The sequence below is a fragment of the Kitasatospora sp. NPDC088134 genome, from assembly GCF_044741705.1.
In the GTDB taxonomy this organism is placed as follows: Bacteria; Actinomycetota; Actinomycetes; order Streptomycetales; family Streptomycetaceae; genus Kitasatospora.
In genome coordinates this window covers 1-44,186 of record NZ_JBIUTD010000030.1, presented here as the reverse complement: position 1 = coordinate 44,186, position 44,186 = coordinate 1, and the positions used below count along the sequence as shown (strand labels likewise).

Annotated in this window: 61 protein-coding genes; all 61 read right to left on the bottom strand. The window is 72.6% G+C overall.

Translation table 11 applies throughout. The features are described from left to right. Positions 1-114 precede the first annotated feature (114 nt). The 61 genes from ACIOHG_RS32385 to ACIOHG_RS32085 all read right to left on the bottom strand — a co-directional run bounded on the left by ACIOHG_RS32385 (position 115) and on the right by ACIOHG_RS32085 (position 43,756). Positions 115-564 carry a hypothetical protein gene (locus ACIOHG_RS32385; protein ID WP_400955924.1) on the bottom strand — a complete coding sequence of 150 codons (450 nt, stop codon included), beginning with the start codon at positions 562-564 and terminating at the stop codon, positions 115-117. Positions 565-669: 105 nt separating this feature from the next. Next, positions 670-1,680: a hypothetical protein gene (locus ACIOHG_RS32380; RefSeq protein WP_400955922.1), complete on the bottom strand. Its 1,011-nt coding sequence runs from the start codon at positions 1,678-1,680 to the stop codon at positions 670-672. 233 nt (positions 1,681-1,913) lie between these two features. Further along, on the bottom strand, positions 1,914-2,885 hold the full coding sequence (locus tag ACIOHG_RS32375) for a phosphoadenosine phosphosulfate reductase family protein (protein ID WP_400955920.1): 972 nt from the start codon (positions 2,883-2,885) through the stop codon (positions 1,914-1,916). A 162-nt stretch (positions 2,886-3,047) separates the two neighbouring features. Then, entirely contained in the window at positions 3,048-3,863 is an 816-nt protein-coding gene (locus tag ACIOHG_RS32370) for a hypothetical protein (RefSeq protein WP_400955919.1), read from the bottom strand. 11 nt (positions 3,864-3,874) lie between these two features. Beyond that, positions 3,875-4,237, bottom strand: coding sequence for a hypothetical protein (locus tag ACIOHG_RS32365; protein WP_400955918.1), 363 nt, complete (start codon positions 4,235-4,237; stop codon positions 3,875-3,877). A 77-nt stretch (positions 4,238-4,314) separates the two neighbouring features. After that, positions 4,315-5,241: a hypothetical protein gene (locus ACIOHG_RS32360; protein ID WP_400955916.1), complete on the bottom strand. Its 927-nt coding sequence runs from the start codon at positions 5,239-5,241 to the stop codon at positions 4,315-4,317. An 85-nt stretch (positions 5,242-5,326) separates the two neighbouring features. Beyond that, entirely contained in the window at positions 5,327-5,803 is a 477-nt protein-coding gene (locus ACIOHG_RS32355; protein ID WP_400955915.1) for a hypothetical protein, read from the bottom strand. A gap of 74 nt (positions 5,804-5,877) precedes the next feature. Next, entirely contained in the window at positions 5,878-6,813 is a 936-nt protein-coding gene (locus ACIOHG_RS32350) for a hypothetical protein (protein ID WP_400955913.1), read from the bottom strand. Next, on the bottom strand, positions 6,801-7,328 hold the full coding sequence (locus tag ACIOHG_RS32345; RefSeq protein ID WP_400955912.1) for a hypothetical protein: 528 nt from the start codon (positions 7,326-7,328) through the stop codon (positions 6,801-6,803). Before ACIOHG_RS32345 ends, ACIOHG_RS32350 begins: the two co-directional genes overlap by 13 nt. Before the next feature lie 72 nt (positions 7,329-7,400). Further along, the gene (locus ACIOHG_RS32340) at positions 7,401-8,135 is read right to left on the bottom strand and encodes a hypothetical protein (RefSeq protein ID WP_400955911.1); all 735 of its coding nucleotides are present in this window, start codon (positions 8,133-8,135) and stop codon (positions 7,401-7,403) included. Positions 8,136-8,235: 100 nt separating this feature from the next. Further along, positions 8,236-9,165, bottom strand: a complete 930-nt coding sequence (locus ACIOHG_RS32335; RefSeq protein WP_400955910.1) for a hypothetical protein — start codon at positions 9,163-9,165, stop codon at positions 8,236-8,238. 24 nt (positions 9,166-9,189) lie between these two features. Beyond that, positions 9,190-9,654: a hypothetical protein gene (locus tag ACIOHG_RS32330; RefSeq protein ID WP_400955909.1), complete on the bottom strand. Its 465-nt coding sequence runs from the start codon at positions 9,652-9,654 to the stop codon at positions 9,190-9,192. A 62-nt stretch (positions 9,655-9,716) separates the two neighbouring features. Then, positions 9,717-10,115, bottom strand: a complete 399-nt coding sequence (locus tag ACIOHG_RS32325) for a hypothetical protein (RefSeq protein WP_400955908.1) — start codon at positions 10,113-10,115, stop codon at positions 9,717-9,719. Positions 10,116-10,362: 247 nt separating this feature from the next. After that, complete coding sequence (locus ACIOHG_RS32320; protein WP_400955907.1) at positions 10,363-11,247, bottom strand: hypothetical protein; 885 nt, start codon at positions 11,245-11,247, stop codon at positions 10,363-10,365. Beyond that, positions 11,244-11,672 (bottom strand): hypothetical protein, encoded by a 429-nt coding sequence (locus ACIOHG_RS32315; protein ID WP_400955906.1) that lies wholly within the window; start codon positions 11,670-11,672, stop codon positions 11,244-11,246. The genes ACIOHG_RS32320 and ACIOHG_RS32315 overlap by 4 nt, the downstream gene beginning before the upstream one ends. A 143-nt stretch (positions 11,673-11,815) precedes the next feature. After that, positions 11,816-12,331: a hypothetical protein gene (locus ACIOHG_RS32310; RefSeq protein WP_400955904.1), complete on the bottom strand. Its 516-nt coding sequence runs from the start codon at positions 12,329-12,331 to the stop codon at positions 11,816-11,818. A 103-nt stretch (positions 12,332-12,434) separates the two neighbouring features. Beyond that, positions 12,435-12,830, bottom strand: a complete 396-nt coding sequence (locus tag ACIOHG_RS32305; protein ID WP_400955903.1) for a hypothetical protein — start codon at positions 12,828-12,830, stop codon at positions 12,435-12,437. Further along, on the bottom strand, positions 12,827-13,459 hold the full coding sequence (locus tag ACIOHG_RS32300; protein WP_400955901.1) for a hypothetical protein: 633 nt from the start codon (positions 13,457-13,459) through the stop codon (positions 12,827-12,829). The genes ACIOHG_RS32305 and ACIOHG_RS32300 overlap by 4 nt, the downstream gene beginning before the upstream one ends. Positions 13,460-13,613: 154 nt before the next feature. Next, complete coding sequence (locus ACIOHG_RS32295; protein ID WP_400955899.1) at positions 13,614-14,030, bottom strand: hypothetical protein; 417 nt, start codon at positions 14,028-14,030, stop codon at positions 13,614-13,616. A gap of 77 nt (positions 14,031-14,107) precedes the next feature. Next, positions 14,108-14,728 carry a hypothetical protein gene (locus ACIOHG_RS32290; protein WP_400955898.1) on the bottom strand — a complete coding sequence of 207 codons (621 nt, stop codon included), beginning with the start codon at positions 14,726-14,728 and terminating at the stop codon, positions 14,108-14,110. 79 nt (positions 14,729-14,807) lie between these two features. After that, on the bottom strand, positions 14,808-15,233 hold the full coding sequence (locus ACIOHG_RS32285) for a hypothetical protein (RefSeq protein ID WP_400955896.1): 426 nt from the start codon (positions 15,231-15,233) through the stop codon (positions 14,808-14,810). A gap of 159 nt (positions 15,234-15,392) precedes the next feature. Beyond that, positions 15,393-16,544, bottom strand: a complete 1,152-nt coding sequence (locus ACIOHG_RS32280) for a hypothetical protein (protein WP_400955894.1) — start codon at positions 16,542-16,544, stop codon at positions 15,393-15,395. Between the two features lie 156 nt (positions 16,545-16,700). Continuing rightward, on the bottom strand, positions 16,701-16,991 hold the full coding sequence (locus ACIOHG_RS32275) for a hypothetical protein (RefSeq protein ID WP_400955893.1): 291 nt from the start codon (positions 16,989-16,991) through the stop codon (positions 16,701-16,703). A gap of 88 nt (positions 16,992-17,079) precedes the next feature. Continuing rightward, positions 17,080-18,498, bottom strand: coding sequence for a hypothetical protein (locus tag ACIOHG_RS32270; protein WP_400955891.1), 1,419 nt, complete (start codon positions 18,496-18,498; stop codon positions 17,080-17,082). 167 nt (positions 18,499-18,665) lie between these two features. After that, the gene (locus tag ACIOHG_RS32265; RefSeq protein ID WP_400955890.1) at positions 18,666-19,187 is read right to left on the bottom strand and encodes a hypothetical protein; all 522 of its coding nucleotides are present in this window, start codon (positions 19,185-19,187) and stop codon (positions 18,666-18,668) included. Between the two features lie 282 nt (positions 19,188-19,469). Then, positions 19,470-20,042: a hypothetical protein gene (locus ACIOHG_RS32260; RefSeq protein ID WP_400955889.1), complete on the bottom strand. Its 573-nt coding sequence runs from the start codon at positions 20,040-20,042 to the stop codon at positions 19,470-19,472. Between the two features lie 83 nt (positions 20,043-20,125). Beyond that, positions 20,126-20,962, bottom strand: a complete 837-nt coding sequence (locus ACIOHG_RS32255) for a hypothetical protein (RefSeq protein WP_400955887.1) — start codon at positions 20,960-20,962, stop codon at positions 20,126-20,128. A gap of 119 nt (positions 20,963-21,081) precedes the next feature. Beyond that, positions 21,082-21,693 (bottom strand): hypothetical protein, encoded by a 612-nt coding sequence (locus tag ACIOHG_RS32250; protein ID WP_400955886.1) that lies wholly within the window; start codon positions 21,691-21,693, stop codon positions 21,082-21,084. A gap of 302 nt (positions 21,694-21,995) precedes the next feature. Further along, on the bottom strand, positions 21,996-23,789 hold the full coding sequence (locus ACIOHG_RS32245) for a ParB/RepB/Spo0J family partition protein (protein WP_400955885.1): 1,794 nt from the start codon (positions 23,787-23,789) through the stop codon (positions 21,996-21,998). 131 nt (positions 23,790-23,920) lie between these two features. Beyond that, positions 23,921-24,130 (bottom strand): hypothetical protein, encoded by a 210-nt coding sequence (locus ACIOHG_RS32240; protein WP_400955883.1) that lies wholly within the window; start codon positions 24,128-24,130, stop codon positions 23,921-23,923. 281 nt (positions 24,131-24,411) lie between these two features. After that, the gene (locus ACIOHG_RS32235) at positions 24,412-25,866 is read right to left on the bottom strand and encodes a DUF3560 domain-containing protein (RefSeq protein ID WP_400955882.1); all 1,455 of its coding nucleotides are present in this window, start codon (positions 25,864-25,866) and stop codon (positions 24,412-24,414) included. A gap of 143 nt (positions 25,867-26,009) precedes the next feature. Further along, on the bottom strand, positions 26,010-26,417 hold the full coding sequence (locus ACIOHG_RS32230) for a hypothetical protein (protein ID WP_400955881.1): 408 nt from the start codon (positions 26,415-26,417) through the stop codon (positions 26,010-26,012). 74 nt (positions 26,418-26,491) lie between these two features. Next, positions 26,492-27,022 carry a hypothetical protein gene (locus ACIOHG_RS32225; RefSeq protein ID WP_400955880.1) on the bottom strand — a complete coding sequence of 177 codons (531 nt, stop codon included), beginning with the start codon at positions 27,020-27,022 and terminating at the stop codon, positions 26,492-26,494. Between the two features lie 138 nt (positions 27,023-27,160). Further along, positions 27,161-27,682, bottom strand: a complete 522-nt coding sequence (locus ACIOHG_RS32220; protein ID WP_400955878.1) for a hypothetical protein — start codon at positions 27,680-27,682, stop codon at positions 27,161-27,163. A gap of 141 nt (positions 27,683-27,823) precedes the next feature. After that, the gene (locus ACIOHG_RS32215) at positions 27,824-28,450 is read right to left on the bottom strand and encodes a hypothetical protein (protein WP_400955877.1); all 627 of its coding nucleotides are present in this window, start codon (positions 28,448-28,450) and stop codon (positions 27,824-27,826) included. A 136-nt stretch (positions 28,451-28,586) separates the two neighbouring features. Continuing rightward, complete coding sequence (locus ACIOHG_RS32210) at positions 28,587-29,213, bottom strand: hypothetical protein (protein ID WP_400955875.1); 627 nt, start codon at positions 29,211-29,213, stop codon at positions 28,587-28,589. An 80-nt stretch (positions 29,214-29,293) separates the two neighbouring features. After that, a complete protein-coding gene (locus ACIOHG_RS32205; protein ID WP_400955874.1) occupies positions 29,294-29,557 on the bottom strand; it encodes a hypothetical protein in 264 nt (87 codons plus the stop codon). A gap of 242 nt (positions 29,558-29,799) precedes the next feature. After that, positions 29,800-30,741 (bottom strand): hypothetical protein, encoded by a 942-nt coding sequence (locus tag ACIOHG_RS32200; protein ID WP_400955872.1) that lies wholly within the window; start codon positions 30,739-30,741, stop codon positions 29,800-29,802. Positions 30,742-30,853: 112 nt separating this feature from the next. Then, the gene (locus ACIOHG_RS32195; RefSeq protein ID WP_400955871.1) at positions 30,854-31,453 is read right to left on the bottom strand and encodes a hypothetical protein; all 600 of its coding nucleotides are present in this window, start codon (positions 31,451-31,453) and stop codon (positions 30,854-30,856) included. A 91-nt stretch (positions 31,454-31,544) separates the two neighbouring features. After that, on the bottom strand, positions 31,545-31,874 hold the full coding sequence (locus ACIOHG_RS32190) for a hypothetical protein (RefSeq protein ID WP_400955869.1): 330 nt from the start codon (positions 31,872-31,874) through the stop codon (positions 31,545-31,547). Positions 31,875-32,039: 165 nt separating this feature from the next. Beyond that, positions 32,040-32,750: a hypothetical protein gene (locus ACIOHG_RS32185; RefSeq protein WP_400955868.1), complete on the bottom strand. Its 711-nt coding sequence runs from the start codon at positions 32,748-32,750 to the stop codon at positions 32,040-32,042. An 86-nt stretch (positions 32,751-32,836) separates the two neighbouring features. After that, entirely contained in the window at positions 32,837-33,112 is a 276-nt protein-coding gene (locus ACIOHG_RS32180; RefSeq protein ID WP_400955866.1) for a hypothetical protein, read from the bottom strand. 107 nt (positions 33,113-33,219) lie between these two features. Continuing rightward, positions 33,220-33,750 carry a hypothetical protein gene (locus ACIOHG_RS32175; protein ID WP_400955865.1) on the bottom strand — a complete coding sequence of 177 codons (531 nt, stop codon included), beginning with the start codon at positions 33,748-33,750 and terminating at the stop codon, positions 33,220-33,222. A gap of 85 nt (positions 33,751-33,835) precedes the next feature. Continuing rightward, on the bottom strand, positions 33,836-34,663 hold the full coding sequence (locus ACIOHG_RS32170) for a hypothetical protein (RefSeq protein WP_400955864.1): 828 nt from the start codon (positions 34,661-34,663) through the stop codon (positions 33,836-33,838). Between the two features lie 204 nt (positions 34,664-34,867). Continuing rightward, positions 34,868-35,107 carry a hypothetical protein gene (locus tag ACIOHG_RS32165; protein ID WP_400955862.1) on the bottom strand — a complete coding sequence of 80 codons (240 nt, stop codon included), beginning with the start codon at positions 35,105-35,107 and terminating at the stop codon, positions 34,868-34,870. A 14-nt stretch (positions 35,108-35,121) separates the two neighbouring features. Beyond that, positions 35,122-35,586, bottom strand: a complete 465-nt coding sequence (locus tag ACIOHG_RS32160; RefSeq protein ID WP_400955861.1) for a hypothetical protein — start codon at positions 35,584-35,586, stop codon at positions 35,122-35,124. Further along, a complete protein-coding gene (locus tag ACIOHG_RS32155; protein WP_400955859.1) occupies positions 35,574-35,780 on the bottom strand; it encodes a hypothetical protein in 207 nt (68 codons plus the stop codon). Before ACIOHG_RS32155 ends, ACIOHG_RS32160 begins: the two co-directional genes overlap by 13 nt. Before the next feature lie 72 nt (positions 35,781-35,852). Next, entirely contained in the window at positions 35,853-36,443 is a 591-nt protein-coding gene (locus tag ACIOHG_RS32150) for a hypothetical protein (RefSeq protein WP_400955858.1), read from the bottom strand. A gap of 115 nt (positions 36,444-36,558) precedes the next feature. Then, the gene (locus tag ACIOHG_RS32145) at positions 36,559-36,879 is read right to left on the bottom strand and encodes a hypothetical protein (protein ID WP_400955856.1); all 321 of its coding nucleotides are present in this window, start codon (positions 36,877-36,879) and stop codon (positions 36,559-36,561) included. 94 nt (positions 36,880-36,973) lie between these two features. Next, positions 36,974-37,588 (bottom strand): hypothetical protein, encoded by a 615-nt coding sequence (locus tag ACIOHG_RS32140; protein WP_400955855.1) that lies wholly within the window; start codon positions 37,586-37,588, stop codon positions 36,974-36,976. Positions 37,589-37,652: 64 nt separating this feature from the next. Next, positions 37,653-38,291 carry a hypothetical protein gene (locus ACIOHG_RS32135; RefSeq protein WP_400955853.1) on the bottom strand — a complete coding sequence of 213 codons (639 nt, stop codon included), beginning with the start codon at positions 38,289-38,291 and terminating at the stop codon, positions 37,653-37,655. A 57-nt stretch (positions 38,292-38,348) separates the two neighbouring features. Next, the gene (locus tag ACIOHG_RS32130) at positions 38,349-38,645 is read right to left on the bottom strand and encodes a hypothetical protein (protein ID WP_400955851.1); all 297 of its coding nucleotides are present in this window, start codon (positions 38,643-38,645) and stop codon (positions 38,349-38,351) included. Positions 38,646-38,722: 77 nt separating this feature from the next. Then, positions 38,723-39,214, bottom strand: coding sequence for a hypothetical protein (locus tag ACIOHG_RS32125; RefSeq protein ID WP_400955850.1), 492 nt, complete (start codon positions 39,212-39,214; stop codon positions 38,723-38,725). Positions 39,215-39,344: 130 nt separating this feature from the next. Continuing rightward, complete coding sequence (locus ACIOHG_RS32120; RefSeq protein WP_400955848.1) at positions 39,345-39,941, bottom strand: hypothetical protein; 597 nt, start codon at positions 39,939-39,941, stop codon at positions 39,345-39,347. A gap of 109 nt (positions 39,942-40,050) precedes the next feature. Then, positions 40,051-40,260 (bottom strand): hypothetical protein, encoded by a 210-nt coding sequence (locus tag ACIOHG_RS32115; RefSeq protein WP_400955847.1) that lies wholly within the window; start codon positions 40,258-40,260, stop codon positions 40,051-40,053. Positions 40,261-40,325: 65 nt separating this feature from the next. Then, positions 40,326-40,820, bottom strand: coding sequence for a hypothetical protein (locus tag ACIOHG_RS32110; protein WP_400955845.1), 495 nt, complete (start codon positions 40,818-40,820; stop codon positions 40,326-40,328). A 130-nt stretch (positions 40,821-40,950) separates the two neighbouring features. Further along, positions 40,951-41,328, bottom strand: coding sequence for a hypothetical protein (locus ACIOHG_RS32105; RefSeq protein WP_400955844.1), 378 nt, complete (start codon positions 41,326-41,328; stop codon positions 40,951-40,953). A 103-nt stretch (positions 41,329-41,431) separates the two neighbouring features. Continuing rightward, positions 41,432-41,821: a hypothetical protein gene (locus tag ACIOHG_RS32100; protein WP_400955842.1), complete on the bottom strand. Its 390-nt coding sequence runs from the start codon at positions 41,819-41,821 to the stop codon at positions 41,432-41,434. Between the two features lie 190 nt (positions 41,822-42,011). Continuing rightward, positions 42,012-42,371 (bottom strand): hypothetical protein, encoded by a 360-nt coding sequence (locus tag ACIOHG_RS32095; RefSeq protein WP_400955841.1) that lies wholly within the window; start codon positions 42,369-42,371, stop codon positions 42,012-42,014. An 83-nt stretch (positions 42,372-42,454) separates the two neighbouring features. Further along, the gene (locus tag ACIOHG_RS32090; RefSeq protein ID WP_400955840.1) at positions 42,455-42,781 is read right to left on the bottom strand and encodes a hypothetical protein; all 327 of its coding nucleotides are present in this window, start codon (positions 42,779-42,781) and stop codon (positions 42,455-42,457) included. A gap of 657 nt (positions 42,782-43,438) precedes the next feature. After that, on the bottom strand, positions 43,439-43,756 hold the full coding sequence (locus tag ACIOHG_RS32085) for a hypothetical protein (RefSeq protein WP_400955838.1): 318 nt from the start codon (positions 43,754-43,756) through the stop codon (positions 43,439-43,441). Positions 43,757-44,186 lie beyond the last annotated feature (430 nt).

Here is a 44,186-nt window from a genome sequence, read left to right as displayed (position 1 = left end):
GCCTTTAAAAAAACCCCCCGGGGGGGGGTGGGGGGGGGGGGGGGGGGGGGGGGGGCGCTGGGGGGGGGGGGGGGGGGGGGGCCCCCCCCCCCCCCCCCCCCCCGACCCGTCCGGCTACTCCGCCCGCGCTGCGCGCACCAGGTCGAGCCTGAAGCGGGAGGCCCCGGGCGCGAGCGACGGCAGCGGCGAACACAACGGTGACCAGGTCGAGGCGTTGTCGCCCGTCAGGAGCGAGGTCCAGTCGCAGACGTCGTGCAGCCAGACGCCGTCGACGATCGCGAACTCGCTCCCGTCGGCACGCCACAGCTGTCCCGTGGTCATCACGTCGCCAAAGGCGTTCAGCACGAGCTCCAGGCCCACGGCGTCGAACGGGGCCTCCGGATCGAAGCCGGTCAGCTCGTCCCAGACCGCGGCGGCCAGGATGGCGCACGCGGTGCGGGCCGCCCGGTGACCGCTCGGGTCGTCGCTGCTGCGCGCGGCATCCGCAGCGTCGAGCGCCCGGGCGACCTCCGCGGCGTCGGGCCGTGCGTACGACTGGCCTGCGGGGGAGAGGGGGAAGGACATCGGAACTCCTCGGAATCGGAACGGGGTGAAGGGGCAGAAGGGGCGGCCGCAGCCCGGCCGCCCCGCCGGATCGGCGGCACGGGCGCGCGGCGGCAGACGGCTGGGTCAGGGCCGGACGGGGAAGGCCCCGAACCCGAAGCCTTCGACGACGAACACCGACACGGAGCGGGGGATGTCGTCCGAGGCGCGGTAGTGGCGCACCTCCAGGCGGCCGCACACCGTGACGCGGTCGCCGGGGCGCAGCCGGGCACGGTCCACCTGCTCCACCAGCGCACCGGCCAGGCGGCACGTTAGCGGGCCGATGACGGGGGCGAGGCGTCGCCGGTGGTCCGCGTCGGGATCCAGGACCAGGCGCCCGACCGTCTCGCCCTCGTCCTCCACCGGCTTCGCGACGTGGACGACGGTCCCGGTCAGGACCACCGATTCCTCCTGGGGCAGCAGGACGGTCCTGCGCTGCTCCGGTTCCACGGCCGTGCCGTTGCTCGCGGCCTGCGCCCGGGAGCGACCCGCCCGCTGGCCCGCGATCCGCAGCGCCTGGCGCACCGGCTCGATCCGGCGCGCCAGGTCGCTGGCTTCCTCGGCCAGGCTGGCCATCTGGCGGGAGTCGAAGCGGCCCGCCAGCGAGGCGAGGCGGCCCGCCTCGCCCTCGATCTCCTTCGCGGCCTCGTCGGCGATCTCCCGCGCGCTGCCCCAGAAGCGCCGCCGGTAGAACCCGGCCGGTCCCGGTTCCCGCTCGACGACGGCCAGCGACATCCCCGGCGGATCGCCCTCGGAGCCGGGCTTGAGGACCAGGTTCAGCAGGCACTCGACCCGCTCGTCGTTCTGCGCCTCGAACGGGTAGTCCCAGGTGAGGACCGGCGCGCCGGGGTCGGAGCGCAGGAAGCTGCTCAGCCCGGCCGCGCCCGGCGCGATCGTCTCGCGGTTCAGTGCGTCCAGGTAGAGGGCGATACGGGCGCACTGCCAGGCCGAGTTCCCCTGCGGGGCGGTGGGCATCGCCAGGGCGAACTCCTCCTTGCCCCAGGGGTGGACCACCACGGCCTTGAGGACCAGCAGGGTGGGCGCGTAGGAAGTGATGCGGAGGCCGGCGACGGGCTTCTCCGGCGCGGTGACGGACATGGCTGCTCCTGGGTGGTCGTGGGTGGTGGTCGAGTGCCGCCGTGGTGCGCCAACACCGAGGCGGGCCAGCCATGCTGACGGAAACAAGAATACCACATTTGAAGTTCAAAGATGGTCGGCCGGTTCGGCCGGGCGGAACCCTGCCGAACCGGCCGCAGCGCCCGCCCCCGCCCGTGCCGCGACGGGGCCCGGGCGGAGGCGACGTCGCGGCACGGGCGGCCCGGCCGGGCCGTTCAGCCCTCCCAGCAGGCCACGAGGGTTCCCGCCGCCGGGGCGGGCGTGGCTGCGGCTTCCGCGACAATCTCCGCCATGCTCACGTCCAGCCGGAACCGATGTCCCGTCATCTGCTCTGCCAGCAGGTACCGCGCGGCCAGGGCCGGCTGCAGCTGCGCGGCCCGCACCAGCGCCGCGCGCGAGGCCAAAACGCAGAAAACACAGGACAATCTAGGCATTCCGGCCGCATAGGCCGGATGCGGGCGGGTGCCGGCTGCGAAGATCGCCGTCCACACGTCCGCGGTGGACCACGAGTGGATCGGCAGCCAGGTGTCCACCCACCGCAGGGTGTTCGACGCCCCGTGCTGCATCCGGTCCCTGGCCGGGATCTTCTTCGTCGTGATCCCTGCGGCCTTGGCGGCCTCGGTGGCCTTCCGCCGCCGCTGGCACTCCGGGCACGGGCAGGTCTTGGAGCCGTCGTGGGCGAAGCCGGCGAGCTTGCGGCGGGCCGCACTCTCGTCCGCCCGCAGACCCATGACGTTGAGGATCCGCACCGGGCCGACATGGCCGGCGGCCCGCAGTTCGCGGACCAGCCGGGTGATCAATTTGCGGATCGGGCCGCGTTTGAAGTCGGAGGTGCACCACCGGTTGTCCGCCGACGGCCACATGCCGCGTTCCTCGACCCGCTCGACCAGGCTGGAGCCCTCGCGTCGGACCACCTCGAACCGCAGGCCGTAGTGCGCGGCGTGCTCGGCGGCGAGCTCCCGCACCCCGGGCCACTCGACCATGCCGAGGTCGGCGTGGACCACCACGATCCGGTCCATGACGCTGGCGGCGGTGGCGTGCAGCACCAGCTCGGCGAGGGCGGCCTGACTGTCCTTGCCCCCGCTGACGTTCATGAGGATGACGTCGTACGACGCCAGGTCCGGCACTTCGGTGCGCAGTTCGACCAGGTCGAAGGCGCCCTGCCCGGGGATGGCTCGGCGTGCCACGCTCATCCCCCCTCGAACAGGACGCATCGCCGACGGGCGCGGGAGTGGTCTTCGGGCGTCATCGGACGGCCTTTCGGGGGCGGGGGATCGAGTGGGGGAGGGGCGCCAACCCCTGCCGACAAAAACAAGTATACCACAATTGCGTGTCGAATGAGAGTGTGGCTAGAAGGCCAGGGTCAACTGCTGTGTTGCCCTGAGCGCGTCCACCACCCCCTCGCGCCAGTGCAGGGCGTAGCGCATGCAGTTGCGGCAGTCCGCGGCCCGGTGCGAGTAGCCGGCCAGGCGTTCCTGGCGGTGACGCGCGCCGGAGGACCAGGCGAGCGTGTCCGCACTGGCCAGGAGGTGGCCGTACTTCCGCAGGCAATCCGCCTTGATCCCGAATCCGTGCAATTTCAGGGAGCGTCCCGCGAGCGCGGCCAGAATGTGCCCGGTCTCGCGGGTGCCCTGCCGCCTGCACACCGAGCCCACGCCCACCAGCGGCAGTTCCGCCAGGTCGACGCCGGCCGCCGCGTACATCGCGCAGTGCGTCAGGTAGTCCTCCACCTTCTGCCCCTGGAGCACCGGCAGCCACGGCGCGTGCTCGAACTCCCGTGTCAGGTACAGGTACGAGTCGACCGTGAACTCCTGGTGCAGTTCCAGCGTCCAGCCGGTGCGGGCGATGATCTGGGGCTCCGTCATGAAGTCCTGGACGGAGACGAAATCCGGCGGGGCGCCGAAACGGTCCATGATCCTGTACACCATCCCGCCCCAGGCATCCGGATCCAGCAGGTAGTCCCCGTGCTTGCCCACCTGCGAGAACCCCCCGCTGTCCACGGCATAGCGGGACCGGGCGACCGGCGAACGCTCGCCCCCCAGGCGGTAGTTCATCAGGGCGTTGGCCGACAGCATCACCGGTACGGAGCTGCGCGGAGCCCAGCTCGGCGGGACGCCGAGGTAGAACGTCGTCTCCCGCGGCGGCGGTTCGGTCAGGTTCGCCATCGCCTTTCCTCTCAACGGGTCGTGTCGGTGTGCGAGGCCGTGCCGTCGGCCGCGGGCCGAGGGGGCCGTTCCGGCCTCTCGAAGTACTGCGCGCCGAGTTGGGCCGGCAGGTAGGTCCAGTCCGTCTCGGGATCGGCGTAGCGCACGACGGCGACGCGGCCGGGCACGCGCACCGTCCGCTGCCCGGGGCCGGCAGCTTCGACGACCCGGACGGTGGCGCCGAGGTAGGTCACCGTTCCCCTGCCGTACGGCTCGGGGATCTGCATGCCGGGCATGATCTCGGCTCCCGTCTCGGTGCTGATCAGCGCCAGGTTGCTGTGTGAGCGGGGGAAGGCCGGGATGGTGCGGCCGGCGAAGTCGGGGGAGCTGGGCACGGTGGCCTCCGGTCGGGTGCGCGGACGGTGGGCGGGCGGGTGGGGGGCCGCTCGGGCACGGCCCCCCCACCCGGGGATCAGTGGTCCCGGCGGGGGCTGGGGGCTTCGGCGTGCGGGGTCGGGTCGGTGGGCACGTAGCCGTGGCCTCCGCAGGTGTTGCAGGCGGAGACCTGCGCGTGCTGCATGATCACGCCGGTCCAGTAGCCGATCTCCTCCTGCCAGGCGATCAGCGCCTTCTCGTAGTTCTCGCCGGTGACCGCGTCCGGGATGGGGAGGTTCAGGTGGATCCGGGCCGTGACCTCCTCGCTCACGGGGCGGCGCAGCTTGCGCCCGGTCGTGGGGCTGTGGGTCCGCTCCCGGGTGAGCGGCCGCTCGAAGGGAAGCATGAGGACTACCCGTACCGGGCCGGGGTCGTTGTACCAGTGGACGTCGGCGACGTTGGGGAGCGTGCGGACGGCCTTCGCCACGGCGTTCCGCAGGCCGGTGAGCTTGCCGGGCAGCCACCAGCGGAACTCGGGGTGGTGGGCCAGGGCCTGCGGCAGGTTGACGATCCAGCGGTCGTCGCCGTCGACCGGCGGGGCCTGGCCCTCCAGGACGCGCCACGGCCCGCCGGGCAGGGGCTCCGACTCACGCGGCCGCCCCTCCGTCACCGGCTCGTAGAGGTCGTCGGCGGCGTCGCGGTACTTGGTGCGCAGCTCGTACCACTGCTCGGGCAGCAGGCTGGCGGGGAACGCCTGCGACTCGGTGGCGGGGTCGTGGAGCCGGTAGCCGGTGACCGCCGGGGCAGGCGTCCAGCTCGCGGTGAGGGTGTTCGCCCGGACCGGGCAGCGCCACCAGTTGCTCCCCGAGGACAGCCGCTCCATGGGCAGGCCGTCGGCCTCCAGGGCGAAACCGTCGCGGTAGCTGCTGTTGCGCACCAGATCGAACGGCACGTAGTAGAAGAACTCGCCGGTGGCCTCGTCGTGGATGGCGAAGCGTTCGGCGGGGGCAAGAGAGGGGGGCATCGGAACCTCGAAGCTGAAGAAGGGAAGGAAGCGGGGTGCTGCCCGGCCCGCACGGGATGCGCGGACCGGGCGGGCGTCAGCCGACCTACTGGGCGGCGCGTCGGGCGGGGGGCTGCACGGCGTGCACGGCTGCGGAGGCGGGCCACTGGCGGGCGTCGGCGTCGCCCACCAGGTGGTGCTCGCCCGAGATCTCGACGACCTGCTGCACCGTGATGCACTGCCGGGAGTCCGGCGGGCCGACCACTACCCGGTCGCCCACCTTGAAGTAGGGCTCGTCCAGGCGGCCGCCCAGGTGGGAGAGCATGGTGAGCACCCAGGCGGGGACCGCGTCCGGCGTCAGGTTCGAGCGCGTGGCCCCGAACAAGGGCCCGTTCGCGTCCAGGAACTGCCACAGCAGCCCGCGCGGGTCGGCGGTCATCTCCAGGGTCATGGAGATGCCGCCCAGTTCAATGGGGACCTCGACGGTGTACACGCCGCTGCCCGTGTGGATGACGCGGCCGGGGATCTGTGCGAGATCCAGCGCGAGCCAGAGCCGATCGGCGTCTCGCTGTGACGTGTTCATGATGCTCCTCGGGGATCGGGGATCGAGTGGCGGAGGGGCGCCAACCCCTACCGACAGAAATAAGCATACCACAATTAGAGAGCATTTGTGGCCCTGAAGTGCCCGGGGGGAGCCCACGGATCGGGATCCGGGACCTTCGGGTAGCGCGGATCGAGCTGGACGCCCAGCCGGATCGCCTCCCGCTCCCGCCGCCGGGCCGGCAGGCGGAAGACGTACCGGTGCGCGCCGCGGTGCCGAAGGGTACGCACCCCGGCCTCCGCCAAGGCCTGCCGCAGCCACAGCGCCGGGTCGTCGCCGGCCCGAAGCGGCTGCGCCCCGAACGAGCACAGGATCCGCTCCGCGTACCGGTGACCCTGCTCCTGCCGCCGCACCTTCTGCACGGCTCGCTCGCTCAGCACCTGGCCGTCGGGAAGGATCTTGAGCGTCCGCGGGGTCGCCCGGCCCGTGTACAGCGCGTTCGTCGCCTGGTAGATCGTCCCGACGTGCCCTACCGCCACCAGGCGGCCGTCGGCGCCGCGCCGCGGCACCGGGTCCGCGAACGACACCACCCCCTGCACGCCCGCGGCGCGCAGGTCCTCGAAGCACCGGGCCAGGAACCAGCTCTCCGAGTTCCCAGGGCAATTCGTGTGCAGTACGAACCTTGCCAGTTCGAGCGCCTCCGACGTCGGACGCAACTCCGGCAGCGCGTGCGTCAGCACCCGCGGCCCGGCCGGCACGCCGAACACCGCCACCCCCGCCAGCACCCGATCCCCCTCGGACACGTCGAACAGCCCCAGACGCCGGACCGCCACCGGGTACGATCCCGAGTAGTGGTGCCGCACCACGAACGCCTTGGCCTCCTCCTCCGACACCGCCCCGACGACGTAGCGCCGGGCGTCGAACCCGCCCTCGCTCACGTGCCGCCACGCATGCCGCCGCCCGTTCCACCGCTGGCACCAGGGCGACGACGTCGGGAACTCCCGCAGCTCCAGCGGCAGCAGGTCCTGCCGGAAGCCCTTCACCGCAGCCACCGACCGACCCCGCACCGGAGGGTGAGCCGCCGCACCCACCCGGCTGCCGCCCGCCACCGCCGGACCCGGGGCGGCCCGGCGGCCGGCACGCGCAGGCTGTGCCACTCGGTGCGGCCGGCCCGGCGGAATTGGAGCAGTCCCCCGCTCCTGTCGGCCAGGCGCTGCGCCATGCTGGTCTCGTCGTCGGCGAACAGGGTGATCCCGTGGTCGGGGTCGACGACGCGCCACGCGGTGTGGCCGGAGCGTTCTGAGGGCTCGTAGAACACCGTGGTGCCGTTGACCGTGATGTGCAGCGGGACCCGCGCGGCGGTGGCGGGGTGCTCGACCAGGCCCTTGTGCACGGTGTCCAGGTCGACGCTGACGACCAGCGTGTTCCCTTGGACGTAGGTGAAGACGAAGGCGCCCGCCACCTCCAGGGCGGGAGGGGAGAGCGGGCCGTCCGGCTCGTCCTGGACGGCCCGCCAGAAGCGCGCGGTGCGACGGTACTTCTCGTTCAGCTTGAGTGAAACAGCCATGGCGGCTGGGCTCCTTGGGGTGATCCGGTCCCCCCGGGCGCGGCGGTCGCGTACCCGGAGGGCCGGGGCTGATTAGGCAGCGGGCGGCAGAGGTGCGAAGGCGTGGAAGGAGTGGTTGAGCGCCGGTTGGACCGTCCATCCGGCCTCGCGCAGGGCCTGCTGCATCGCCTCGGACTCCTCGGCGGCCTCGGCGGAGCCGACCCCTTCGGGGCCGTGCGCGCCCACGTACACCGACCCGGTCTCGTCGTCGAACATCTGGCTGGAGGTGTAGCCCCAGAACGCCACTTCGGTCTGCACGTACCGGAGCGGGCAGAATCCGGCGAGCTGGAGCACCCGGTCCGCCTCTGCGAGCAGGGCCGACCGCTCCGGGCCGCTGCGCTCCGGGCCTACCGCGATCCGGACGACCGTCCGGGCCCGGTGGGCGTCGATCCGCTCCGGGCGGCAGCGCCAACCGCCCCGGCGCAGCGCCGCGACGGCCCCACGCAGGTCCTCGCGAGTGATGTGCTGCGGCAACAGCAGGTCGAGGGCGTTCTGCACGTCGTGCGGGAAGTCCGCGACCCTGATGCCGTGGTGGTTGATCCCGGCGTCGTCGAGGACCTTCGTCAGCGCGGGTCGGTACCGGGAGTCGCTCTCGCAGCACGGGCCGGGCCGGTAGTGGTAGGGGGTGCGGAAGTCGACCAGTCGGGGTCCGGCGCAGACGGGCGCGTCGCAGCATTCCGAGAGGTCGAGGTCGTGGACGTCCTCCAGCATGGTCGAGCCGCAGGCCGTGCAGTGCTCACGGTCGAACGGCTCCGGGGTGACGGGCACGGGAAGCTCCTTCGGGTAGGTGGATCGAGTGGCCGGAGGGGCGCCAACCCCTGCCGACAGAAATAAGCATACCACAAATAGTGTTCGAATCCGCGTGGCGCTACTGCCTCCCGCCTGCGAGCGACGCCCGGCGGGCTGCCCGCACGGCCGGCGGAACGTACTCGGACTCCAGCACGGTAATCGGCGGCTCCCCCGCGCGCGGCGGAACCAGCCGGGCGAACTTGACCAGCGCCGGCACCTGAGCCTCGCGGAGTGTGATCCGCAGCGCCACCGCCGCGCCCTCGTCGGAAAGGAAGGGCTGCATCTCCAGGTCGGGCCAGCGGGCCAGGAGATCCCTGCCCGCGGCCATGAGCTCCCGGGAGAACACCCGGCCGAGCGGATCGTCCGGGCCGGGGGAGTGGCGGGGCAGCGCGACGGCCGCCGCCGGGTGCCACTGGTCGTGCAGCACCCGGTTCCAGCGCGCCGGCAGGAGTGCGGAGACCTCGGCGGCCAGGGCCTGCCCATCGGTGAGCTCCAGCAGCGCGCAGTCGACCATTGCGGCCACGGCCACGGCGTCCCACGGCCCCGAGAAGGTGATGCTGCTGCCCGACGCCGCGCTGCCCAGCGTGACGCCCAACCGGCCGTCGCACAGCCATCCGGTCGCATGCCCGTACCCGACCAACAGGCCCGGTTCTCCGGGCGGCTGCTCCGGTGCGCCGATCGTCAGGTGCGCGGCCACGTCCGCGGGCGCGGGGCGGACGGTCGGGCCGCAGGGGACGGCAGGCGCTTCGCGGACGGCGCGGGCCAGCAGGCGCGTGGCGGCGGTCAGCGCTGTGCCGGGTGAGAAGCGGGCGTTGCAGATCCGGGTCTGCCCTTGAGGCGAGGGCGCGAGCACGGCGACCCGGAGGTCGCCTGCGGGCCCGTTCGGACCGAAGCCGGCCGCGACCGCGTACCCACCCGGCAGGTCGGTCCGGGTGCGGCGGGCGCCGGTGGTGACGTGGCGGGCCAAGGCGTCGGCGAGGGCGGGGAAGAGGGGCTGCGAATACGGCATGGCGGTCCTCCAGGTGATAGGGAGTCAGGGGCGGGCGGCGAGGGCGGCGGTGCGGCTGGGGAACGGCCCGAGTTCGGTGTCGCGGCTCGGGGAGTTCGGCACCAGCCACCACCGGCGGGGACCCCGGCTGATGGCGCGGTAGGTTCCCCACCACCGCGGTTCGCGGGGGACGACCAGCCAGGCGGCGCGCTTGGCGGCCCACTCCTCGGTGTCCACCAGGTTGGCGATCTGGCGCAGCAGCAGCTCGCGCCGCACGTGTACGAAGCCGAAGGCATGGCCGGCCTGCGCCCACTCCCGATAGGCAGCAGAGTCCAGGTGATCGGTGTAGGCCTCCGCGCGCCAGAACTGGTGCCGGGTGGCGGCGCGGTAGGTGTGCCTCACCACCAGGACCACGCCGTCGATCTCGGTGAACTCGCGGCCCCAGTCGGCCGCCTCCCTCGCGCCGGTGACGGGGTCGGTCCGGCTGAGGCGGATGTCGGTGTGCTGCATGCGGGCCCCTCGTTGCTGGCGGGTGGTGGGCCGGGGCCGCCCGGAGGCGACCCCGGCGGGTGTCAGGCGGTGCGGCTGCGGAGTTCCGACACCACGGTGATCAGAGCGGCCAGGTCCGCGTAGAGGCGGGTGGGGCCGTCGCCGGTCTCGCCGAAGCCGGAGGACTTGAACACGTCCTCACCCTCCTCGTAGGACTGGTAGAGAACCGCCCACAGGCCGTGGAAGTCGTTCTCGCCGTACCGCATCGAGGAGTTGTTGTCGGTGACCCAGATCTCGGGGACGTCGTCGGTGCCGGGACGGACCAGGTTCTCAAGCTCGACGATCACCGCCTGGTAGTCGATGCTGGGCTGCCCGTCGACTCGGTGGGGGATCGAGGCCCCGTCGAAGGCGGCCCGGACGATCGTGAAGACTGTCGGGCCCGGCGGCCCGGACACATGCCGGTCCGGAAGGGGTGCGGACATGGATCTCCCTCTGGTCGGATCGAGCGGCCGGAGCGGGCGCCAACCCGGACCGACAATAAGAAGTATACCACAATCAAGTGACGCATGGTGGCCTGTCCGGCCTGTTCGGCCCGCCGCAGCGGCCGGGGGCCGGTCCCCGGCAGTCGACAGGTCGGCACCGGCGGCCTGCTGCCGGCCCGGCACCCGGTGCCGCCCGCGGGCGGCACCGAGGCAGCCCCGATCCGCCCCCGCCGTGACGCCGCCGCTCCTACGACGGATCGCGGCGGACGAACCCGCCGTTCTCGGGCCAGGTCACCGTGATCCCGTGCTCGTTGAACCACTTGATCCGCCGCCCCTCCGGGCGGGCGGGCAGCAGCGCGACCATGCGGGGCGCGCTCTCGAAGTGCCTTTCGAGGTCGAGCAGTTCACCCAGACTCAAGTACATCTCCGTGTCCGCCATGCTCGGTGCGGCAATGACGAGTTCGCGGTTCACCTCGTCGAACAGGTCGACCTCCAACGGGGCCAGGTTCTCCGGCAGCGTGATGTGCAACCCCGTGAAACCCGGGCTCGGCGTGCGGGTGCGTGCCTGATGCTCCGCATAGGCGCGCAGGAGCGACGCGGCTGCCTGCTCGCGCTCGTCCAGCCCCAGGCGCGCGGGCATCGCGGGAATGCTCAGTCGCGTGGTCCGGGTGACCGGGCCGCGCGCGGCGGGCAGACCGGACGGCGCTTTGCCCACGGGCAGCAGGCGGAAGACCAGTGCGAGGCGGCCGCTGCCGGAGCGCAGCGTGGGGGCCTCCTCGATCCGCGTGCGGACCCAGGGCAGGGCCTCGTCCACCGCGAACTCGCCTACGTAGCGCACCTGCTGCGCCTCGGGGACGAACAGGTGCAGCGTCCGCCCCTCCTCCCGGTGGTTCAGGATGGAGGCGTTCCCGCGGGCCATCCGTTGGTCCGTGCCGTTGTCGCCCCCTTCGCCCAGCACCTGTACGTGGGTGCCGGTCCACCCCTCGTACCGGCGGCCGGGGTGTTCGTGGTTGAGGAAGATCATCACGAAGCCCTGCCGGGAAGGGCTGATGCGCCCGTGCGTGCGGCCCCCGAACCGCTTCTGCAGGGCTTCGCGCGACAGCACGGTTCCCGGGCGGAGGTTCCAGGTCACGAGAGCCCCCCGGCGGTCAGGGCCGACGCCGGATCCGAGGCCTGGTGGTCCCCCCGCTTGCAGCAGGCGAGCTGCAAGGGTTCCGTCGGGGCGGCCGTGTCGATCAGGGCGCGCTCCAGTGCAGCGGAGTCCGCGAGGGCCTCCAGTGCGGCGGCGATCCTGCGGACGCCCTCCGTGCGGTCCCAGGGTCCCAGCCCGGCACCGACTCGCCAGCCGACCTCGCCCGTGAGTCGATCGGCCTGCAGCCTGCCGTCCGCCTCCGGGTCGCCGTTGGGGCGCATGGAGATCCCGAAGAGCACGATCAGGCCGTGGTAGTGGCCTCCGGAGAAGTCGGGGTCGCGGCGGGCGACGAGATCCAGGACGGAGACGTACAGCGGCGGTAGGCCGTGTTCGTCCTGGTCGATCCTGATGCGGCGCAGGGGCATGGTTCCTCCGTGGGGATGGGCGGATCGAGTGGACGGGCGGGGCGCCAACCCTCGCCGACAGAAAGAATCATACCACAATTGGAGTTCGATTTGTGCTGTTGGTCGACGCTGCACCCGGTACTGCCCGCCCCCGGCGGAGCCTGTCACCGGCGCCCCAGCCACCTCGCCGTCTCCGCCGCGGCCCGAGCCTCTTCCTCCGCGAGGGTGACGGCGGCGACCTCCTCAGTGATGCCGAACCGCGCGAACGCCCGCTCCTGCTCGCGCAGTTCGGCGGCGGCCGCGGCGACCTCGGCCCGCTTGCGGCGCACGGCCTTCAACTCCGAGGCCGCCTGCCAGTGCAGCACCTCGTCGCGCAGCGGCTCAAGGTCGGCCCGCAGCGCCGGGTCGGCGAGCAGCGCGACGACCAGCGGTTCCAGGGTGGCGAGTGCCGTGCGGGCGGAGGCGCTGTCGGTCTTCTCGCCCGGGTGCACCGCCAGGCTCAGCCGCTCCCAGCCGACCGGGGTCTCCCGGTGGGTGAACGTGAGCTCCAGCGGTATCCGGAAGGTCAGCCGGACGCGGGTGTGCACGGTGAGGTGGTCGAGCTGCTCCTGGTGGGCGGGAAGCGCGATTTCCGCTTGCACGTCCTTCCAGGACAGCGTGCGGCGAAGGGGGGTGAACAACGGGCTCTCCAAAGTGTGGGGAGGTGCGGGTGCTGGGCCGGCCGGTGGGATCGGCGGCGTCGGGCGGCGGAGTGGTGGACTCCGCCGCCACGGCATGCCGGGGTCAGTCCGTCTGCTTCTCGGTGAGGTAGGGCAGCAGGCGCTGGACCTGCGCGGCGGCCCACTCGCGGACGTCGTCCTCGACCTCGTTGACGTCCTCGGCCCAGTGGTGGTGTCCGAACGCGCACTGCTCGGCGTGGAAGGCCAACGCATGCAGCAACTCCGAGAACTCCAGCTCCTTCGGCAGCTCCGCGCCCTGCTGGTAGGGAACCGCGTAGTGCTCGAACAGCTTCGCCGCGAGCTCCTTGGGGCTCATCGCGACCGTGTTGGTTACCCGCAGGCGCACCGCGCCGTCCGCCTGCCGCAGGTAGCGGGCCGCAGACCGCATGGACATCGCGGGGTGGGACTCCCAGCGCGTGCGGGCCTCGGCCATCCGCGCGCACGCCGTGATCGCGTTCACCAGGGCGCCCAGGTCGGCGCTGAACCGGCCGGCCCGTCGTCGCAACTGCGCCCGAGGTCGGGCGAGACGAACAGGGTCGCCGCGCGGTCCCCGAAGTCCTCACCGGCGACCGGCGCGTACTGGGCCCGCAGCCCGGTGTAGGACGCCGCGTTGCGCGGCAGGCGCGCCTGCCCGCCCTCGATGGTGATCTCGCCGCCGTCGGCCGTCGCCATGCTCAGCCACTCGTGCGGGTCGGTCGGGCTGCTCCAGTGCTGGAAGTCGTGCCCGGCGTCGATCAGCGCCTCCAGCAGTTCCCGCAGCGGGTCCTGCTCGGGCTCCCGGGCGGCGGGGGTGTACGGGGCGATCACGTGCGCGAGGTGGCGGGCGGCCTGCTCGATGGTCGCGCCGTTCAGCGTGCCGGTCGAGTGCTCGGAAAGGGCGGCCGGGTCGGTGATCGACCACGACAGCTCCTGGTCGGCGTCGTAGACCGCACTCAGCACGTAGGGGGCACCGTCGATGTCGACTGCCACCACGGCGTGTCCCAGGACCAGGGCGTGCGTTCCGGTCGCGGCGGTGATGCCGTGGCGCCGGAGTTGTTCGGCGAGCTCGCGCGTCAGGGTGAACGACGAGTCGGCAGAAGTGGTGGGCATGGCTGATCTTCTTTCCTGGTGGGGAGTGGTGACCGCCGGGAGCGGGCGCGGCGGATGACGGTGGTGGCAGGGGGCCGGCCAAGGCGGGCCGGCCCCGGGAGCGGGCGTGCCGCATCCCGGGGATTCGGGTGTGCTCCAGCGGGCGGTGTCGTGGTCAGCCGCGCGGGGGCAGGACCAGCGGCGTGTCCGCGTCGGCGGACTGCACCAGCCCGAGTCGCCCCGCCTCCTGGTCGAGCAGGGCCCCGACCTCGGCGGCGAGCACCCGCACGTTGAGGAACCTGGCTCCGAACCCGTTGACGTGGAGCGGGCGGCCGCTGGGCAGGAAGGTGGCGTCGATGATCCACCGCTGTTCCCCCTCCAGGCGGGAGACGCAGTGCGTGGTCACGCCGTGGGGCACCGCCCTCGTCGGCGTCGCGACCTTGACCTGCGCGAACAGCCCGTGGCGCATCGCGGTGAGGAGGCCGGACTGCTGCCGGGGCATCACGGTGCCGATCTCCACGTCCAGGGTGGACGTGCCGTTGTCGGTGGTGATCGCGACGGGGACGAAGGCGCTGCGGGCTGTGGCGGACATGGGCGTTCCTTTCGCAGGTGCGGATCGAGTGGCCGGAGAGGCGCCAACCCCTCCCGACAGAAAGAACAATACCACATTTACGGTTCGTTCGGTGGTGCGGGTGTCCCTGCCCCGGTCAAGACGTCCAGCGCACGCAGCATCTGATCGACCGTCAGGCCGGTCAGGGTGAGCGACACCTTCGCCATGTCGTCCCGGGTCTCGACCTTCGCATGGACCTCGCCCGCCGCGGACAGCGGGAGATGGACCGTCAGCCCCTCGCGGGGCAGGTCCGCGAAGTGCCCCTGTGGGTGCGGGAAGCGCCGCAGCAGGGTCCGCGCGAGCTCCTCCCGGGCCCCGCCCGCGACAGCCCGGCCGTGGAGTGCCTCCACGGCCCGTTCGAAAGCCGCTTCGTACGGATCCAGGAAGCGGCGCCGAAGGTCGCGGACCAGCATCCACAGAGGCCGGCCCAGATCCATCCCGGGCCGCGGGCGGTCGCGGTCCTCGAAGTACCCGGGGACCTCCGGATACCTGCCGTGCGCCCGCACCCGCCCGTGCGACCCCGGCTTCTGGCTGATGCTCAGCCAGAAGCCGCGTCCCTGCGGGCCGGCGACGAACCGCCGGTAGTCGGCGTGCCCGTCGAACGGGTCGGCAGCGATCTGCCAGGGGGCGCCGAGTGCGGCCGCCAGCTCCTCCAGCCGGCCCAGGGCGATGGTGCTCATCTTCGCGTGTCCTTCCTCGTCGCATGCGCGGGACGGGGAGCGCCCGCCGCCAGCACGGCGGCGGGCGCACCCGGGGGCGTCAGGCCAGCCGGAGGGCGCTGCGGGCCGATTCGTACAAGGCCTGCGCGTTGCGCCGCACGTTCTCCAGGCCCGGGTCCGTGCCCGAGTAGAGGTCCGAGCTGGCCGGGTCCTCCTCGGCCAGGCTCGCCACGGTGGCCACCAGCAGCGCGGGGAGGTGGGTGGGGTCGGTGGCGTAGTCCATGACCACCGAACCGGTGGGCCGGTGGACGATGCGGTAGCGCGCCCACTCCGGGTGCTCGGGGATGAAGCTGCCGTGCGTGGTGGCCTCGTAGTCCCCGAACCGGGCGCGCTCCAGGGCGGGGCCAGGCGCGGGGATGCGGTCGCGGGGGTCGGGAGCCGTGCCTCCCGGCTCGTCGCCGGGCGGTACGAGGGTCTTCGGCGTCGCAGGCTCCGGTCGGCGGCCCGAGGGCGAGGTGTGCGGCATGGATGCCTCCTGGCGTGATCGAGTGGTGGGAGCGGCGCCAACCCCTCCCATGGATAAAAGCATACCACATTTAAAGTCCGTCGATGAGGTGGGGTGCCCGCCCGCCGCTGTGTCGTCGCTGACCTGCGGCGGGCCCCAGGATGCGGGGTCCGCCGCAGGTCAGCGGGCGCGGCGGCTCCCGCCGCCGATTGCGAAGGCGAGGGCCAGAAGAGGGAGGCAGCTCCCCGTGGTCTCCTCGGACCGGCCGCCGCTGTCCAACTGCCAGCCGTCCCCGGTGATGGACAGCGTGGCGACGTGAGGCGCCGCGAACCTGGCCGTCAGCAGGGGCCGATCGGGCCGAGGCGGCATCACCCGGACCTCCACCCGGGGGAAGTGCGGTTCGTCCCGTGCGTCCCGGACGGCCGAGGCCAGGTCGTCCAGGGCCTCGGCCGCCGCCTTCGCGCCTCCCGCCTCGGTCCAGAGATAGACCGGGAAGTCGAACGGCTCCCGCCGCCCGTTGCGGCCGGTGTTCTGCCAGTCCAGAGCGGGGTGCAGCTCGCGCAGCCACTGCCTGACGGCCTGGTCGTGGTCCATGCCCCGGGTCCTGCCCAGCGTCGACGACCACCAGCGCAGCACCCCTGCCGCCCCGCCCTGGGCCAGCGCCTCCTGCAGGTCGGCCCGCGCGATGCTGTCCCTGAGCTCGCGCAGGTGGTAGTCCTGCTGCTGCGCCCCGCGCCGACGGCGGTCCAGTTCCTCCTGGCCCGCCGCCAGCCGGCTCCGCAGCGTCGCCGGATCCGCTCCGAGGCGCGGCCCGTAGGCGCAGCCCTCCTCGTGCTCCACGCCCGCCCCGCTTTGGGCAGCCCGCAGGGCGGAGGCTTCCTCGCGGCCCAGCGCCGACAGCATCGCCGCCACGGCCGCGACCTGGCCGCACCGCAGCGAGCCCCCCGCCCGGCCGGCGGCCTCCGGCCCGCCGAACCGCGCCGCCAGCTCCGCCGCCGCCGCAGCGACCCCCCGCACCTCCTGCCGCACCGCGCGGGTGTCGAACTCGCCGGAGGCGGCGGTTGGATGGGTGAGCACGGTGGAGACGGCGGCGGTGCCGGACGCCGGGATGCAGTAGTGCCGGAAGTGCCATCCGGCGGCGGCGAACTTCTCGGCGAAGACCGCGGCGAGCGCCTCGCGCTGCTGCGCGGGGAGCGTGCTGCGGTAGGAGACCTTCAGGCCGTCGTTCCGGTACTGGAAGGTGATCTTGCCCGTGCCGATGTGCGCGGGGACGGCGGCCAGGGCGGCTGCCACGGCCGGGGCCGCATCGAGGGCGATGGCGTCGAGCGTCAACGGAACTCCTGGATGGTGTCGAGTGGCCGGCGGGGCGCCAACCCCGCCTGACATAAAAAAGCATACCACATCTAAATGTCGCCGTGGGTGCTCTTTCGGAAGTCCCTCGGGCCGGCCGGGGCCGGGGGCGCCGCGCACGGCGCCCCCGGCGCCCAGTCAGAACGGAGGGCCGAAGGACACCGCGGCCAGCGGGTGCTGGCTGACGTCCCAGGTCCGCCCGCCCCACCGGACTACCACGGTGTCGACGGTGCCGGTCGGAGTCCCGCCGGGAGCGATCGCGGTCCTGGCGGCCACCATCAGCTCCTGGCCGCTGTCGTTGGCCGCCGCTCCGGCGAGAAGGCGGGCGATCGCCGCCTCGTCCGCCAGGTCGAGCGGCACCGACTCGTCCGGCCGGTGGCAGCCGTCGCAGCCGCAGCCGGGCGCGTGGATGGAAATGGGGTATTTCATCGTCTTCTCCTCGTGAACGGCCGGGCGGATGCCGACCGGGTCTACGGGCCGGGCGCTGGGGCGGTGCCCGGCCGGACGGGCGCGAACGTCAGGCGGAGACCAGCACCCGGGAGGCGGCCGTGGCGGGGTCGTCCGCTGCTGATCGCGCCGCCGCGGCGGCCTCCTGCCTGCGGCGGGCGGTCTGGACGGCCCACCGCGGGCTGAAGCCCGGCTGCTCCTTCGCCTCGACCACGTTCGGCACGGCCACGAAGAACTCCTCCGTGGTCGGGTAGGACTCCTCGCGGCGCGTGATCCAGACCCGCTCCACGCCTGCGCCCTCGTCGACCGGCAGCCCCTGCCGGGCCGCGACCCGGCGCAGCATCCCCGTCGCCGCCGCCCGGGCCCGCGGCAGGCCGATGTGCTCGACCGACCGCCACACCCTCCCCTTGCGCTCCGGGTCGGGACAGCCGTCCGTCGCCTCCTCGGGCGGGCACGCCTGATTCGGCAGCTTCCGGCAGTCGGGGCAGCGAACCGAGTCCGGCGCCCCCGCGCACTGCTCGCAGCGCGGCCCGTGGTGGTCCACGCACCACTTCGAGCGGCCGGCCGGCAGAACGCGCCGCACCCGCAGCACCGTCCACAGCATCGAAGACAGCTGCTCCTCCGCGGCGGCCAGCGCGGCCTCGTTCCCGTCCAGGGCGAGCAGATCGGCCAGGGACGTCCCGCCGGAGTACAGCGTCGTCAGCGGATTGAGCGCGTGGGCGACGTACTCCAGGCACACCGCCATCGCCGCCTCCGCGGGCAGCCGGCGGGCCCGGGCAAGGTGCGCATCCCGCGAGGCGGCAACGGAAGGAAACGGACATTCCACGCAATACGACTTGGGCCAGTCGACCCCGAACGCCCGCTTCAACTCGGCCAGGAGCGCCGGGCGCGACATCCGCCAGGCGATGAGCGGGTACCAGGGGCGGCGGCCGTTGGTCGTGAACCCGCAGTCCTTGCGGGCGCGCTTCAACTCGTCGGCGTCGTAGCCGATGATGTGCCGGTAGCCGGTCGGCATGTGGTCCTTGGCCCACCTGTCGATCACCCAGCCCTTGTACTTGATCGAGCAGACGTGCTGTCCCCCGCTGTACATCGGCAGCGTGCCCGAGGCGCGCAGCTCGTCCGACAGAGCCCAGGGGCCCGACGCCTCGATGTGCACGGGGTGCCGGGTGTCGGAGAGGACCGCGTAGCCGTCCGCGTCCCGCCGCCCTCCGCGGGCGACCTGGACGTACCGCACTCCCTTCTGCGCCATCAGGGGCAGCAGGTGGCGCTCCGACAGGTCGATCGTGTCGGACCACTCGTCCCCGGTCATGGACGTCACCACGGTCAAGTTCGAGAAGTCCTCCCGGATGCCGTGGCAGGCCGGCTCGGTGAGCAGGCGCCACAGGGCGTACGCCGAGTCGGCCCCCAGTCCGAGGCTCAGCAGGACCTCGTCCTCGGTCGACGGTGGAGACAGGACGCGGGCCGGGAGGGCGGGCGCGGCGGCGGGCACGGAACTCTCCAGGGGTAGGGCGATCGAGTGGCCGAGAGGGGGTGCCAACCCACTTCGACAAGAATAAGCATACCACAATACAAGTCCATTTGTGGCTGGGCTGCTCCCCGGAGGTGCGCAGCCCCGCGGCCGCCGGCGGTCGGCGCACGCGGTGCTGCGGACCGGCTTCAGACTCGAAGTGCCGCACGCTCCGGGGCGCCGGGGAGGTAGACCCCCCGGGCGCCCTGGGTGCCCAGTCGCTCCACCCGCACGAACAGGCCCGAGTGGTAGTGGGCGAACTCGGCGATGTGGCACAGCAGTTCGTCCGGAAGGGCCTCGCGCGTGGCCGGGTCCAGGCCGGCCAGGTCCCCGGGGGCGTGGTGGGCGACCCACCATGCCCTGCCCGCGGCCTGCGCGTCGATGCCCGGGTCCGCCAGTGCGGGGCACCCGTTGACGAAGTTCATCACGGCGGCCAGGAGGTGGTCCGCCTGGTCGGGCGGCAGGTCCTGCGGCGACAGCCGTACGGCCTCCTTCCCGGTCTCCGTCCGGATGGCCGGCCCGGCGGCCTGTTCCAGGGCGCCCGTGCAGAAGGCTCCGACGAACGGGAGGTGCTGGGAGATCAGGGCCTCGCTGGTCCCGGTGCAGCCGAAGGTGGCGAACAGCGGGTCGACGGCGTTTCGTCGATGGATCGTGCAGTGGCTGGCGCACATGAAGATCCTCCGGGGCCGGCGGTCCCGGAATGTGCAGGTGACAAGCCTGGTCGCCGGGCTTGTGCAACGGCGGCCGGTGTGGACGGTGGTGTCGCAGGTGAAGGCTCGCACGGTCGTGTCCTTTGCGGGGTCCGGCCGGGGCGGGGCGGGTTGCGGCCCGCACTCGCCCCGGCGGGCGGTCGAGTGGGTGGCGGGGCGCCAACCTCCGTCACCGAAAAAAGCATACCACAATAAGAGTGCGTGAATGTGGTGGTGTCGTCCCGCCTCCCGGTCCGCCGCCGCTCAGTTCCCTGCCGCCGGCCTTCCCGTGCTCTGGGGTGCGGCGCAGTAGGGGCGCAGCCCCCGGGAGCCCACGTCCCAGTTGTCCGGGCTCGGGAGCTCCCACTCGTACGGTCGGCCCTCCGGGGACAGGAGCATGCACACCACCTCCTCGTCGTCCCCGTAGTAGTCGTCCAGATCCAGGTCCAGGGGGAGCCGGTCGAAGACCGCCCCCGCGTGGAACAGGTTGCGCAGCACCCCGCGGAGGCTCAAAGGGGACCGGTAGTTGAAACTCCCCCACCGGCGGTCCAGCTCTTCGTGCTCGGGCCCCAGTTCGGGGAGGTCGGTGTCGTCGTCGAAGGCGAGCAGCACCGTGCCGGAGCCGTCCCGGACGGTGTCCGGGAACAGCTCGCAGTCCGGATCGGCGTCGTCGTCGATCGTCATGGTCAGGTACGCGGCTCCCGGGAACATCGCGGCCAGGGTGTCCGCGATCAGGCGGGCGATATCCCGAGCCAGCTCGCGCTGGGCCAGCGTGACGGCGCGCCAGGCGGCGAGCGCCGAGTGGGTCTCTACGGGGTCGGTCGTGGGAAGGGGCATCGTTGATTCCTTGCTCGTCGTCGGGGTGGCGGTCGCGGCCGGCCGGAGCGCCGCCGCACGCCTGGCGCGGCGGCGCTCCGGCATCAGGCCAGGACGTCCATCACCATCAGGGCCAGGTCCAGGTCGCACTCCAGGGTGAGGATCGCCCGGTGGCTGCGCGTCGGCTTCGCCTTCGGGGGGATCTGCACCGCGACGGTCACCGAGCCCGAGCCGGGGCCGAGGAGCACGTCGTCGGGACCGGTGGAGGACTGGGCGGGGTCGTGCCACAGGGCTGGGAAGGCGGACACCAGCACCGTCGACGCCCCGGGCCGGGCCAGGAGGACCGGAGTGGGGTCGGCGGGCGGTAGCGCGAGGGCCAGGGCATCGACCAGCTTCGGGTACCGGACGCCTTCCACGTACAGCTGTACCTGGTGCGCGTCGTCGATCCGCACGCACGCGCTCCCTGCGCCCCGCTCCCACCGGATGTACTGGAACCGGTCGACCCGCTCGGCCGAAACGCTCCAGTCGCTTCGGGCTGCGGCGAGGCGCGCGACCGTGCTCGACACCGCGCCGAGCGCGGCGAGTTCGGCCCGTGCCCGGTGGTCGTCCGACTCCGGGTCCAGCGGCAGCATCCGCAAGTGGTCGCGGGCGATGGCGGCCGCGAGGTCGCGGGCGCCCGCGAACCGGTGGGGCAGCTCGGTGACCGGCGCGCTGGGCGAGCCGCCGCCCCGGATGCTCACCGACTCCTCGGCCAGGGAGAGCGTCACCCAGCGGTTGTTGTCCCGCAGTTCGATGCGGTCCGGGAGGCCCCCGCCGTCGGACAGCGGGCCGGTGCGCCACCGGCCGTCGCGGGCCGGGAGCAGGCTGGCCGCTTCACGGGCGAGGATCATGAACGCCTGCTGACGCACGGTGAGGGCGGATCGGGTGTGGATCGAGGTCATGGAATCGGACTCCAGTTTCGGGCGGGTGTGATCGAGCGGGCGGAGAGGCGCCAACCCCTCCGACATATAAAAATATACCACATTTGCGATGCGCGTTGGGGTGGGGTGGCTTCTTGCCCCTAACCACTCCCCCACGGCCGGACCCGCAGCGAGCGCACTCGCCCCCCGCCGCGCACCACGAACACCTGCCATCGCTGCGCCCGCAGGGCCGCGTCGGCCGCCGCGGCGAGCTTCTCCTCCGCCTCCACCGCCTCCGGGGTGTCGAGGAACGCCGGCCACCCGCCGGCCGGGACGCTTCCGAGGTAGGCGATGGGGTGCACGTCCACCGACACCGTCCGGGGCAGGTCCGTGGCCGACAGGCGGAAACCCACCCCGCCGGCCTCCGGGTTCACCAGGGGCGCGCAGCCCGCGTCGGTGAGGACCAGGGCGCACGCCCGCACGTTGAGCCGCTCTCCCTGGCCCGGGCAGATCCCGAGGTCCTCGTCCGCCGGCCGGTCCGGACCGCCGACCTCGAGATTCGCGGTGATCCGATCGGCGGCCAGATGCTCGGCGACCGCCCGCCCCTGGTCGCTCAACCGCACGATCGAGCGCGGATTGGCGGGCAGCAGCCGCTCCCCCAGGCCCAGGCGCACCAGGTCGTTGCGCACGCGGGCCTGCGTCTGGATCTGGTGGCCCTCGGTCAGGACAGCGTGGCACAGCGCCGCCTGCTGCTTGCTCGTCAGGTCTTGCATGGTCGTTCTCCGATCTCGACGGGTTCGGGGTCCGGGCCCTCCCCGGCGGGGAGGGCCCGGCGGTTTGCCATCGGCCGGCCGGAGGCCGCTAGAATCAGTAGCGACTCCATCCGTGGGCAGGCCACCGTGCGTGTTCCTCAGGTGGATCGAGTAGAGAGCGGCAGACTGAGCGCGCCAACGCCCCCGACGCCTTCGGCGACGGTGGCCACCTTCCTTGTGGGGGTGGGCGGTCTGCCGCTCGTTCGACTTCCGGCCGCGACGGCTGGGCGCGACCCCTGGGAGGCCGCGCCCGAATCCGCCGGTCAGGCCGCCAGCGACATATCCTCCGGCGTGTCGGCCTCGGCGGCATTCTCCTCCGGCTCGTGCTCGGCCGGGTCGGCCTGGTCGTTGCCGCCCTCCGGGTCCTCGCCGACCAGCAGCTCCACCCCGGACTCGGCCGCCGCGTCGCGCAGGGCGGCATCCAGCTCCTGCTCAGCCTCCTCCGCGCTCTGCCTGGCCTTCGCCTCGGCCTCCTCGCGCTTGGCGTTCACCTCGCCGATCACCGCCTGCTCGCACGCCGCCAGGGTGTAGCCCTCGGCGGCCAGGAACTCCAGCCAGCCAGCGGCCGCATCGGTCGGCGACTTCCACACCATGTCGTGCATCTGCTCACGCTCGAACGCGGCAGCGACCTGGGCGAGCAGGATGAACGCCCTGCCCGGACGCCCCCGCCGCTTGACGACGTGGGCGAAAGGCTCCTCGTCGCGGCGGCCGGTCTGCTTGGGCACCTCGGTCTTCAACAGCTTGGCCATGCCCTCCAGGTGCTTCGACGAACCGTAGAACCGGGGGAACCAGTAGGTGTTGCCCGCCATCGCCAGCATGATCCACGACCACGCCGCGTCGGAGATCTCCTTCGGGCCGCCCTTTCCGGGATTGATCAGCTTGATCAGGAAGCCCTGGCGTGCCTCGCGGGCGGCCCGCCACGCCTTGTTGCCCTCGATGACGCGCCTGCGCTCCGCCCGCGCGACCTCCTTGTCCTCCTCCGGCGGGAGCTGGGCCGCCTGCTCCGGGCTCAGGGAGTGGCCGTTGGCCGCCCAGTCCCGGCAGACGTAGACCGCGCGGATCTTGTCGTCGTCGATGTAGGCAGCGTGGTCCGTGCACAGCTCGGCGTGCGCCTTCGTCGTCATCTTCTTGCCCGCCGGGGTCACCAGGTGGGACAGCGGCCGGACCTTGTTGGCCTTGTCCCAGTAGGAGTAGCGGACCACCGGGATTCCGGCCGCGTCCAACTCCGCGCGCAGTTCCTTGCGCTTGTGCAGGTCGGCCAGGTCCAGCCGCAGACGCGCCATGGTCTGCTCCCAGTGCCCGGAGGTTGCGGTGCCCTTCTTGTCGCGGTTGGCGAGTCCGTCCTTGCGGCGGGCCTCCTTGAGGTCCCGTTCGGCGTCCCAGCCCAGTTCGCTGACCTCCGCCAGGTCGGCGAGTTCGACGAAGCTCCAGCCGTAGGACTGGCCGTACTCGTCCAGCTTGCCGGGGCCGAGCAGCGAGGCCTGCTGTGCGGCCTTGATCTCGGCAGGCTGGTACCCGAGGCGGCGGCCGTGCCGGGCCAGCTGGCTCGCGGGCATTTCCAGCAGGGCGAGCTGGGTGAGGCCGTCGGCCACGTCGACCTGCGACGCTTGGGTGCGCTGGGTGTTCTCGATGATGCTGAGCACCAGGGTCTCGTCGTCGACCCCGGCCAGGTCGCGGCGCACCAGCACGGGGATCTTCCGCAGGGGCAGCCCCTTGCGCTTGGCCTCCCTGTTCGCCGCGAGCTGCGCCTTCCAGCGGCGCTGGCCCTTGAAGATGCCGATCTTGCCGTCGGCCTGGGGCCGTGCGCCGACCGGCTCCTGCACACCGGACTCCCGGACGGACGCCTTGAGGGTCGCGTCGGGCTCGGTGTCGATCTTCTTGCGGTGGTTGTACTCGTCGAGGACCAGCTTCTCGGGGAAGTGCCACTCCAGGTCGCCGATCGCGTGAGTCAGCCCCTCGTCGGCCTCGGCCAGCGCCTGCGGCTCGGTGGTCTGTGCCTTCTGGTCGGGCTCCTGCTCCTGGTCGACGTCCGGGTTCTCGATCATGGTCGCGCTCATGGTGATGCTGTCCTTCGGGCTGGGGGAATCGAGTGGCCGGGAGGAGCGCCAACCCCTTCCGACAGAAAGAACTATACCACATTTGCAAGTCGCATGGGGTTCGGTCCCGGGGTGACGACCGGCAATCGCGGCTACCGGCCGGCCTCGCAGGCCTGGGACTGGGCGGCCAGCTGCGCCCGCAGGCCGGCCGAGGCGACCAGCACGGTCGCGGCGCACTCCGGCGCCGCGCACCGGTACCAGACGCCGCAGAACTCCTGTTCCCGCGTCCCGGGCGGGCGCAGCCGCATGCGGCCGTGACGGCGGCACCGGGGCAGGGGATCGGGCAGGAGGCGATTCGACATGTCCACTCCTCGTGGCGGTGGGGCCGGGGGTTGGTTGGGGCGGGTCGGGCCGGGCGGCTTCACGAAGCTGCCGTAACTCCTTGGCCGGCCTTCGGTCCGATCGGGGCGGCTGTGCCGAGGGGGAGGCTCCGAGCCGGCGGGGCACGGTTCGCTGTGCGCACCGGTTCCCGCGGCCGCGCCCCGCGCCGCGGCCGGCCGCCGACGCTTCCGCCGGCTCCGCGGCGCCGGACCGGGCCGCGCCGTCGGGAGCCTGAAAAGGTCTCGACGGCGCGGCCCGGCTGCTACTGGGCGAGGACTGCAGCAGGCAACGCGCTGCCGTCCTCCACGCTCTGCCCGGCGAGGTGGGCCGCCATCTCCTGGGCCGTCATCCGGCCCGTGATCTCCGCGAATGGGGCCTTGGCCGTCCGGCCGTCGGCCGTCGCAGCCGAGACCACCGCCCCCGGGTTCTCCAGGTGCGGCACGGTGATGCTCGCGGCGTTCGCCCGCAGCACCTCGAACCACCGGCCCTTGTGCCGCGCGAAGTCGCCCCGGGAGAAGTCGCCTTTCTCCCACGGTCGCCCGCGCCGGGCCTCGGCCTCCTCGATCACCACGGCCCAGTGCGCCCGCTGCCGCGCCAGGTCGTCGCGGCGGGTCGTCCACCGCCCGTGCTCCTCGGCCTGCTGCTCCGGGTCGATCCCCGCGAGCGACTCCGCGGCCTTCGTGATCTGCTGGCCCAGTGCCTCGACCAGGACTCGCGCCATCTCCTCACCGCTCTTGCGGCCGCTGATCTCGTTGTAGGGGAAGTTCCACGTCCAGTCGAACCGGGCACCGATCTTGGTCACCACCGGCCCGTTCTCGTGGATGTGAGGCCCGGTCACCGACTTCGCGTTGACCCGCAGCACCTCGTACCACTCGCCCCGGGACTTCAGGAAGTCGCCCGGGGTGAAGTCCTTGGGGCCCCAGACCTTGAACCCCTTTTCCTCGGCGGCCTTCACCACCGCCCGCCAGTACTCCAACTGCTCCTCGATGCCGCGCTTGCGCGCCTCCAACTCCTCCCGGTGGTGCGGGTACTTGTCCGGCTCCCACCCGGACGAGCCCTTGCCCGCGAGGTCGCGCTCGGTGCCGCGTAGGTCGGCCTCAAGCTTCTCGATCCGGCGCAGTGTCCGCGCCGGGTCCTTCCGGAAGCCCTCGAACGCGGCCGCCGACTGCGCCCGGTCCGCGTGGTATTCCGCCTTGCCCTGCTCGTCGATGCTGCGCCGCATGCCGTTGTCGATGCGGTCCAGGTCGCGCCGGTGGCGCTTCTCGCTGTGGTGTCCGACCAGGACCGGCTGGCCGAGGGGGATGCCGTCGCCGATGGCGCGGGCGGAGCGGTAGGCGGCCTCCGACCGGCCCGCCGCGTTGTTGCTGAGCTCCTCGTGCCGCTCGGCCCGGTGTTCGGCGCGCTCGTAACGCTCCTGTTCGGCGTCGGCGAAGCTGCGGGTCTGGGTGTTGTCGATCTCGACTTCGACGGTGAACTTGCCGGTGGCCTCCAGAGCGGCCTTGGCCCGGTTGATCGTGTACATGTCGGCTCGGCTGTCGCGGGAGCGGCGTACGGCGATCATCCGAGCCGATCGCATCCACCAGAATCCGAAGGGGCGGACGATCTCGTACGCGCCGTCACCCTTGCGGGAGCCTTCGAGAACGGTGCCGTCCTCCCAGGTGTGCCGGATCGTCAGCCGCTGTCGGTCGTCGGTGGTCTCGGTCGCTTCGGTGCTCATAGTTGCCCTCCTGGGCGTGGGTGGTGGATCGAGTGGACGGGAGGGGCGCCAACCCCTTCCGACAGAAAGAACTATACCACATTTGAAGTGCGAATGTGGGTGTGCGGGTGCCGGCCGCCCGCGCGGGGCGGCCGGGCCGCGGCCTACTTGACGTCGAAGTCGAACCGGTCGGCGGTGACCGTCACGACGAACCGCCTGTCCGGGTCCCCGGCGCGGTGGTGCTCGCGCAGCCAGTCCAGGAGGGACAGCGTCCGGCCGTCCGTCAGCTCGATGGGGTGATCGAGCGGGATCGTCTGCCCGAAGTCGCTGCCGCCGACCGGCGTCAGGGCGAGCCGGGAGCCCGTGCCCGGCCCCCAGCCCTCGGCGTAGACGTCCGGCGCTTCGGCGCGGGGCCTGCCGGAGGACATGAGGAAGGTGCCGTCCATCCGGGCCCAGATCAGAGCTGGAACGGGCGGAAGGCTGCTGTAGCCCTCGTGGGCGGTGGCGGCGGCCGCGTGCTCGGCCAGGGCGAGCACGGCGGGCAGGGGGAAGCGAAGTTCGATCTTGTCCATGGTCGGTTCCTGGGGGTCGGGAGACGGGGTCGGCCGCGCCGTGTCGCCGCCGACCCGTGCTCGGTGGCGGTGGGTCAGGCGATGCGGGCGGGGGTGATCGCCTCCCGGTGCACGTTGCACAGCACGGGGGTGCCGTCCTGCGCGCACAGCACGTACTGGACGGCGTCCCGGTCCTGCTCCGCGCCCTCGCTCTCGCAGACCTCGGCGAAGTACAGGGCCCGGTACTGCACGTGCTCGCCGTGGTACATCACCAGCTTGCCCGGCCAGATGGGAACCTCGTGCTCCTGGAGCTGGGCGACGATCCCCGCGAACGCCGAGTCGTCGTCTTCCGGCTGCGGGGCGGCTTCCGGCTCCGGCATGGCCGTGTCCTTCTGCTCCGGCGTGATGTCCTCCCAGCCGCGCCTCCAGACGAACGCGGTCAGCGAGGTGTGCCTCCAGTCCCCGTCGGTGTCGGCCTGCGCGATGAACCCGTGCGCGTGCGGCTCCTCCGTCACGGGGTGGTACGAGACCTGGTCGCAGCGGAAGACCTGCGGGACGGCCGTGGGGTCGTCGGCTCGGGCGTAGGTGCGTCCGGGCTCGAAGAAGGCGGGGGTGGAACCGGTCATGGCGTCACACTCCTGGTGTCGGAATCGAGTGGCCGGGAGGGGCGCCAACCCCTGCCGACAGAAAGAATCATACCACATTTGAAGTTCGTTCGGGGGTGTGCTCGGCCCCGCCGTGATGGCGGAGCCGAGCCGATCGGCCTACGCGGGGCCGGCGTCCCCGCCAGGTGCTGCGAACTCGGCCGTCGCGCCGGTCAGGTGGACGCACTTCACGCGCCGGCCCTCCGGATCGAGGCGTTGGAACTCCGCGCCGGCCAGGATCGCGGACGCGGCCCAGCGCAGCACCCGCCCGGGCGGGGTCTCGCCGTGGTCCACCGCGGCCTGGCCCGTCCTCGTCCACGACAGGACCCGCCGGGCCGGCTGGTTCCGCTCGTCGTCGCCCAGGCGCATCAGGCGTCGCGCCTCTGCCGTGGCCGCTTCGCGCACGCCCTGGTGGGCGGCTGTCCCCTCCAGGGCCCGGGCGGCTTCCGACGCCGTGAGGCGCCCCTCTGCGGTAAGTCGGAAGCCGGGGCGGCCGCCCGCGACCGGTTCGGCCAGGTTGCGTCGGACGAGCGCCTTCACCGTCGGTGCCGTGCCGTGAACGGCATGGCCCTGCGCGGTGAGGGCCGCCAGCAGGGCGTCGATCATCGGTCGACTGGGGGCGGCGGCCTGTTGCGCCGACATGGAGCCTCCTTGCGGGATCGGGTGGCCGGCAGGGGCGCCAACCCCTACCGCTTGAAAGAAGTATACCACATTTGCACTCCGCTTGAGGGTGTGTCGGGTGCGCCCCCGATTGGCGGCGCACCCGACGCGCCCCGCGCCGGCCTACAGGCACAGGCGGGAGCCGTCCGCTGCCTCGACGTCCAGCGACAGGTAGAAGTTCACGTGGAAGTAGTCCGCGCTGATGTCGCTGCCGTCGAAGTTGTAGGCGTCGGCGAGCGCCCTCAGCTGCGCCGCCAGGGCGTCCATCGCCTCCGTGGCGACCCTCCGCGGGTACCCGTGGACCTCCTTCGCGGTCCACGCCCACGCCGGGTCGACGTTCTTCACCGTCATCCGGATCGCACTGCCGCCTGAGAAGTACTCGGATCGGACGGAGAACTTGACCTCTGCGGGGGTGTCGCCGATCGGGTTGGGCAGCTTGACGGAGCCGGGGCCGTCGTCGGGGCCGGCCTTGGCGGCGAGCTTGCGGATGAGCTTGATGTCCTGGCGGACCAGCGCGGCGATCTCGGTCGTCGACAGCCGGCTGTTGTACTTCGGCCCGTACGAGATCGGCAGGCGCGCCCACCTGCCCCCCTGCTGCTCCTCGGGTTCGCCTGCGGCGGCTTGGGCGGCGCGGACGCGGGTCAGGGCGCGTTCGGCGGCGGCGCGCTCCTCGGGGGAGGTGCGGGGGTGGTCGATCAGGTTCTGCAGGTACTGGATGCGGCCGGGGCGGGCCTTGGTCGTCGGGGGCACGGCGGTGTCCTTCGTCGGGGGGCGGGTCGAGTGGCCGGGAGGGGCGCCAACCCCTGCCGACAGAAAGAAGTATACCACAAATAGAGTTCGACTTGGGGTGTGGGTGCCGCGCCACGCTCGCGGCACCCGGCGTGTCCTAGGCGTTCCCCCAGTAGCCGTCGGTCGACTCGATCCGCAGTGTCAGGTAGTAGTTCTTGTGGAAGTAGTCCGTGCTGATGTCGCTGCCGTCGAAGTTGTAGGCGTTGCCCAGCGCCTTCAGCTCGACCACCAGGGCTCGCATCGTTGCCGTCGGTACCTTGATGGGGTATCCGTTGCGGTGTTCGGTGGCCCATGCCCACTCCGGGTCGGCGTTCTTGATCGTGATGTCGATCTCGCTTCCGTGGCGGGATCGGACGGAGAACTTGACCTCTGCGGGGGTGTCGCCGATCGGGTTGGGCAGCTTGACGGAGCCGGGGCCGTCGTCGGGGCCGACCTTGGCGGCGAGCTTGCGGGCCAGCTTGATGTCCTCGCGAATCAGCGCGGCGATCTGGGTGACCGTCAGCTTGCGGTCGTACTTCTCGCCGTACCACATCGGCAGGCCGTTCGACCGCATGCCGCTCTGCCGGCGTTCGCCGTCGCCCTCTGTGGCGGCGGCTTGGGCGGCGCGGACGCGGGTCAGGGCGCGTTCGGCGGCGGCGCGCTCCTCGGGGGAGGTGCGGGGGTGGTCGATCAGGTTCTGCAGGTACTGGATGCGGCCGGGGCGGGCCTTGGTCGTCGGGGGCACGGCGGTGTCCTTCGTCGGGGGGCGGGTCGAGTGGCCGGGAGGGGCGCCAACCCCTGCCGACAGAAAGAAGCATACCACAATCACAGTGCGTTTTGGGCTTGGGGGAGAGGCGGGTTCTCTCCGCGCTCCTGGCCCTCGTAGTAGTCGAACCAACGGCCCATGACCGTGCGCCACTGCGCGAACGCCTCGGCGAACTCCACCTCCGGGCCCAGGCCGGCCTCGACGAACCACGCCGCGAAGTTCTCCCCCATCCTCGGCGAGCACCGCTCGGCCGCCCACTCCAGCGCCGCAGCCCGGGCCGCAACCCGCTCCGGGTGCGTGCCGGCCGGCCGCGGACCGTTCAACGGCCGCTCGATCGCTGCGCCGCAGGAGCAGCAGCCCCCGACCGCCGGCCCCGGCGGCACGGCCTGAGCGGGTGGGGCGAGGTCGAACAGCGCGTCCTCGCCGTGGCCGGTGGTGGCGTGTCGGTCTATGGGATATTCCTTCCGGGGTGGTCGGAGGGGGCACACGGGATTCTCGGGCGCCCTGGCGGTGCCGTTCGCGGACGCCCGGCCGCCGAGTTCGGCGGCCGCGCGGCCGGGCTGTGTCAGTCCTTCGGGGTGTGTAGGCCGGCCAGGGTGCCGAGCAGCGCCAGGGCCCATGCTCCGGGCAGGTCCTCGAAGCTCAGGTCCACCCGGTCGTCATCGAAGAGCGAGACGCGAACCGCGACATCCGTGACGTCCCTGGGGACGTAGCCGGACAGGGTCCGCACGTCCTCGTCCCTGCGGTGCCTGCTGATCTCGGGGAGCAGTTCGCCGACCCGCGCGGCCAGCCGCGTCCGCAGGCGGAGCTCCCGCTGCTGCTCGGCGTTGAACGCCATGATCGAGAACCTGACGTCGCGGTAGCGGGGGAGAAGATGGCGGAACACCTGCTGGGCCAGGACCTCGGCCGAGCGCCCGGTCGCGACGGACACGGTCGGGCAGTCCGCAGGGCCGAACGGGCGCAGCGTCTCCGGGTAGATGCCGATGACCGCAACGCGCGACTTCCGGCGGTGCTTGGCGTAGCGGAAGATCCACAGCGCCGAGCCGTCGACGTTCCGGAGGATCCGGCCGTTGCCGTCGGCCGGGTGGGCCGGGTCGACGCTCCACCCGCTGCCGATCAGCGCCGCTACCGCCGTCGCCCGGTACCAGTCGGCGGTGACCTCGCGGGCGCGCTGCTGTACGGCGTCCAGCAGCTCCGCTACCTCCTGCCGCCAGGCGTCGAGGCCGCGCGGCTCCTTCCCGAGTCCGGGCGACTTGTACACCGGGAGCGCGGTCTGCAGAACCGGGCCGCTGCGCAAGTCGGCCTGCAGGCCCGCGTATTCGGACAGGCGGTGGTCAAGCTCCTGATCCGCATTGAAGATCCAGATCTGACTGCCGTCGGGCAGCTTGATCACCATCCGGTCGTACGAGAGGCGGCTGTCGAAGGAGAGGGGGATGCCGCGCGCTTCGGCGGCTCGGCTCAGGGCCGCCTCCAACGAGTCCTCGGCGGTGAAAGGGGTCTGGGACACAAGTGCTCCTGCGGGGTCGGGTGGATCGAGTAGCCGGGGGAAGGGCGCCAACCCCGCCCCCGACATAAAGAAGCATACCACATTTACAGTGCTTTTGACGGCGCTTTCTGCGTCACCTCCGGTGGGCCCGGCACCTTTGCGCCCCGTCGGGCGTGAGGGCGGCGAACGTCGCCCGGGCCGTGCGGACGAACCGCCGGACCAGGCCGGGGGCGTCGTCGGGGACGGTGTCCCACCAGACGCCGCCGGGCTGGGCATCGCCGGGTTCGTCGCTCAGCAACTCCCAGACCAGGGTGTCGTCCATGCCGACGTACAGAGTGCGGCGGCCCTTGCGGGTGATCAGGCCGACCGCCGTGCAGTACAGCCCGTGGCCCACCGGCTCCGTCCGGGCTGGGATGCCGGCGGCGGTCAGCGCGGCGGTGACCAGGCGCTCCCTGTCCAGGGCGGACAGGTGGGCCGGGTGCCGCCGCCAGTCGGCCGGAGTGCCCCACTCCGTGGCCCGCACCTCGCGGGGGCCACGGTCGGAGGTGCTGGCCAGGGTGAGGCGCACCGCCGGGCGGGCAAGGGTCGTCCCGTCCCCGAGCGGGGAGGGGACGGCGACCGCCTCGATGTCGAGGACGGCCGCGTTGCGGACGTACGGGCCGGGGAAGACATCGTCGCCGGAGCGGTAGGGGTCGGTCTGGCCGGTGTAGGTGAACGGGGGCTGAGTGCTCATGTCGATGCTCTCCGGGGCTGGTGGGCCGCCGCCGGGGTGCGCGCGGTGGCGCACCCCGGCGGCGGGGGGGCGGGTTCGGGGCGGCCGGTCGTCAGTCGGTCGGGAGGTCGGTGCGGGTGAGGGCCGAGGGGTGGCGGAACCGGATCGCGGCGGTGCCGTAGACCCGCTCCCATCCGCCGTGACCCCAACCGGCCCCCATGAACGCCCCGGTGAGGGCGGCCGCGATCTCCCCGAGGAACACCGGGCCGATGTCGGCGCTGCGCACCGTGACGACGACGCCGCTGCGGATGTAGGAGAAGGTGATCCGACCCGGGATGAATGCCCCGGGCGGCAGCTGGGCCATGGCGACGGCGATCACCGGCGCGGACGCGCCTACGATCTCGGCCGGGCTCGGGGATTCGGGAAGGGCGGTCGCGGACACGGTGGCCTCCTGGGGAGTCGGGACGGATCGAGCGGCCGAGAGGGGCGCCAACCCCTTCCGACAAAAGAAGCATACCACATTACGAGTCCGAATTGGCGTGCTCCGCAGTGCTTCCCGCGCATCGCCCGCCCCGCCGGGGCGGCCCTCCGTCGCCCCGGCGGGCCTTCACGTGGCGGTGGTCATCTCCCCGGCCCAGCATCCGCCCCAGGACCGCTTCGGGTCGTGCTCGACCGCCACCCGGTGGCACCGCGTGCACTTGGGGCCCCATGACTCCGGCTCCGCGTCCGGCGCCGGCTGCGCCGTGTACAGCCTCTGGCTCCACGGGTCGCCGCGGGGGGCGAAGCGAACCGCGCCGTCCGGCATCAGCAGGGCCCATCCCTGCGGCCAGTCGAAGGGGCCCGGGCGAAGCGACTCCTCGACGGCCTGGCGCAGGGCCGACGCCCGCCACGGGCGCGGGGTCCCGTCGGATCCGGTGACCAGGTAGACCCCCTCGGGGATCTGCTGGTGCGGCCGGTTCACGACCGTCCCGGAGTCCGTGACGGGGGCGAACGTGACCGGGTTGTGGTTGTCGGTCTGCCGGTAGCGGACGGTTCCGTCGGCGTCGACCGTGGCGCTGCTGGAAAGCCAGAAGCGCATGGTGTTCTTGAGGAAGTTGCGGACCTCGACGCCCGTCACCTCGCGCTTGCCGTACGAGATCAACTGCTGTGCGGGGTACCCGGTCTCGTCCCGGCCGGGGTGCTGGGTGTACCTCCCGTGCAACGGGACCTCGTCCAGGGGCAGGCGGGCCGGGCCGGTGTGCCACTGCGGGTCGGGGTGGGTGGTGATCGGTGCGCCGGGCAGGGGCCGGCGGGGCGGGGCGGTGGGCGGCTGCGTCACGGACGGCTCCTCGGGTTCGGCTGGATCGGGTGGCCGGGAGGGGCGCCAACCCCCGCCGACAAAAAGAAGCATACCATATTTAGTGTTCATCCGGAAAGGTGGGACAGGTCGTACAGGTAGGGGATCTGCTCGGCGGGCACCTCGCCCGGCTCGGCGTCCCAGTCGTAGCCGCAGGTGCCGTAGTGGATGCCGGCCCGGCGCATCATCCACGGCTCGAAGTCCTCGGGGCCGAAACCGTCGGGGTTGCACAGGCTCTCGAACGCGCTGCGCGCCTGCTCCCGGCTGTCGGCGCGCACGTGCAGCACGATCGGCACCCCGTAGTAGCCCGGGCCCTCGTGGGGGCGGTCGGTCGCGTCGGGCATGGTCGCTCTCCTCTCGGTGGTGCGGTTGCGGGGCCGGCGGATCGCCGGCCCCGGGGTGGGCGGCGGCCGCCCGGGCGCGTTCGACGGCGCGGGCGGCCGCGGGGCGGCTACCGCCCCTCGGCTCCGGCGTCCGGCTCGCGGACGACCAGCACCTTCTCCCGGCGGCCGAGCCCGCAGCGGAGCATGTCGGCGTCCACCCACCACGGGGCGGCGCCCACCTGGAAGTGGCGGTGCACCGTGCCGGGGCTGTGCTTGAGGTGCTGGTCGGTCCAGCCGGTCACCACCGGGTAGGCGCTCGCGTCGCTGAGGTGGAGCGCGAGGCGCATCCCCTCCTTGACGTCCTCGGCGGGGATCCACTCCAGTTCGCCGGTCGGGCCGCCGGGAACGATGGGGGAGCGGGGCGGCGGGGTGTACCCGACGGCCTTGTAGTGCTCGGCCAGGGAGGACAGCAGGGCGCTGAACGTCGGCTGCGGTCCGGGTTCCCACCCGCCGCACGGGCACTCGCCGAGGTAGCCCTCGTACGAGGGCAGGCGCAGCAGCTCGTGCGCGACCTGCGGGTCGGCCTCGACCCTGTTCAGCTCGCGCTGCACGGCCTGGGCGGCCTGCATGCGGGGGGAGTCGTCGGTGTCGAAGGGCATCTGCTCGGCCTCTCGGTCGGTGGATCGGGCGGTCGGGAGGGGCGCCAACCCCTCCCGACAGAAATAAGCATACCACATTTACGATTTAACTGGGCGCGTGCGTCGGCTCGGGCGCCGATGCGGCCGGGCCGTGCCGCCTGCGCTTGTCGGCGAGGCGCTGGTTCCGTGCGCGCTGGAGTTCGCCGAAGGTGTGGGGCCCCTGGCGTCGCCTCGTGATCGGGTTCGGGTTGGCGACCATGCCCACCCGGACCACGCCCGGGGCGACCGCCAGCAGGTCGGAGGCGGCCTGGTCGAGGTAGCCGGCCTCCTCGAGCCGCTCTGCCGTGGGGAAGACGTCCGCGTGCCGCTGGGTGGCGAGGTCGACCAGGTGGTCCTCCTTGCCCCCGAGGCTCAGCGTGTACTTGAAGTTGTCCGGCTTGGCCGGGGCCACGATCCGGGCGAACCGGTCGACGGCCTTGGTGTAGGCGTAGAACCTCGTCGCCGGGGCCGAGCGCATGATCCGCAGCCACGCCCGCGTGTACTCGTCGCTGTAGAAGTCGCCGGCGTCGTGGATGCGCACGACCGCGCCCCGGTAGCGCACGTGGCGCAGTTCCTCGGTCATCCAGCGCTCCCAGTCGCCGGGGGTGTCCAGCGTCATCATCAGGTTCCGCTGGTGGGCGAGCAGCACGTTGGGAAGTCTGCGGAAGGAGCTGGTGGAGACTGTGGCATAGCACAAGTTCGCGCACGCAGAAGCCTCCGGACAGGCGTTGAACCGGCGGCCGTCCGGCAGGATGGTCCACCAGGCCGGGAGGGTCCACGTGTAGATCTTCGCGCCCCCGCGGTTCAAGTCGCTGTTGTTGGCGGTCAGCAGCCACTGCTTCGGCTTGGCGGGCGGGGCGTCGAACAGCGCGGGCGGATCGCTGGCCTCGGGCATGGCATGGCTCCGTGTCGTGGTGGGATCGAGTGGCCGGGAGGAGCGCCAACCCCTTCCGACATAAAGAAGCATACCACATTTAAAGTCCATCGGGAAGTTGGCGGCTCGGCCCGGCGGACGGCTGCGCACTGCCGCGCGGTGCCGGCCGCCGGTGTGTCCGGGTCCGGGTCCGGGGCGGCGGTGCCCCCGGACCCGGACGCGCCGTCAGCGGCTCTGCCCGGGGATGGCGCGGGCGAGGAACGCCCGCGCGGCGGCGCGCACATCACCCCCGAAACCCGCCTGCAGGGCCGCCAGCCCGGGCGGGCCGTAGTCGGCCAGCGTTCCGCAGCCGACCGTCAGGCGCTCGGAGCAGCTGCACGGGTGGGGCCTGTGATCGTCGGACACGTGCCCGTGCGCCAGGGCGCGGATGATCCGGATGCCCTCCCGCCACCCGCCGCGCAGCATGTCGCGGTCCTCCGTCAGCTCCGGGTACAGCCGCGCCAGGTCCTCCGGGCGGACGGTGGTGGGGCCCTGCCGTCGGCGAGCGCCTCGGCGCAGTGGTCCGCGGCCAGGCCGAAGACCTCCATCCAGCTGTTCGCCTCCTCGCCGACGATCCCGCCGAACGAGGGGGCGGCCGGTGCGCCCACGGAGGCCCCGCGGGCGTGCAGCAGGCTGCGCACCACCGCGGGGGTGCCCAGGCCCCCGTGCCGGACGGCCGATGCGGGGACCGCGATACTCGCGGGCCAAAACCCCCTCTCCAGCTCCTCGTCGTGGCCGTCGACCAGCATCCACTGGACGGCCCACGGCTTCGGGGACAGCAGCAGTCGGCGGTAGCGCCCTTTCTCGGCGGCCTCGACGTACACCCGGTCGCCGGAGACCGTGGCGGCGATGCCGCCCCGGGCCAACTCCGCTGCCAGTGTGCGGCATTCGTTCACTGCGAACATGGGTGATCCCTTCGTTGGTCGGATTCCCCGCGGCCGACGCGGCGGGGCAGGGGGAGGCGGGCCGGGTTGCGCCACCGGCTGTCGACGTACCGGGTGATGAACCACCCCGGTCGGGCCTGGGTGATGGTGTGCAGCCGGTAGCCGGCCGGGGCGGCCGCGCGGGCGCGCTCGCCGGCCTCGTGGTGGGTGAGCATGCTCGGGTCCTCGTCTCGATTCGTCTCGGGGCGGTGGCCGGGGGCGGCGGGTGCCGCCCCCGGCCGGGGCGGTCAGTACCGGCGGTGCGACGCGAACGGCCGGTAGGGCTCCGGGTCGGACACGGTCGACGTCCCGTCGCCGTGCACCGTGATCGTGGTGATCTGGGGGCCGCGCTCCACCCGGGCGCGCCGGGCGAGCTCCTCCTGCCACGCCTCATCGGTGGCCCGGTACTCCACGGCCCGGCGGATAGCCTGGTCCTCGGCGGCCTTCGCGCCGTCGTAGTACGAGGTGGTCAGCTCCTCGTATACCTGGTGCAGCCGCGCCGTCTCCGGGGTGCTGAGCTGTCCCTGCTCCTCGGCGATGCGCAGGATGGACCGCCACGCGCAGGTGAGTTCGCTCACCGTGGCATCGCCGTTCGCGGCCTCCCGGCCGTGCTGGTTGAGGATCGGGCGGTGCGCCGCGCTCCCGGCGTCGGTGAGCGCCTTGCGGGCCTGGCGGACGACGGTGGCGGCCAGGCGGCGGGCCTCGGCGAGCTCGGCGGGCGGCAGCCAGTCGGCCGGGTCGGCGGGGACGCGGTCGACGGCGTGGCACCTGGTGCGCTCGGCGTGGGCGGCGTCGGCCTGCCACTGCTCGCGGGTCGGCCAGTCAAGGGTGCGGGGCATGGGAACCTCCGGGGCAGGGGCCCCGTCCGGGGCCTGGTGGGATCGAGTGGGCGGGGGAGGAGCGCCAACTCCTCGGGGGGCGGGGCGGGGTCGGCGGGCGACCGCGCCCCGGGGGCTAGTCGCGGCGCAGCAGGGAGGTCAGGGGGCGCAGCAGGGCGGGGTTGAGGTCCCCGTTCGGCAGGGGGAGCGTCTCGCCTCCCTGGGCCACCGCGCGGACCTCCACCCGTACGGGCCGGGCCTCGGCCAGCGACCGGCCGCCCGACGGGATCTCGACCTCCAGGACCAGGCGCACCGGCTGGCGGGTGCCGCCGGGCAGCTGGCCGGTCAGCAGGTCGATCAGCGCGGCGTTATCCGCCCGGTCCAGGGGGCGCGAGACGCGCAGGCGGCAGTCGGCGCAGGGGCAGCCGATCCAGTGCAGGGCCGAGGTGGTGGTCATGGTGTGCCTCCGGTGGCGGTCGAGTGGCCGGAGGGGCGCCAACCCCTCCCGACAAAAAGAAGCATACCACAATTCAAGTCCGAATGAGAGGTGGTCAATCGACCTGGGCGGCGGACTCCTCGACGACCCGGACGGGGAACGGCAGCCCGTAGTGATCGGCCAGCGACTCCACCGCCCCCGCCATGTCGGCGTTGCCCACCCACACCGCCCGGCCCTCGTGGTCGGCCGCCTCGTAGCGCGCGGTGGCGTGGCCGGCCTCGAATCGCAGCGACCCGCCGATCCCCGGCCACCCCGTAAAGGCGACCGACCGCCGGAACTCCTCCGGTCGGCCGACCCGGCGCACTCGCGCCACCGTCTGCGGCTCCGTCGGCACCGGCACCCGTACGACGGTCTGGGAACTCCCTGCGAGGATGACCTCCAGCCCCCGCGCGGCCAGGTGCTCCCGGTCGCCGCGAATCAGTCGGTCCCACTCGTCCCGAGCCCTGCCCGCCCGGGGCGGGCGCGCGTAGTGGGTGCCCATGATCCGCTGGATGGCCACCCCCCGATCCCACGGGACGGCGTGCCACCCCTCGGCCGCGTCGTCGGCTGCGGCGGGCGACAGCTCGGCCATGACGGCCTCGACGGCGCGCACGGTCCAGCTCTTCGCCCCCGGGGCGGGGCTGAACTGCGGGGCCTGCGCGGTGCGGCTGTCGGCGGTGTGCGGGGTCATCGGTGCTCCCAGGTGGCCGGTCGGGTCGTGCTGACAGAAAGAAGCATACCACATTTGAAGTCCATTATGTGGTGTGGTGCGGGTTGCCACGCGGGATGATCCGTACGGGGAGGGGGAGGCCGTAGTGGTGGGCCAGCGCGGCGATGGCCTCGCCGCCGGCCTCGAACCGCTCGGCGGCGCCCTGGCCGAGATGGTCGCGGACCTCGTAGGCGCCGACCGGCTCGCCCGGGTGGTACTGCAGCATGCCCCCGATCCCCGGGAACCCCTCGAAGTCGACCCGGGTCGTCAGTGCGGCCGGCGGACCGACCCGCCGTGCGGTCGCGGTGGTCTGCGGGGTGTCGGGGAGCGGGATGTGGACGACGGTTCGGTCGTCCTCGGCGAACAGGATCGGGAGCTCGTGGGCGGCCAGGTGCGCGCGGTCCGCGCGCAACGCCCCGTCCCAGCGATCCTGTTCGGCGCCGGGCTCCGCGGGCCGCTGGAACTCCCCGCCGATCACGCGGTGCACGGCGACGGCGTCCCGGCTCTCCTCGGTGAGCCACCACCCGTCGACCCCGGTATCCGCCGGCGGGCACAGCCGCTCCATGACGCGGGCGACGGTCCGAACGTGCCAGGGGACGGCACCGGGGGCCGGGCGGAATTCCTCCGCCGGTTCCGCGGCCGCCTCGCCGGCGGTCGTCGCGGGGAGCGGCAGTGTGGTCTGCATGGGCTTCTCCTCGGGGTGCAAGGGCGCGGCCCGGAGACCGGGCCGCGCCTGTGGGGGTCAGAACAGGCCGTGCGGGGTGTTCGGGGTGCTGTGCCTGGCCTCGGCGAACAGGTCGGCCTGCAGCGCGGTCTGCGGGTGTCCGAACTGGCTGGGCGTCATCGCCGACCACTCCCGCCCGGCCTGGCCGGGCGGCCGGTCCGCCGGGCGCTGCTGTGGCGGCTCGTAGGTCTCCAGCAGCAGCAGTGCGGGCGCTTCGGGGGCCGGCCCCGGGGCGCGCCGGGCGGGCCGGGTGTGCTCGGGGAGGACGTCGAACAGCGCGGCGGCCTGGTCCTGGCGCTGGGAGCGGCGGGGCACGGCGGGTCTCCTGAGTCGGCGGAGCGGGCGGGGGGTGGGGCGGCCGGGGCGGGCGTCGTCCGCCCCGGCCGGAGCGGTCAGTACCAGTTCTGCGGGGCGGGCCGGTGCAGCCGGTCGAAGGTCTCGCGCTCCTCGTCCGTCGCGCGCCGCCAGCGGGCCACCTTCTCCTCCAGCGGCAGGAACACCGTGTCGTCGACCATCTCGCCGTGCCCGTCCCAGTCCTCGTAGTGGAGGTACCGGCCGTACCGGGTGCTGATGCCGGTGATGCGCACGGTCACCGTGTCGTCGCGCAGGTCCCAGGACACGTAGTCGCCCACGGCCCACCCCAGCAGCTCCTCACGGCCCTGGGACCCGAGCTGCTCCATGTGCGCCCGGACGACGGTGGCGATGCGGGTCAGCATGTCGGCGCGGCGCAGCTCGTCCAGCGGGCAGGGGGTGGTGGGGCGCTCGTCCTCGGGGCCGAACTTGCACCAGCACGCCTTGCGGGTCGTTTCCGGCAGGACGACGAAGTTGAACGGGTCCAGCTCGACAGTCTCGACGATGTCGAACAGCTCGTGGACGGGTGCCATGGTGCTACCTCCGGGTCGGATCGAGTGGCCGGAAGGGGCGCCAACCCCTTCCGACAGAAAAAAAAGCATACCACATTTGATGTTCGTCGTGAGGTGCGGTTCGGCCGGAAGTCCGAACCGCACCGACCTCCTATCGCGCGGCGGCCGCCAACCGGGCCACGTCCGCCGGCGTCATGTCGACCGACCACACCCCCAACTCGCGGCGCAGTTGCTCCCACTCGCGCCCCTGCACCCGGTTGACGTCGGCCACCGGCAGGGCGCGGCTCTCGCTGCGCGGCCACAACCCCGAACTGACCCGGCCGTCGGCGCACCCGGCGTTCGGGCACGGGGCGTCGATCTTCGGGAGCGGGCCGGGCTTGTACTGCTCGAACGACCGGCCGCGGCGGTCGAACCCGATCCGTATCGTCCCGCCCTCCCGGAACGTGGTCACCGCCCGGCGGCACCACATGCACCACGTCATGTGCGTGAACCGCGCCCCCGTGATCGACACGGTCCACCCCTCGCGGGTGACCTTGGGGAGCGGGGAGGGGAGGACCCCCAACTCGACGTAGCTGCGGGCGGGCTCCGTCCCCCATACCAGCGGCGGCGTGGTGTGCCCGGTCACGGTGGGCTGGCCACTGCCGGGGCACTGGCCGTAGACCTCGACGGCGTACGGGGCGTCATGCGCGGCGGCCTGGTCGCCGTCGGCCTCGACGGGCAGAAAACAGCTGGAGCAGCGAACGGTCACGGGGGTTGCCTCCTCGGGCAGCCGGACGGGGCCGGCGGAATGGTCGGTAGGGCAGGGTCGGCCGGTCTGGGACCGCTGCGCCCCGTGCCGGGGGCGCAGCGGGGGCGGGTCACCAGGGTGCGCTGTGCAGCATCTGCAGCGCGGAGGCGCGGTTCCGCTCGGTGAACCCTTCGTGGATGCGCACGCGGGCCGCGCGGACGGCGAGGAACGCCCGTCCGGCGCGCTCGTCCCCCTCGGCGGCGCGGGCCAGCAGCACGACCAGGGGGTCGGCCCCGGCGGGGACGTGGCGGACGGTGGGCAAGGGCTGGGCGGCGGACACGGGCGGGTCTCCTTGGTCGGTGGTGGGGCGGGTGCCGGGGGCCGCCTGGGCGACCCCCGGGCCGGTCAGTGGCTCTCTTCCTGGTGGCTGGCGAACACGCCGCCCTTCACCTCGCCGAACCGGACGGCGTGCTGGAACGCGCGCACCCCCGCCCGGCGGCCGCGCACGCCGTACTGCTGGTGGAACCGGCCGTCCCACCCGCACGCCCCGGTGCCCCACACGAGATAGCTGCCGTGCGCCGGGTGCAGCGACCACCGCAGCCCCCGACCGTCGCCGTCGACCATGGCCAGGCACCCGGTCGTCTTCAGGTCGCGCCACTCCGCCTCCGGCACGAACGCACCGGCCTCGTGCTGCGCCGCGCGGATCGCCTCGCGGAGCGACTTCACCGGCGCGAACTGCTCCGTGGTGGGGCGGCCGTAGCGGGTCATGCACGCGGACTCCCAGCCCCGGTCAGTGGCGCGGGTGATGACGACACTGGTGGTCCGGGCCGGGCGGACCCGTCCGCGGGGGGACTTCTGGCCGGGGCGGGCGGTGGCGGTCACAACCAGGGTGTTCAGCATCGGCGTGCGCTCCTCGGATGGTTCGGATCGGGTGGCCGGGAGGGGCGCCAACCCCTCCCGACAAGAAAAAGCATACCACATTTGCACTGCATGGCTGGCGTGGCCTGCGTCACACTCGCTACTCGGACCGCTAGCCGCCGGCCGGGACCACCAGCACCAACTCGCCGGCCGCGTACGACTCGCACTCGGCCCACGGGTTACGCGCCGCCCCGGCCGCCATGAGAACGACCTCAAGCGGCCCGTACGGCGACGGGAGCGCGGCGCAGCACGCGCACCCGCACCCGGCCGCGAACGGCTGCGGCTGCGCCGTGTACGGCTCCTGGTAGCCCATCCTCACCAGCGGGCGACCGCCCTCCGCCCGGACGGCGGAGGCGTAGCCGACCACCACGTCCCCGGGCGCGACCCGCCCGGCCGCCGCGACCCGGACCCGCACCGGATCGACCCCCGCCCCGGCCCCCGACCTCGGCACCACCACCGGGTAGAACTCCACTGCCTTTGCCTTGGACACCTGCGCCCCTTCCTCCTGCACCGGTCTCGGCCCCTCTGGCGGGGCGGGGTCCTGCGCCCCGCCCCGCGCCCCCGGGGCCGACGGCCCCGGGGGCGGCTGCGGCTCACGCCGCGAGCATCAGCTCCCGCGCCTCGCGGTACTCGGCCTTGCGCGGCTTGTACGCGGTCAGCAACTCGCGGACCTTCGCCTGGGAGTACCGGCGGGAGGTGCGGACCGTCCGGCCCCACCCGTCGCGGGTCCGGCGGGTGCGGGCCTTCTCGCTCGGCTTGGTGTTCGTCCGCTTGGCCACGGTGCGCAGCGCGCTGACCACGCCCCCGACGGCCTCGGAGGCCACCCCGGCGGCCAGCACGTGGGTCGTGAGGGAACGGGCCCGGGTCTCGCAGGACTTGGCGAGCTTCGCGGTGTTCACGGGGCGGCGGTCGCGGGCCTCGGCGCGGGTCTTGCGGGCGCGGGTGCGGATCTCGGCGCGAGCCTTGCGGGCGCTGGCGTTCATGGCTGGGTTCCTTCCGGTTGGTCCTGCTGGATCGAGTGGCCGGGAGGGGCGCCAACCCCTCCCAGCAAGAAAAAGCATACCACATCTGAGCTTCGTTTTGCTGTGTGAGCTGCGCCCCATGCACCGCACCGACCCATCGGCCGGCCGGGATCGGACCGGGGGCACCCATCGGCCCCCGGCCCCACCGCCCCTACCGGCGGCGCTGCGCCGCGTGCGCCGCCCGCCAAGCGTCCCGTGTCGCGGCCAGCGCTCCGGGGGCGTCCCCGATCGCTGCGCTCTCCATGGCGCTCGTGAGCGCCCGCACCGCCTCGCGCGCCCGGAACCGGCGGGCGTCGTACCCCCGCGCCCCGGCCCTGCCGAGCACGTCACCCGCGAGACGGTTGAACTCGGCCGCCGCCGCCCGGATCTCCTCCGGCCCACCCGAAGGAACCCCGCCGCCCACGATGGCGGAAATCCGCTCCCCGGACCCCCGGCGCACCTTCTCGAAAGCGCGGACAACAGAGCTGGCAGTACCGGGGAAAAGGAACTCGAATTCGCGGGCGTGGTCCATTGTTCATTTCCTCATTTGTCTCGCGGATTTTTGATCGAGTAAGGGGCGACGGCAGCGCCAACCGCCGCCGCCCCCGGGAGGTGCTACGCGGCCAGGGCGTGGGCGTCCTTCGCCTCCTGGACCTCGCGCAGGAGGTCCAGGAGGTCGAGCTGGATGAAGTCCTCCGGCGGGGCCAGCTTCAGGGCCGCCGCCTTCACCGTCTCGGTCTTGATCGTCTTGGGCATCTGCGCGGCGACGGCGCGAGCGTTCCCCTTGGCTCCGCGCCACAGCTCGTAGAGGTGCCGCTCCCGCTTGGCCTTGGCCTGCTGGAGGATGCTCCGTGCGGCCTGGTACTCGGCTTCCGAGTTGAGGGCGTCGACCAGGAGCACCGGGTCGATGGGCGGCGCGTCGGTCATGAGGGCCGTGGCCATTGCTGCCTCCTTGGGATGGGTGATCGAGTGGTCGGGAGGGGCGCCAACCCCCTCCGACAAGAAAAAGCATACCACATCTGAGTGTCGAAATGGGATGTGCGGGCACTCTCGTAAGGGGTCTCGCTGGGAGTCTCGTTCGCAGTCTCGCTGGGTGTCTCGCTAGAGGTCTCGTTCGGGGTTCAGGCGGCCTGGGACGTTGGGAGGGTTTTGCCTGGTCAGAGGCACGTCCGGCGGTTCTCACCGGCCCGACTTACCTTCCTGAGCCCTGTCCTGTTGAGTGAGATGAGTGAGTGGGGGGTGGGGTGGGGCTGGTCGGTTCCGGGTGGGGACGCTGCGCTGTGCTTCTTCTCTGCGTCCGCCTGGTGGCGGCCGCGCGGTGAGGTGTTGGGCGGCGGGCCCGCCGGAGAGAGGCGGGCCCGGTGGTGGTGGGTAGGTCAGAAGCTCTCGGCCTGGCGGTCGGCCCAGACATCAACTAGGGGTTGGAACCGGGCGATTGCCTCGGCCGGCGTCGCTGTTCCGGCTACCGCCGGCCCCTGGAGACCAGTAGGGGCCGGCGGTGCCGGAATCCGATGGGCCGGCGCAGGATGGTCGGGCGCTGCTCCGAATTGCTTCGGGCTACTGCCCCGGGCCTGCGCCCGGGGCAGCGGGATTTTGCGATCAGACCATTTCCGCCGGGTGGTAGAAGCGCATCGTCCGCTCGTCCTCCGTGCTCATGGACCAGCCGTAGTACTTGAATCCGGAAGCGAGCATGTCGGCCACGATTTCCCGAACTTCCGGCTTCATCTCCGGGGCGACCTCGACGCGGACGCCGGTCAGCTGGAAGTTGAAGTTGATCAGCTTGGGCCCGCAGGTGCCGACGGGCAGCTGCGGCATGATCGCGGCGATCACGGTCCCCCCGTCGGAGGCGGCGCGGGTGAGGCGCGTCCGCTGCTGGGGGTCGTAGTCGTTGAACTTGTCCGGCCGGATGTGCGACATGGGTTGGTCTCCCTGCTTGCTGTGTGGATCGAGTGGTCGGGAGGAGCGCCAACCCCTCCCGACAAGAAAAAGCATACCACATCGAGAGTGTGTAATGTCCAGTCCGGAGGACTGGTTCTCACTCCCCAGCGAGATGCGCTGACTGGTCTAGTCCTCATTGGTCTAAACCACATAAAACTGACTGAGTATCAGAAAAATCTGACTCTACATCAGCCAAGGGCGGCGTCCCGCCATGCACTACACTCGACTACATGAACGAGCCCAAGCGCGTAGCGCTCCCCACACAAGCCTCTGAACTGCACATGTACCGACGCGGCAACCCACCAACCACCGCGCCCCGGAGGGGCGCAGCCACCCCAGCAGACTCCGCCACGGAGTGGCGGAGCAGCGCACCGCCGCGTAGCGGCGGCGCGACGCGGCTCCGGAGGAG

Bases quoted from the DNA above. Each gene is read 5' to 3' on its own strand.
- ACIOHG_RS32135 (WP_400955853.1), bottom strand. From the start codon at position 38,291: ATGCAGACCACACTGCCGCTCCCCGCGACGACCGCCGGCGAGGCGGCC.
- ACIOHG_RS32125 (WP_400955850.1), bottom strand. From the start codon at position 39,214: ATGGCACCCGTCCACGAGCTGTTCGACATCGTCGAGACTGTCGAGCTG.
- ACIOHG_RS32325 (WP_400955908.1), bottom strand. From the start codon at position 10,115: ATGTCCGCACCCCTTCCGGACCGGCATGTGTCCGGGCCGCCGGGCCCG.
- ACIOHG_RS32330 (WP_400955909.1), bottom strand. From the start codon at position 9,654: ATGCAGCACACCGACATCCGCCTCAGCCGGACCGACCCCGTCACCGGC.
- ACIOHG_RS32145 (WP_400955856.1), bottom strand. From the start codon at position 36,879: ATGACCACCACCTCGGCCCTGCACTGGATCGGCTGCCCCTGCGCCGAC.
- ACIOHG_RS32255 (WP_400955887.1), bottom strand. From the start codon at position 20,962: ATGACCTCGATCCACACCCGATCCGCCCTCACCGTGCGTCAGCAGGCG.
- ACIOHG_RS32170 (WP_400955864.1), bottom strand. From the start codon at position 34,663: ATGCCCGAGGCCAGCGATCCGCCCGCGCTGTTCGACGCCCCGCCCGCC.
- ACIOHG_RS32315 (WP_400955906.1), bottom strand. From the start codon at position 11,672: ATGCCCCTGCGCCGCATCAGGATCGACCAGGACGAACACGGCCTACCG.
- ACIOHG_RS32110 (WP_400955845.1), bottom strand. From the start codon at position 40,820: ATGCTGAACACCCTGGTTGTGACCGCCACCGCCCGCCCCGGCCAGAAG.
- ACIOHG_RS32090 (WP_400955840.1), bottom strand. From the start codon at position 42,781: ATGGCCACGGCCCTCATGACCGACGCGCCGCCCATCGACCCGGTGCTC.
- ACIOHG_RS32275 (WP_400955893.1), bottom strand. From the start codon at position 16,991: ATGAAATACCCCATTTCCATCCACGCGCCCGGCTGCGGCTGCGACGGC.
- ACIOHG_RS32260 (WP_400955889.1), bottom strand. From the start codon at position 20,042: ATGCCCCTTCCCACGACCGACCCCGTAGAGACCCACTCGGCGCTCGCC.
- ACIOHG_RS32195 (WP_400955871.1), bottom strand. From the start codon at position 31,453: ATGAGCACTCAGCCCCCGTTCACCTACACCGGCCAGACCGACCCCTAC.
- ACIOHG_RS32160 (WP_400955861.1), bottom strand. From the start codon at position 35,586: ATGTTCGCAGTGAACGAATGCCGCACACTGGCAGCGGAGTTGGCCCGG.
- ACIOHG_RS32235 (WP_400955882.1), bottom strand. From the start codon at position 25,866: ATGAGCACCGAAGCGACCGAGACCACCGACGACCGACAGCGGCTGACG.
- ACIOHG_RS32175 (WP_400955865.1), bottom strand. From the start codon at position 33,750: ATGCCCTTCGACACCGACGACTCCCCCCGCATGCAGGCCGCCCAGGCC.
- ACIOHG_RS32140 (WP_400955855.1), bottom strand. From the start codon at position 37,588: ATGACCCCGCACACCGCCGACAGCCGCACCGCGCAGGCCCCGCAGTTC.
- ACIOHG_RS32150 (WP_400955858.1), bottom strand. From the start codon at position 36,443: ATGCCCCGCACCCTTGACTGGCCGACCCGCGAGCAGTGGCAGGCCGAC.
- ACIOHG_RS32300 (WP_400955901.1), bottom strand. From the start codon at position 13,459: ATGCCCACCACTTCTGCCGACTCGTCGTTCACCCTGACGCGCGAGCTC.
- ACIOHG_RS32155 (WP_400955859.1), bottom strand. From the start codon at position 35,780: ATGCTCACCCACCACGAGGCCGGCGAGCGCGCCCGCGCGGCCGCCCCG.
- ACIOHG_RS32285 (WP_400955896.1), bottom strand. From the start codon at position 15,233: ATGCCGCACACCTCGCCCTCGGGCCGCCGACCGGAGCCTGCGACGCCG.
- ACIOHG_RS32370 (WP_400955919.1), bottom strand. From the start codon at position 3,863: ATGGCGAACCTGACCGAACCGCCGCCGCGGGAGACGACGTTCTACCTC.
- ACIOHG_RS32355 (WP_400955915.1), bottom strand. From the start codon at position 5,803: ATGAACACGTCACAGCGAGACGCCGATCGGCTCTGGCTCGCGCTGGAT.
- ACIOHG_RS32335 (WP_400955910.1), bottom strand. From the start codon at position 9,165: ATGCCGTATTCGCAGCCCCTCTTCCCCGCCCTCGCCGACGCCTTGGCC.
- ACIOHG_RS32085 (WP_400955838.1), bottom strand. From the start codon at position 43,756: ATGTCGCACATCCGGCCGGACAAGTTCAACGACTACGACCCCCAGCAG.
- ACIOHG_RS32240 (WP_400955883.1), bottom strand. From the start codon at position 24,130: ATGTCGAATCGCCTCCTGCCCGATCCCCTGCCCCGGTGCCGCCGTCAC.
- ACIOHG_RS32095 (WP_400955841.1), bottom strand. From the start codon at position 42,371: ATGGACCACGCCCGCGAATTCGAGTTCCTTTTCCCCGGTACTGCCAGC.
- ACIOHG_RS32220 (WP_400955878.1), bottom strand. From the start codon at position 27,682: ATGTCGGCGCAACAGGCCGCCGCCCCCAGTCGACCGATGATCGACGCC.
- ACIOHG_RS32245 (WP_400955885.1), bottom strand. From the start codon at position 23,789: ATGAGCGCGACCATGATCGAGAACCCGGACGTCGACCAGGAGCAGGAG.
- ACIOHG_RS32265 (WP_400955890.1), bottom strand. From the start codon at position 19,187: ATGTGCGCCAGCCACTGCACGATCCATCGACGAAACGCCGTCGACCCG.
- ACIOHG_RS32250 (WP_400955886.1), bottom strand. From the start codon at position 21,693: ATGCAAGACCTGACGAGCAAGCAGCAGGCGGCGCTGTGCCACGCTGTC.
- ACIOHG_RS32225 (WP_400955880.1), bottom strand. From the start codon at position 27,022: ATGACCGGTTCCACCCCCGCCTTCTTCGAGCCCGGACGCACCTACGCC.
- ACIOHG_RS32295 (WP_400955899.1), bottom strand. From the start codon at position 14,030: ATGTCCGCCACAGCCCGCAGCGCCTTCGTCCCCGTCGCGATCACCACC.
- ACIOHG_RS32385 (WP_400955924.1), bottom strand. From the start codon at position 564: ATGTCCTTCCCCCTCTCCCCCGCAGGCCAGTCGTACGCACGGCCCGAC.
- ACIOHG_RS32180 (WP_400955866.1), bottom strand. From the start codon at position 33,112: ATGCCCGACGCGACCGACCGCCCCCACGAGGGCCCGGGCTACTACGGG.
- ACIOHG_RS32230 (WP_400955881.1), bottom strand. From the start codon at position 26,417: ATGGACAAGATCGAACTTCGCTTCCCCCTGCCCGCCGTGCTCGCCCTG.
- ACIOHG_RS32100 (WP_400955842.1), bottom strand. From the start codon at position 41,821: ATGAACGCCAGCGCCCGCAAGGCTCGCGCCGAGATCCGCACCCGCGCC.
- ACIOHG_RS32290 (WP_400955898.1), bottom strand. From the start codon at position 14,728: ATGAGCACCATCGCCCTGGGCCGGCTGGAGGAGCTGGCGGCCGCACTC.
- ACIOHG_RS32360 (WP_400955916.1), bottom strand. From the start codon at position 5,241: ATGCCCCCCTCTCTTGCCCCCGCCGAACGCTTCGCCATCCACGACGAG.
- ACIOHG_RS32380 (WP_400955922.1), bottom strand. From the start codon at position 1,680: ATGTCCGTCACCGCGCCGGAGAAGCCCGTCGCCGGCCTCCGCATCACT.
- ACIOHG_RS32165 (WP_400955862.1), bottom strand. From the start codon at position 35,107: ATGCTGCGCGGCGGGTGGCGGGAGGGCATCCGGATCATCCGCGCCCTG.
- ACIOHG_RS32345 (WP_400955912.1), bottom strand. From the start codon at position 7,328: ATGGCTGTTTCACTCAAGCTGAACGAGAAGTACCGTCGCACCGCGCGC.